This is a genomic window from Myxococcus sp. CA040A (assembly GCF_013336725.1).
GTDB classification, from domain to species: Bacteria; Myxococcota; Myxococcia; order Myxococcales; family Myxococcaceae; genus Myxococcus; species Myxococcus llanfairpwllgwyngyllgogerychwyrndrobwllllantysiliogogogochensis.
In genome coordinates this window covers 601999-659669 of sequence record NZ_JABUMR010000002.1, presented here as the reverse complement: position 1 = coordinate 659669, position 57671 = coordinate 601999, and the positions used below count along the sequence as shown (strand labels likewise).

At 68.0% G+C, this 57671-nt stretch carries 45 protein-coding genes and 1 pseudogene (2 of these 46 only partly in view); 19 read left to right on the top strand and 27 right to left on the bottom strand.

Features of this window, described 5'->3' with window-relative positions; all coding sequences use genetic code 11:
* The 6 genes from coaBC to HUA75_RS09505 form a co-directional block, all read right to left on the bottom strand.
* Positions 1 to 896 carry the 5' portion of a bifunctional phosphopantothenoylcysteine decarboxylase/phosphopantothenate--cysteine ligase CoaBC gene (gene coaBC, locus HUA75_RS09530; protein WP_174486187.1) on the bottom strand. 337 nt of this gene lie to the left of the window's left edge, so only the first 896 of its 1233 coding nucleotides appear in the window; its start codon is at positions 894 to 896; its stop codon lies off the left edge, out of view.
* Positions 897 to 959: 63 nt separating this feature from the next.
* Positions 960 to 3938, bottom strand: a complete 2979-nt coding sequence (locus HUA75_RS09525; protein WP_174486494.1) for a carboxypeptidase regulatory-like domain-containing protein — start codon at positions 3936 to 3938, stop codon at positions 960 to 962.
* Positions 3939 to 4092: 154 nt separating this feature from the next.
* A complete protein-coding gene (locus HUA75_RS09520; RefSeq protein WP_141649048.1) occupies positions 4093 to 4542 on the bottom strand; it encodes a hypothetical protein in 450 nt (149 codons plus the stop codon).
* Positions 4543 to 4646: 104 nt separating this feature from the next.
* A complete protein-coding gene (locus HUA75_RS09515) occupies positions 4647 to 5933 on the bottom strand; it encodes a Stp1/IreP family PP2C-type Ser/Thr phosphatase (protein WP_141649049.1) in 1287 nt (428 codons plus the stop codon).
* 61 nt (positions 5934 to 5994) lie between these two features.
* Positions 5995 to 6507, bottom strand: coding sequence for an FHA domain-containing protein (locus tag HUA75_RS09510; protein WP_141649050.1), 513 nt, complete (start codon positions 6505 to 6507; stop codon positions 5995 to 5997).
* A 52-nt stretch (positions 6508 to 6559) separates the two neighbouring features.
* The gene (locus HUA75_RS09505; RefSeq protein WP_254624210.1) at positions 6560 to 7036 is read right to left on the bottom strand and encodes a hypothetical protein; all 477 of its coding nucleotides are present in this window, start codon (positions 7034 to 7036) and stop codon (positions 6560 to 6562) included.
* A 270-nt stretch (positions 7037 to 7306) separates the two neighbouring features.
* Between HUA75_RS09505 and HUA75_RS09500 the strand changes: the two genes are divergently transcribed.
* The 3 genes from HUA75_RS09500 to HUA75_RS09490 all read left to right on the top strand — a co-directional run bounded on the left by HUA75_RS09500 (position 7307) and on the right by HUA75_RS09490 (position 9884).
* Positions 7307 to 7513, top strand: a complete 207-nt coding sequence (locus HUA75_RS09500; protein ID WP_141649336.1) for a hypothetical protein — start codon at positions 7307 to 7309, stop codon at positions 7511 to 7513.
* A gap of 123 nt (positions 7514 to 7636) precedes the next feature.
* Positions 7637 to 8281, top strand: coding sequence for a DUF4349 domain-containing protein (locus HUA75_RS09495; RefSeq protein ID WP_141649335.1), 645 nt, complete (start codon positions 7637 to 7639; stop codon positions 8279 to 8281).
* 298 nt (positions 8282 to 8579) lie between these two features.
* Entirely contained in the window at positions 8580 to 9884 is a 1305-nt protein-coding gene (locus HUA75_RS09490; RefSeq protein ID WP_174478796.1) for an acetyl-CoA carboxylase biotin carboxylase subunit family protein, read from the top strand.
* A 187-nt stretch (positions 9885 to 10071) separates the two neighbouring features.
* On the opposite strand, the gene HUA75_RS09485 is transcribed toward HUA75_RS09490, so the two are convergent.
* Together HUA75_RS09485 and HUA75_RS09480 are read right to left on the bottom strand one after the other, a co-directional pair.
* Complete coding sequence (locus HUA75_RS09485; protein WP_174456821.1) at positions 10072 to 10416, bottom strand: hypothetical protein; 345 nt, start codon at positions 10414 to 10416, stop codon at positions 10072 to 10074.
* A gap of 38 nt (positions 10417 to 10454) precedes the next feature.
* Positions 10455 to 10739, bottom strand: coding sequence for a hypothetical protein (locus HUA75_RS09480; protein ID WP_174462496.1), 285 nt, complete (start codon positions 10737 to 10739; stop codon positions 10455 to 10457).
* 377 nt (positions 10740 to 11116) lie between these two features.
* Here HUA75_RS09480 and HUA75_RS09475 point away from each other — a divergent pair, with 377 nt between their 5' ends.
* The gene (locus tag HUA75_RS09475) at positions 11117 to 13885 is read left to right on the top strand and encodes an Ig-like domain-containing protein (protein WP_174486186.1); all 2769 of its coding nucleotides are present in this window, start codon (positions 11117 to 11119) and stop codon (positions 13883 to 13885) included.
* A 56-nt stretch (positions 13886 to 13941) separates the two neighbouring features.
* Here HUA75_RS09475 and HUA75_RS09470 read toward each other — a convergent pair whose 3' ends face one another.
* A complete protein-coding gene (locus HUA75_RS09470; RefSeq protein WP_174486185.1) occupies positions 13942 to 14088 on the bottom strand; it encodes a hypothetical protein in 147 nt (48 codons plus the stop codon).
* Between the two features lie 76 nt (positions 14089 to 14164).
* Positions 14165 to 15307 carry a hypothetical protein gene (locus HUA75_RS09465; protein ID WP_141646686.1) on the bottom strand — a complete coding sequence of 381 codons (1143 nt, stop codon included), beginning with the start codon at positions 15305 to 15307 and terminating at the stop codon, positions 14165 to 14167.
* Positions 15308 to 15579: 272 nt separating this feature from the next.
* Here HUA75_RS09465 and HUA75_RS09460 point away from each other — a divergent pair, with 272 nt between their 5' ends.
* The gene (locus HUA75_RS09460; protein ID WP_174486184.1) at positions 15580 to 16338 is read left to right on the top strand and encodes a tetratricopeptide repeat protein; all 759 of its coding nucleotides are present in this window, start codon (positions 15580 to 15582) and stop codon (positions 16336 to 16338) included.
* 323 nt (positions 16339 to 16661) lie between these two features.
* Positions 16662 to 17624 (top strand): hypothetical protein, encoded by a 963-nt coding sequence (locus tag HUA75_RS09455; protein ID WP_174486183.1) that lies wholly within the window; start codon positions 16662 to 16664, stop codon positions 17622 to 17624.
* Positions 17625 to 17763: 139 nt separating this feature from the next.
* Here the strand turns inward: HUA75_RS09455 and HUA75_RS09450 are convergent, their stop codons facing one another.
* Together HUA75_RS09450 and HUA75_RS09445 are read right to left on the bottom strand one after the other, a co-directional pair.
* Positions 17764 to 18693 carry an FkbM family methyltransferase gene (locus HUA75_RS09450; protein WP_174486182.1) on the bottom strand — a complete coding sequence of 310 codons (930 nt, stop codon included), beginning with the start codon at positions 18691 to 18693 and terminating at the stop codon, positions 17764 to 17766.
* 193 nt (positions 18694 to 18886) lie between these two features.
* Positions 18887 to 19309 carry a DUF2804 family protein gene (locus tag HUA75_RS09445; protein WP_174486181.1) on the bottom strand — a complete coding sequence of 141 codons (423 nt, stop codon included), beginning with the start codon at positions 19307 to 19309 and terminating at the stop codon, positions 18887 to 18889.
* Positions 19310 to 19475: 166 nt separating this feature from the next.
* On the opposite strand from HUA75_RS09445, the gene HUA75_RS09440 reads away from it, so the two are divergent.
* From HUA75_RS09440 to HUA75_RS09425, 4 genes are all read left to right on the top strand, one after another.
* Entirely contained in the window at positions 19476 to 19802 is a 327-nt protein-coding gene (locus HUA75_RS09440) for a hypothetical protein (RefSeq protein WP_174486180.1), read from the top strand.
* Positions 19803 to 20160: 358 nt separating this feature from the next.
* Positions 20161 to 21759, top strand: coding sequence for a DNA-3-methyladenine glycosylase 2 family protein (locus HUA75_RS09435; protein ID WP_254627476.1), 1599 nt, complete (start codon positions 20161 to 20163; stop codon positions 21757 to 21759).
* On the top strand, positions 21759 to 22268 hold the full coding sequence (locus HUA75_RS09430; RefSeq protein ID WP_174456831.1) for a methylated-DNA--[protein]-cysteine S-methyltransferase: 510 nt from the start codon (positions 21759 to 21761) through the stop codon (positions 22266 to 22268). The genes HUA75_RS09435 and HUA75_RS09430 overlap by 1 nt, the downstream gene beginning before the upstream one ends.
* Positions 22269 to 22413: 145 nt before the next feature.
* Positions 22414 to 23802, top strand: a complete 1389-nt coding sequence (locus HUA75_RS09425) for a hypothetical protein (RefSeq protein ID WP_174486179.1) — start codon at positions 22414 to 22416, stop codon at positions 23800 to 23802.
* 132 nt (positions 23803 to 23934) lie between these two features.
* On the opposite strand, the gene HUA75_RS09420 is transcribed toward HUA75_RS09425, so the two are convergent.
* Complete coding sequence (locus HUA75_RS09420; protein WP_174486493.1) at positions 23935 to 24933, bottom strand: M28 family peptidase; 999 nt, start codon at positions 24931 to 24933, stop codon at positions 23935 to 23937.
* 114 nt (positions 24934 to 25047) lie between these two features.
* On the opposite strand from HUA75_RS09420, the gene HUA75_RS09415 reads away from it, so the two are divergent.
* Complete coding sequence (locus HUA75_RS09415; RefSeq protein ID WP_174486178.1) at positions 25048 to 25380, top strand: hypothetical protein; 333 nt, start codon at positions 25048 to 25050, stop codon at positions 25378 to 25380.
* Positions 25381 to 25500: 120 nt separating this feature from the next.
* Here the strand turns inward: HUA75_RS09415 and HUA75_RS09410 are convergent.
* Positions 25501 to 26289, bottom strand: a pseudogene (locus HUA75_RS09410) (serine hydrolase domain-containing protein); the annotation flags it as partial.
* Between the two features lie 285 nt (positions 26290 to 26574).
* Between HUA75_RS09410 and HUA75_RS09405 the strand changes: the two are divergent.
* Positions 26575 to 27249 (top strand): hypothetical protein, encoded by a 675-nt coding sequence (locus HUA75_RS09405; protein ID WP_174486177.1) that lies wholly within the window; start codon positions 26575 to 26577, stop codon positions 27247 to 27249.
* On the opposite strand, the gene HUA75_RS09400 is transcribed toward HUA75_RS09405, so the two are convergent.
* From HUA75_RS09400 to HUA75_RS09385, 4 genes are all read right to left on the bottom strand, one after another.
* Positions 27233 to 29050, bottom strand: a complete 1818-nt coding sequence (locus HUA75_RS09400; protein ID WP_174486176.1) for a hypothetical protein — start codon at positions 29048 to 29050, stop codon at positions 27233 to 27235. The genes HUA75_RS09405 and HUA75_RS09400 overlap by 17 nt on opposite strands.
* Before the next feature lie 18 nt (positions 29051 to 29068).
* Complete coding sequence (locus HUA75_RS09395; protein WP_174486175.1) at positions 29069 to 33292, bottom strand: M4 family metallopeptidase; 4224 nt, start codon at positions 33290 to 33292, stop codon at positions 29069 to 29071.
* 565 nt (positions 33293 to 33857) lie between these two features.
* On the bottom strand, positions 33858 to 35057 hold the full coding sequence (locus HUA75_RS09390; RefSeq protein ID WP_174486174.1) for an MFS transporter: 1200 nt from the start codon (positions 35055 to 35057) through the stop codon (positions 33858 to 33860).
* Between the two features lie 318 nt (positions 35058 to 35375).
* On the bottom strand, positions 35376 to 36383 hold the full coding sequence (locus HUA75_RS09385) for a hypothetical protein (protein ID WP_174486173.1): 1008 nt from the start codon (positions 36381 to 36383) through the stop codon (positions 35376 to 35378).
* A 109-nt stretch (positions 36384 to 36492) separates the two neighbouring features.
* On the opposite strand from HUA75_RS09385, the gene HUA75_RS09380 reads away from it, so the two are divergent.
* The 3 genes from HUA75_RS09380 (at position 36493) to HUA75_RS09370 (ending at position 41540) form a co-directional block, all read left to right on the top strand.
* Positions 36493 to 36744 (top strand): hypothetical protein, encoded by a 252-nt coding sequence (locus tag HUA75_RS09380; RefSeq protein ID WP_174486172.1) that lies wholly within the window; start codon positions 36493 to 36495, stop codon positions 36742 to 36744.
* Positions 36745 to 38008: 1264 nt separating this feature from the next.
* Positions 38009 to 40333 carry a hypothetical protein gene (locus HUA75_RS09375; protein WP_217446005.1) on the top strand — a complete coding sequence of 775 codons (2325 nt, stop codon included), beginning with the start codon at positions 38009 to 38011 and terminating at the stop codon, positions 40331 to 40333.
* 25 nt (positions 40334 to 40358) lie between these two features.
* Positions 40359 to 41540 carry a hypothetical protein gene (locus tag HUA75_RS09370; RefSeq protein ID WP_141647821.1) on the top strand — a complete coding sequence of 394 codons (1182 nt, stop codon included), beginning with the start codon at positions 40359 to 40361 and terminating at the stop codon, positions 41538 to 41540.
* 178 nt (positions 41541 to 41718) lie between these two features.
* On the opposite strand, the gene HUA75_RS09365 is transcribed toward HUA75_RS09370, so the two are convergent.
* Positions 41719 to 43140, bottom strand: coding sequence for an Ig-like domain-containing protein (locus HUA75_RS09365; RefSeq protein ID WP_254627475.1), 1422 nt, complete (start codon positions 43138 to 43140; stop codon positions 41719 to 41721).
* Positions 43141 to 43951: 811 nt separating this feature from the next.
* Between HUA75_RS09365 and HUA75_RS09360 the strand changes: the two genes are divergently transcribed.
* From HUA75_RS09360 to HUA75_RS09350, 3 genes are all read left to right on the top strand, one after another.
* Entirely contained in the window at positions 43952 to 45604 is a 1653-nt protein-coding gene (locus HUA75_RS09360) for a mechanosensitive ion channel family protein (RefSeq protein ID WP_254627474.1), read from the top strand.
* Between the two features lie 108 nt (positions 45605 to 45712).
* Positions 45713 to 46684 (top strand): NAD(P)-dependent alcohol dehydrogenase, encoded by a 972-nt coding sequence (locus tag HUA75_RS09355; protein ID WP_174486491.1) that lies wholly within the window; start codon positions 45713 to 45715, stop codon positions 46682 to 46684.
* A 1043-nt stretch (positions 46685 to 47727) separates the two neighbouring features.
* On the top strand, positions 47728 to 48345 hold the full coding sequence (locus HUA75_RS09350; RefSeq protein ID WP_174486168.1) for an ankyrin repeat domain-containing protein: 618 nt from the start codon (positions 47728 to 47730) through the stop codon (positions 48343 to 48345).
* Between the two features lie 65 nt (positions 48346 to 48410).
* On the opposite strand, the gene HUA75_RS09345 is transcribed toward HUA75_RS09350, so the two are convergent.
* The 6 genes from HUA75_RS09345 to HUA75_RS09320 are packed head-to-tail and all read right to left on the bottom strand — an operon-like array spanning position 48411 to position 54158.
* The gene (locus HUA75_RS09345; RefSeq protein ID WP_174486167.1) at positions 48411 to 49028 is read right to left on the bottom strand and encodes an iron-containing redox enzyme family protein; all 618 of its coding nucleotides are present in this window, start codon (positions 49026 to 49028) and stop codon (positions 48411 to 48413) included.
* Positions 49029 to 49030: 2 nt separating this feature from the next.
* The gene (locus tag HUA75_RS09340) at positions 49031 to 50260 is read right to left on the bottom strand and encodes a CapA family protein (protein ID WP_174486166.1); all 1230 of its coding nucleotides are present in this window, start codon (positions 50258 to 50260) and stop codon (positions 49031 to 49033) included.
* Entirely contained in the window at positions 50257 to 51237 is a 981-nt protein-coding gene (locus HUA75_RS09335; protein WP_174486165.1) for a fatty acid desaturase, read from the bottom strand. The genes HUA75_RS09340 and HUA75_RS09335 overlap by 4 nt, the downstream gene beginning before the upstream one ends.
* Before the next feature lie 7 nt (positions 51238 to 51244).
* Positions 51245 to 51856, bottom strand: coding sequence for an isoprenylcysteine carboxylmethyltransferase family protein (locus tag HUA75_RS09330; RefSeq protein WP_174468853.1), 612 nt, complete (start codon positions 51854 to 51856; stop codon positions 51245 to 51247).
* Complete coding sequence (locus HUA75_RS47695; protein WP_174486164.1) at positions 51853 to 53127, bottom strand: hypothetical protein; 1275 nt, start codon at positions 53125 to 53127, stop codon at positions 51853 to 51855. The genes HUA75_RS09330 and HUA75_RS47695 overlap by 4 nt, the downstream gene beginning before the upstream one ends.
* Positions 53109 to 54158, bottom strand: coding sequence for a hypothetical protein (locus HUA75_RS09320; RefSeq protein WP_174486163.1), 1050 nt, complete (start codon positions 54156 to 54158; stop codon positions 53109 to 53111). The genes HUA75_RS47695 and HUA75_RS09320 overlap by 19 nt, the downstream gene beginning before the upstream one ends.
* A 672-nt stretch (positions 54159 to 54830) precedes the next feature.
* Between HUA75_RS09320 and HUA75_RS09315 the strand changes: the two genes are divergently transcribed.
* Positions 54831 to 55250: a hypothetical protein gene (locus HUA75_RS09315; protein ID WP_174486162.1), complete on the top strand. Its 420-nt coding sequence runs from the start codon at positions 54831 to 54833 to the stop codon at positions 55248 to 55250.
* A gap of 233 nt (positions 55251 to 55483) precedes the next feature.
* On the opposite strand, the gene HUA75_RS09310 is transcribed toward HUA75_RS09315, so the two are convergent.
* Positions 55484 to 56899 carry a DUF2971 domain-containing protein gene (locus tag HUA75_RS09310; RefSeq protein WP_254627520.1) on the bottom strand — a complete coding sequence of 472 codons (1416 nt, stop codon included), beginning with the start codon at positions 56897 to 56899 and terminating at the stop codon, positions 55484 to 55486.
* 438 nt (positions 56900 to 57337) lie between these two features.
* Positions 57338 to 57671, bottom strand: partial view of a reverse transcriptase domain-containing protein gene (locus HUA75_RS09305; protein ID WP_254627473.1) — the 3' portion only. 302 nt of this gene lie beyond the right edge of the window; only the last 334 of its 636 coding nucleotides appear in the window; its start codon lies off the right edge, out of view; its stop codon occupies positions 57338 to 57340.

The following is a 57671-nucleotide window of genomic DNA, read 5'->3' as shown; positions in this document are numbered from 1 at the left end:
GAGGCGGCGCCCTTCTTCACCTTCTGCGCGGCCCGTGTCTCCGGGCGCCAGTCACTCACCGCCGCCGTGGCGATGAATACGTCCGCCTCTCCAACCCTCCCCAGGACCTCGCGCGCCATGTCCTCAGCGGACACGACGTCGACGACTTCCAGCCCCGCGCGGTCCACCGCGCCCACGGGCCCCAACACCACCGTCACCGAGGCACCCAGCGCACGCGCCGCATGCGCCAGCGCCAGTCCCATCTTCCCCGTGGAGGGGTTGGAGATGAACCGCACCGGGTCCAGGAACTCGCGCGTGGGGCCCGCCGTCAGCAACACCCGCTTGCCCGCGAGCGGCCCTGGGGCGAAGCGCGCGGCCACTCCCGCGACGATGGCCGGCACGTCCGCCAGCCTCCCCTCACCCACGTCGCCACAGGCCAGCAGGCCCGCGCCAGGACCGACGAAGGAGAAGCGCGCGTGTGCCAGGAGCGCCGCCACGTTCTCCTGCGTCATCGCGTTGTCCCACATGGCCACGTTCATCGCCGGGGCCAGCACCACCGGCCCTCGAAAGGCCAGCAGCGACGTCGTCACCGCGTCGTTGGCCATGCCCGCGCGCACTCGCGCCAGCAGGTCCGCCGTCGCGGGAGCCACCACGAAGGCCTCCGCCCAGCGCGCCAGGTCCAGGTGCCCGAAGTTCCCCTCCTGCGAGGGGTCGAAGTAGTCGGTGAGCACCGGATGCCCGCTGAGCGCCTGGAAGGTGAGCGGGGTGACGAACTGGCGAGCGGACTCCGTCATGGCCACCCGCACCTCGGCGCCCGCCCGACCCAGCTCGCGCACCAGCTCGCAAGCCTTGTACGCGGCGATGCCACCGGCCACGCCCACCACGATGCGACGGCCCTTCAGTGCCGATACGTCCATGCGGCTTCCTAATGCGCCCGCCCGTCGGCTCGCAACCGAAGCAGTGCCCAAGCCACCGACGCGTCAACGCCCCAGCGTCAATTCGCCCCGCGAGGGCACATCCACCACGCGCACTTCCGGGCCACCGGGGGTCTCCACATGGAACGCGCCCCACACCACCGTGTAGCGGCCGGGAGGCAGGCCCGACACGATGACCTGCTCAGTGCGCGGCTGATAGACGAGGTGCGCCCACCGCGAGCGCATCAACTCCTGTGCGGGCGGGTTGCTCGACACCGGGACTTCTCCGGCCACGACCCAGAGCGCCTTGCCCCGCTCGGGCTTGAGCTGCACCGTGAGCGAAGCGCTCCCGGGCGAGGGGCCCAGGTCCAGGTGCATCTCCGCGCCGCCCACCTGGACCACCAGCGCGGGCTCCCCCGAGTACTCGAGTCCCGAGCCCAGCATGAACCGGTAGCTGCCCGGCGCCACGTCCACGGAGTAGCCCCCGTCAGGACCGGTGACGATGGTAAGCGGCTCGCCTCGGTCGCCATTCACCGCCTCGACTTCGATGCCCGCCGCCGGCTGTCCTCCCGGACGGAACACGCGACCACTCAGGCGCGTGGCCTGCTTCAGCGTCAGCTCCAGCGCCGCGCGATTCCCGCGCTCCACCGCCTGCGTTCCGCTCAGCCGGCCCTTGCGCGCGGAGACGGTGTAGCGCGCGACATAAGGGGGGCTCGCCAGCGTGAAGCGGCCGTCCGGTCCCGAGAGCACCGACTCGTCGCACACCTCACAGGAAACCACCGCGTCGGCCACCGGCCCTCCGCTCGCGTCCCTCACCAGGCCACTGATGCTCGGCAGCTTCTCCAGCACCAGGTCGCCCAGTTCGGGTGACACCGGGCGGTCCACCATGAGCGGCTCGTAACCGGAGGCATCCACCGCGACGATGACACGGTCACCCGCGGTGGGCAGCGCCAGTTCGAAGCGGCCATCCGGGCTGTCCACCTGATGCTCGTCCATCCGGAAGCGGCGCACCGGAGCGCCGTCATCGCCAACGACGCGCCCCCGGAAGACATCGCGCTTCTTGAGCACCACCTTCACCGGCGGCCCGCCCGCCTTGCCTTCCGCGCGCTCCGTCTGGTCATAGCCGGAGTGCTTCACCTCCAGGCGGTAGCCCCGGTCCGGGCGCAGCGAGCGGAACTCGAAGTGGCCCCGCGCGTCGCTGATGACAGGCTCCGCGCCCCGCGGCACCACCGACAGCGAGGCACCCGCCACGGGCGTGCCTTGCGTGTCCACCACGTCGCCCGTCAGGGGCGCACCGGGCTTCAGCTCCGCCTCCAGTTTGAGCGTCTGACCCTCCACCACCGTCACCTGCCGCCGCTCGGACGGCTGGTAGTCCGGATGCGAGGCCACCATCGAGTAGGACCCTTCCGGAAGCCCGCGCATGGGCACGACGCCATCGGGGCCGGAGGGACGGTCACTCCGGAAGATGCCCTCCTGATCCACCCACACCACCACGTCCGCGCCCTCCACGCGGCGACCGCCGGATGACACCGTCACCTCCAGCGCGGCATGGGGCTCCAGCGGAAGCTCCACACCGGAAGCCGGCGCCGTCACCTTCACCTGACCACCGCCCCACTCCGAGTGGTGCGCGTGCAGTTCATACAGGCCCGGCGTAGGCACCTGCGCCGCGAAGCGCCCTTCCCCATCCGCCAGCACCGACTCGCCCGTGGGCTGCACCAGCACCGACACGCGGGGCGCGGGACGTCCATACTCGTCCATCACCCGTCCGGTGATGAGCGTGGCGCGCTCCAGCTCCAGCTCCAGGGTCGTCTCGCCCTTGCCCACGCGAGCGGGGAGCTGGACGTCGCGGAAGCCTTCCGCCTTGCCCTCCAGCAGGTACTCGCCCACGGCCAGTGGCCCCAGCTCCACCAATGCGCCCGTGGCCGCGCGCTCACGCCGGACGAGTTCGCCCCGCGAGGTGCGCAGCATCAGCTCCGGAGTGGGGACGGGCTGTCCGGCCTCGTCGACCACCGTGACGAGCAGCTTGCCCGCCTCCTCCAACTCCAGCGTCACCTGCGTCACGCGCGCGTCGAGCGTCAGCGTGCGCGGGGCCGAGCCCAGACCCGGGGCCTCCGCCGTCACCACCAGTTCGTCCGGATACAGGCCGGTGAAACGCACCACCTCGCCTTCGGTGCGCAGCTCACGCGACAGATGGTCGGCACGCAGGCGCACCGTCGCGGCCGCGGGCTGGCCCTGTCGCATGACGCGAACCTCGAGCGTGCGCGCGGGAGTCAGCTGCAACCGCACCGGCTGCGGCCCCGCCTCGACGTGAGCCTCCACGGCGGGCAGGTAGCCCTCCGCCATCGCCAACACGTAGAAAGGCCCTTCGCCCAGGCCATCCAGCGAGAAGGCACCTTCCGCGCCGGACTCCGCCTCGAAGGGCAGCGGCACGCGACGGGACACGGCGTGTACGCGAGCCCCCTTGAGCGGCTGCCCCGCTTCGTCCACCACCTGGCCTCGAATGGAGCGCAAGGGCGGGAGGTACAGCTCCACCGGGTCTCCCGGGGCCGCCCTGTCCCTCAGCGCCACCCCCAACCCCGAGGCGCGCGCCCACACGGAGAAGGACACACCGACGAGGTGCTCGAAACGGAAGCGCCCTTGCTCGTCCGTGCGCACCGTCGCGCGTGGACTGAGAAAGCCTCGCTGCTGCTCGAAGAAGGCGAGCGTGTGCAACGCGGACTCGCGGGCCGGGCAGGACAGGAGCGCCTGGTCGCACTCGTCGCAGCGCACGTCCGCCAGCGTCCGCTCGGCGCTGGCCGCGAGGAACACCTCCGCCCCCGACACGGGCTTGCCCGACGCATCCAGCACGCGGCCGGTGAGCGCCAGGCCCTCCTGGCCTCCCGAGGAGACCTCCACCGCGGAGAACTCGGGCAGCGACTTCGGCGTGGAATCCAGGGACGCGGCGGACGCAGGGCTCCGAGGCCCATTCTCGGAATGGGACCAGAGCCAGGCTGCCCCGGCCACCACCAGGGCGGAAATCACCCCTATGAGAATCCAGTTGCGCATGCGCACGTCACTCGGACCTTAGCCCGCGGCCGGGCCCGGAACGGGTGATTCCCTCCGGAAATTCCGGACCCCGTCCTCTCCCGGACGCTCCCCCCATGACGCGTTCCCACCCGGTGGCCTGCGTTGCCACCGGGGAAACACCGTCATGCGTTGGTCACTGCTTCGTGTCGTCCTCGAGTGCGTCCAGTCGCTTCTCCACCCGCTCGAAGCGCGCGTTCGTCGTATCCGCCAACGAGCCGAGCAGCCGAGCCATGCGGCCCGCGTGCGTCTCCATCCGCTGGAGTCCACCGGACAGGCCTCGAAGCTCACCCGCCACCGTCTCCATGTGCGTCATCATGACGTCCATGTTCGCGCGCAGGGAGTCCGTGCTCGCGCTCAGGGAGTCCACGTTCGCGCGAAGCGATTCGATGTTCGCCTGCATCGCGCCCATGTTGGCCTGCATCACGCCCATGTCCTCGCGCATCACCCCCATGCTCTTCAGCACGAAGCCCATGCTCGAGGCCATGACTCGCGTATGCGTCCGCGTGGTCTGCATCTCCTCTCGGAGCTCCGCGACCTCGCCCATCAACCGCACCATGACATCCCGCCCCACCGCCCTCGCCATCCGACCTCCCACCATGGTTTGGCGGGAAGCTACATGGCGGGTCTGACGCGGACCGGACGAGACAACGGAACCACGACGGGTGCGCTGGCTCATGGTCGGTCTCCTCACTCTTCAGCGAAGGGCTGGATGGCCTGCGCCACGGCGAGCTCCTGTCGGGCCTCGCTCAACTCCGAGTTGGTCGCGCGCAGCCGGTCACTCAGCACCTGCACGAAGCTCCAGAGCATCTTCACCGCGAGGATGGACTCGCGCTTCATCAGCCCCATCAGGTCCGGACGGGAGATGACCATGGTGCGCGTGGGCTCCGTCGCGCGCACCGTCGCCGAACGCGGCGCGTTGTCGATGAGGCCCATCTCTCCGAAGTGGCCGCCAGAGCGCAGCTCGGCGATCTCCACGCCGTTCTTCTCGATGGCCACCCGGCCCCGGATGACGACGAAGAGCTCCTCGCCCGGCTGCCCCTCCACCACGATCTCCCGGCCCGCGGGATACGTGCGCGTGGTGGCGATGGACAACACCGCCGTCTGCTCCTTGTACGTGAGGTGACGGAAGAGCGGAATCTTGCGCAGCGCCTCCATGCGCGACTGCGCTTCGCTCGTCTCCTCGTTGGCCATGGCGGCGCTGTCGCCGGCCACCTTCACCACCACCGCGGTGATGTTGTCCTTGCCACCGCGCTCGTTCGCGATGTCGATGAGCCGCTTGGGCAGGTCCGCCGGCTGAAGCCCCGACACCAGCGGCAGCATCTCCTCATCCTCGACGTAGCCGTGCAGGCCGTCCGAGCAGAGGACGAACATGTCGCCGGGCACCAGGTCCACGATGAGCGTGTCGACCTGGACGGACTCCTGGATGCCCACCGCACGCGTAATCACGTTGCGGTACTGCGACGTCGCCGCCTGCTCCTTGGTGATGGTGCCCGCCTTGAGCTGGGCGGCGACGAGCGTGTGGTCCTCGGTGAGCCGGTGACACTGCCCGTGCCGCACCAGATAGACGCGGCTGTCGCCCACGTGGCCGATGACGGCCTTGTTGCCACCCACCGCCAGGCACACGAAGGTCGTCCCCATGCCCCGCTTGGTCGAGTCCGTCATCGCCGTGCGGTAGATGTCCGCGCACGCCCGCTGGACGGCCACTTCCACCAACGCCGCCGCCGCCGAACGACTGTCCGCCGTGGGGTTGTTGCCCAGGTCCTTCAGCAGATGCCGGTTCGCGGTGATGTGCTGCTTGACCACCTCGGTGGCCCGATTGCTCGCCACCTCTCCCGCCGCGTGCCCGCCCATGCCGTCGGCGACCACGTACAGGCCGAGCGGCACGTCCACCAACATCGCGTCTTCGTTGTGCTGCCGCTTGCGGCCGACGTCGGTCAGTCCGAAGGCTTCTGTGGTCAAGGCCACCGCGAACACTCCCGTGTGTGACTGTAGGCGACTCCGCACGTTATGCAGGCCGCTTGAGACGTGGCAAGGCTCAGGGAGCCATCCGAACCGCGAGCATCCTGACAAAGCCGCTTGCCGTGTAGAACGCCAGCTCCACCTGTCCGAAGCGCAACCGGACGCCATCCTCCAAAAGGACGGGCTTGCGAGGGGTGAGCCGAACCCCGCTCAGCCACGAGCCATTCTTGGAGCCCGCATCGGTCAGCAGGAAACCCGCCTGGGCTTCATCACGGGCCAACCAGGCGTGGAATCGCGACACACTGCCGTCATCCAGCACCACGTCGTTGTTCCCTGTGCGGCCCACGGTGACGCCCCGGCCGAACGCGTTCGTCCGGCACTTCACCACCGGAAACACCACCGGCTCGTGGGCCCCCAGCGTCGGCGGCCCCGCGTTGGTCACCGTCTTCAACCGGTACTCCTCCTGGTCCGCCAGGCTCTCCACCACCGCCGGAGGCGAAAAGACGAGCAGCCCGGGCGGCAGGTGCCGCTCGAGGTCGCCCCGGTTGCGCAGGTACCGCGAAACATGGGCGCTCAGCAGCTCGGGCATACAGGGGGCGCGGGAGGGGGGAGATTCCCGCGAAACCCAGTCTACGCGGACTTCACCGCCAATCCACGAACAACCCGAGCAGCGGGCCACCCACGAAGCTCCGGCCCAGGTAGCGCCTCTTCAGGCCGAAGGGTTCCCCGTAGCCCACGGCGAGTCCCAGCGCGAACGTGTCGAACTGGTAGCCCGCCTGGAGGCGGCCTTCGATGATGCCCACGGTGTTCTTGTCCGCGGGGGCGCCGCCGTCGAAGTGGGCGCCGTAGAAGACGGGTCCGCCCGTCACCTGGAAGCCCCAGTGAAGGCCGTGGGGCAGGTGGTTGCGGTAGCCGACCCCCACCTGCGCGGTGTGCTCGTAGTACGAGCCCAGCAGCGTCTCCGGCTTGCCTGCTTCCGGGGTCGGCATCGACGCGCCCCACCCCACCCCACCCTCAAGCAGGAAGACGAAGGCGTCCTTGCGGTCCTGGAAGAAGGCCCACTCCCACTGCACCTTCAGGCGCGTGGTGAGGAGCTCCTCGCGCAGAGAGGCGCCCACGAGGACACCTCGGGGCAACCAGGCGGGTGTGGGCGAGGTGTGCACGCGGCGCGGACGTGACTGGGCTTGGGCGGTGGAAACCAGACCCAGCGTAAAAACCAGCAAAACGAAGAGCTTGCGGTCCATAGGAACCATCTTCCCGCCACGGAGCGGAGCGCTTGTCAACGAAGTGTTGGGTTGGCTATGACGCGTTCGTTACCTGCGGATGGATACGGAGCCGGGCCTTGCCTGGAGCCGCCCACCGTGGGGCACCAAGGAGCGGGACACCGCATGCCAGTCGTGACAGTCCGGGCCAGCAGCAGCAAGCAGGGCTCGGTGAAGTTCGACACCCTGGTCCGCAAGGCCACGGAGAAAGCCTCCGACCTGCTGGGCCAGAGTGATCGAGTGCTCGTCGTCTACGAGAAGGGGTGCGCGAGCATCTACTACGAGGGTGACGGCGTGCAGCCGCTCCCCGCCCCCGCCTCCCGCGTTTCCTGAAGTCGTGGTTCCCTCCGTCGGTGCCCTCCAGGAGGGGGCGCTGACGCGTGAGGATGGAACGCGAATAATCGCAGGTGTGTCCTGGAGGAAGTCCGCGACTGTCCTCTCTCTCCAAGGAACCCCGTGCGCCCGCTCCTCCTCGTCCCACTCTTCGCACTCGTCGCGTGCTCCTCTTCTCGTGTCCACGAGCGCGCGGACGTCATGGACGGCCTGGCGACGGGCGGCGCCCCGGGAGCGGCCGAGCAGAACCGGTCCATCATCCACCGCGCCACGGTGCAGTTGGAGCGCGACGAGCCGGAGCAAGGGCCCGCGCAAGCCATCGCGTTGGCGAAGTCCCATGGGGGCTATGCCCAGCAGGCGATGACCCAGGCCGTCGTGGTGCGCATCCCCGCCGAGCGATTCGAAGGTTTCCTGGCCGCTGTGCCCGCCCTGGGCACGGTGGCGAACAAGAGCGTCTCGGCCGACGACGTGACGGACACGCACCGTGACCTCAAGGTGCGCCTGGACAACGTGACGCGGATTCGCGAGCGCTACCTGGAGCTGCTCCAGCGCGCTGTCACCGTCGAGGACACGCTCAAGGTGGAGAAGGAGCTGGAGCGAATCACGCTCGAATACGAGACCCTCAAGTCGCGCCTGGAGGGGCTGGAGGGCAGCATCGCGCTATCCACCGTGTACCTGGACTTCCAGCGACCGGTGCGGCCCGGGCCCGTGGGCTGGGTGTTCTATGGCCTGGGCAAGGGCCTCAAGTGGCTGTTCGTCTGGGACTGACGCGCTGACGAGCGGGGTGCGCTCCACGAGGAGGTGCTGTGGGCGACACATGCACCTGCCCTCTTCGACGAGAGCAAGGCCCTCCAGGTCACGCTCTCGCAACGGCGCGGCATGGGCATCGTCCAGGGGCGGACGCTCGGTCCACGGACGCTCGGCGCTGGGATGACCCGGGAGGGAAAGAAGGATCTGCTGAAGGCCGACCTCGCGAGTGAACCGCGCCCGGATGCCATCAGGGCGAGCCCGGCTTCGATTGGGCCGGCGGTGCTGGCAACCCTCTCGGGGCGATGAGGCACTTCGCATGGCCTTGATGACGACGACTTCCTCGGGCGCCTTCGTCCAGCTCGGCGCCACCCGCGATGGACTGGAGCCCTATCTCGACGCGGCTCGCAGGCGCGGACTGCAGACCATCCTCGTGGAGACGCCCGCCTATCTGAGCTGGCGGCAACAACTGGGTCGCCGCCCCTTCGACCTGGAACTTCCGGTGGAGCACCCCTCGCAGCCCGCGGAGGTCCAGCACTTCCTCGAGTCGCTCGGTGTCCCCGTGACGCTGCTGCTCGCGGGCTTCGAGCGGTACGTGGAATGCGCCTTCGCGCTCGCGCCCGTCATGGAGCACGGGCCTCGCCAGCGGTGGCCTCATGGGGCCTTCAATCCCCTCGACAAGTGGGGACAGCGCGAGGCCCTGGCCCACGCATGTCCCCGCGTGCTCCAGCCGCGCCACGTCAGCTTCGAGCTGGGCTCACCGGGCGCGTCGGCCATGCTCACCCGGGTGGGCTTTCCCCTGGTGGTGAAGCCCTCGAACGGGAGTGGCGGCCTGGGCGTCTTCCTCGTCGAGGATGCGCGGCAACGCGACCAGGCCCTGGCGGCGCTGGGAGAGCTGTCCAACTACGACGGCGGGCGCTTCGAGCGGGTGTTGCTCGAGGAGTTCATCGAGGGACGCGAGCACTCCATCCAGGGGCTCGCGCATGAGGGGCGGGCGCTGCTCCTCACCACCTGCGAGAAGCTCGTCACGCGCGAGCCAGCGCCAGGCACACCCGAGCTGCGTGGCTTTCGCGAGGCGGGCCACATCGCCACGCATGGAGACCGCGCGGAGCCCGCCCTGCGCGCACTGGCCCAGGCGTGTCTGGATGCCACGGGCTACCGCGAGGGCCCCTTCCATGTGGACCTCCTCCGCAATCAGGGAGGCGCCTTCTTCGTCGAGATGGGCTTCCGCCTCTCCGGAGGGGGACTCTCGGGGCTGGTCGATAGAGCCACCGGAATGAAGTGGGCGGAGCTCGTCTTCGAGACGCACCTGGGAGAGAGAGTCCCCACGCTCCCACCCTTCCGCGAAGGACCTGGCGCCTACGTGGGGCAGGTGACGTGCGCCTCCGAGGACGAGCTTCGTGCCGGGGAGACCTTGCGCGCGAAGGGTGTGACGGTGGAGGTGCAGCGCTTCGCCGCGACTCCGCCGGGGGTCGAGACCGTCGCGAGTCCCCGCAGGGAGGCGCTCGCCGCCGACAAGCTGCGCGACTCGGGTTTCGCGGGGCGCCTCGTGGTCAGCGGCACCACGCTCGAGGAGGTTCGCCACTCCCTGCAGTCCTGCATCTCCGCCCGGCTGGGAGTCTGAACAGGCGCCAGCGCTTCGCTCCACGCGAGTGGGCCCAGCTGTCCAGCAAAGCCAACCACCACCCCAAAGACACGCACCACGAGATGACACACAAGGTCGGCGACTCCGCACACCCCCCGAAATGAAGAAGGCCCCAGACTCGAAAGGGAGCCCGGGGCCTCCGAGACATCGCGGACGTCAATCGCGACTACGGATGCGGGTTGCTGCTCCAGCAGGTGGCGTAGGCATCACGCCCGCAGAAGTTGTTCGCGTAGGCATTGCACTGCCCATACGCCACGCTCTGCGTGGCCCACATCCACTCGCTGGAGCTGCGGCAGCGCCACGAACACGTGCGCCCGCCGTCCGCCCAGCCAGCACAGTTCGCGGTCCAGGACGCGCTGACTTCACCCGGAACACGGTCTCTCGACAACACGGCCGTCGAGGGGTCCGGCAGAGCGGCTTCCTCGGCCATCTCCTCGGGAGCTCCGCCGCACGCGGAGAGGCACGCCATGGACACCAACGCCATCATCAGGGGATTCATCAGGTTCTTCATGGGAGGGGTTCCTGGGGTGAAGAGGGGTGGGGCCCGACTCAGGGAATGCTCCAGCAGACGCTGTAGGGCTCCCTGCCGCAGTCACGCCGCGCCACGTTCTCGCACTGGCCCCACGCGACGTCGTTGTAGCCATACCAGTGACGCCAGTCGTTGGCCGTGCACTTGAACGTGCAGTGCCGCGCGCCGCGATCATAACCCTCGCAAACACCCTGCTCCGCCTCGCCCACAGGAACCTCGGTGTCGGCCACTTCCTCCGGCGCGCCACCGCACGCCGCCAACAGGCCTCCGAACGCCAGACTGATAATCAGGGTCTTCATCTTCACGGGTGATTGTCCTTGGGGTGTGTGCCGGCGAGATGACCGACCCCGAGAACATAACCTGATTAAGCCGCCTTGTTCAAACAACGAGACTTAACGGGCTTACTGGCCTGGGCGGGATTCGGCCAGACAAGCCAACGCACGCTCGACTCGAAGGATGAAACAGTGAGCTGCTCCCCTCCTGGGGTCCAGGAGCCCCCACATCGTTCTTGACCGCCGGTGCCACATACAGCCAGGCCTCTTCAAGCAGCCAGCAACCCGGCAGGTGGGGGCAGAGGATACCCCACGCAGTCCCATCCGAGGTGCCTCCCCGCCGCGAACGACAGGTTTGCAGGAGAGCCACCTCCTGATCTATAGCCCCGCTCAACCAAGAGGGGGATTCAATGTCTGTGTTTCTTTGTGTCGGGCGTGCCGCGTCCCTGGTGACGACAGTGCTTGCCCTGGGAGTGTTCGCGGCCTGCGGTGGAGACGAGAGGGCCTTGCCTCCGGCGGCGAGTGCCGACGTCAAGGTCATGCTCGGCCAGGCACTGTCGGCCGACGACGTGGCGCGCATCCGAGTGGAGGTCCATGGCCCGGGCATCCCCACCGCCTTGGGGATGGACCTCGTCCGCGATGGGAACACGTGGAACGGTACGCTCCACGACATCCCCGCGGGGGCTGACCGCTTCTTCACGGCGAACGCGTACGACGCGGCGTCCACCCTCCTCTACGCGGGCCATGTGAGTCCCATGGCCATCCATGCCGGCCGAGTGGCCGCGGTCTTCATGGTGTTGCAGCAAGCCAATCCCCACCCGCCCTTCGAGAACGAGGCCCCCATCATCGACTCGCTCGCGGTGTCCTCCAATGAAGTGGAGCCGGGGGCATCCCTCACCCTCTCGGCGGTCGCGCACGACAACAACCCGGGTGACACGCTGACCTATACGTGGAGCGCGCCCGGGGGCACGTTCAGCCCCCCGTCCGCCGCGTCCACCACGTGGACCGCACCCGCCACCGAGGGCGTGCAGCGCATCCAGCTCGAGGTGCGGGACTCCAAGAACGCCACGGCCACCGTCACCGTCGACCTCACCGTGCGGAACGTAGGCCCGACAGGCCGCGCCGCGGTGACAGTGCGCCTCAACACCTGGCCAGAGGTGAGCGCGATGATGGGGGCGCCCTCCGTGCTCGCCGTGGGTCGACCGACGCAGTTGGCGGCCTCGGCCTCCGACCCGGATGGAGACACCCTGTACTTCTACTGGACCTCCACGTGTGAGGGCACCTTCGACTTCGTCAACGCCCCTACCCCGACGTTCACCCTGAGCGCCGCCCCTGTCGAGGGCCGGTGCGGCTTCAGCGTCTTCGCCTCGGACCTCTCTGGCGGCATTCACGACGGCACCCTCACCCTCCAGGTGGGCCCCGGCCCCCAGGTGGACATACAGCGGGTCCCCGTCGTGGACGGCGTCTCCCAGTCCTTCCAGCGTGCGGGCCTCGGCCAGCTCGTGACGTTCGAACTCACCGCGCATGACCCGGAAGGAACGGCGCTGAGCGTCTCCTGGGTGGCCTCGCAAGGCACCCTCGTGGCGACTCGCGGAAGCGGGGGTTCGGCCTCCGCGGACTGGACCGCCCCGGCCTGCTTCGACGCCCCCGCCGAGGTGACCGCCATCATCACCGACGCGAGCGGCGCCGCCACGGAGGTGACGTTCACCGTCCGGCCAGGGTCCAACACCCCTCCTTGCGACGAGACGACGGTCCTCGGTCACAGCTCCACGTTCTATTTCCAGGAGGACGGCTCCACCGTCACGCGTCCCACCGACCTGAGCACGAACTTCATCGTCGCCTGGGTGCCCACGGCGGAGGGGACCTATACGTCGCACTACGGCCTCGGACTGCGGGATGGAACCTTCGTCATCCAGGGTGTGGAGAACACGCCCTACCTGCTGCAAATCGGCACGGCCTACTACTGGACGCACAGCCGTACGCCGGACTTCAGCCAGGCGCTCGCGGGCCGCGCCGACCTGGAGCCGGAGCCCGAGGGCACGCGCTTCAACTTGAACCTGAGCGGGCTCAACCCATGGGCCTCCGGGGACGAGCTCCAGATCAGCACGTTCGGAGCGGGCCTCACCTACCTCAGCCTGCGGGATTGTGCCTCACCGGCCCTGGGACCCGTGGTGGGCTCGACGGTCCTCTCCGGCGGCACCGGGTACAACACGTCCCTCGAATACTGCGGCAACCGGGTCGGTCGTATCGACCTGGAGCGCGGGGACACGGTGCACGTCGGCCAGTTGGTGTCGCGCGCTCCAGTCGCCGGGGGACTGAACGTGCTCCGGGAGGTGCGCCGGGGCTTCGAGGTCTCCAGCGGGAGCCCGGGAGGCGTCGTCTCCGGGGGCGGCGCGGTCAGCCTGACGGGGATGCTCTTGCCCCAGGCCACCTCGTCGCGGACGGTGCGGATCAACGCCTCCGAGTTCGAGGCCCTGGCGCTCGCCGCCCATCCCCGCGTCACGCTGCGCAACACCCAGGACCTGACTGTCGGAGCGCTGCCGGGCTTCATGCGCTTCGGCAGCTACGCCAGTTGGTTCGACCTGGCTTTCGGCACCAACCTCGTTCCAGGCCAGCCGCTTGTCACCCAGGAGCTGGAGTTCGCGGACCCCTTCCCGGCATCGTGGACCCGGTTCGCCGCAAACATCGCGGCGGGCTCCATGACCTACTCGGTGCCCCGGGAGGGGGGTGGCAACACCGTGCCGGCGTCGGTCCGGTTCACCGTCTATACGCATGCGCCGTTCCAGGAAGGCGAGCCCCTGCGGCTCAGCCCCACGGTGGGCCCGCCGCGCGACCTTCGCATCAATGGCCTGGCCGCCACGGAGGATGGGCTCCAGGGCGTGGGCGAGACGCCCCTGGTGACCTGGAGTGCACCGGTCCTGGGCACGCCCACCTCGTACACCGTGCGCTTGTATGGGCTCTACGCGACGAGCACGAATCAGACGGGCCGCATCCAGCGAGCATTCTTCCGCACGACCGAGACGCAGCTCCGTCTTCCGCCGGAGCTCCTCTACCCCGGGGGCCACTACTTCCTCCAGGTGACCTCCGACGTGCGGACCGGAGGGGCTGTGAGCAGTCCCCGCTTCGACGCGCCGTGGAGCGCCACCGCCCCCGCGTTCACGGGCCGCTTCCAGCGCTGAGTCACTTTTGAACGCACCGTGTCCCACGCATCAGGGTGGGGCACGGTGCGTCCTCTTCAAGTGCTCGTCGAAGTGCCTTCTTCGTCGTCGGGCCTGTCGAGGGCGGCGATGAGCTTCTTCGCGATGCGGTCGAAGTCGAGGAGGTCGCGCGTGGCGAGCGGTGCGGACACCCGCTGCACGAGCTTCGCGTTGGCCGCGTTCACCCGCTTTCACGGCGGGCTGACGTAGGGACGTTTTCGTGGAGGCGGCGGCCATCGAAGCCGCCGCCCCCGAGGGGCATCAGGCCGTGTGGAAGGCCCTGGCGAAGAGGTTCTCGAGGCGCGACTTCTCGGGCTGAATCGTGCTCGCGGGCGAGGCCACGCTCGTGGCGGTGCCCAGGGCGGGGCGCAGGCCCGACGCGATGCCCGGCTTGATGTGGTGACGCAGGTCCACCGCCACGTCGGACTTCAGGTGGGTTCCCACACCCGCGGCGGCATTGACGTCCGCGGCCGTCTTGAAGAAGCCGTTCTCCAGCCCCACCTTGCCGCCCGCCTGGGCCGCCGCTCCCGCCACCACGCCGCCCGTGACGGAGCCATGCAGCCGGCCCAGGTGCCCGCCCGCCGTGCCGTACGCACCCGCCGTGGCGGACGCACCCACCTGGCCCGAGAGCATCGCCGTGGCCGTCCTCGGGTCCAGGCTGGCCACGCCCTCGGCATAGGCGTTGGCGGAGGCCCTGGCGTCGCCCTTCACGTACCCACCCACGTGCCGGTTGAAGTCGTGGCTCGCGCTCGCGCCCACGCCCACGCCCGTCTCCGCCTTCGCCGTCAGCGCCCCCGTGTACGCGTGCGAGTTCCTGTCCAGCGAATACCCGGCCTGGGCCTGGCCCTTGAAGCTGGTGGCATCGGCGGTGAGCTGGCCGCTCGTCACGCCATACCGGCCCGCGTGCGTCTTCTGCAGCTCGTAGGCGGCGCCAGGCCCATTCACCTCGGCCTGGGCCGACTGGTAGCGCACGCCGTTGCCGCTGTAGTTCGACGTGGAGGCCTGCATCGAGCCCACGTTGCCGCTCAGCTTGCCGCCGCCGTAGGTGTCCTTCTCGAAGGGCCGGCCCGGCCTGTCGACGAGCATGTTCTGCATTGCGCCCGGGGGCGGCGTGAGCTTGTTGTCACCGCCGCTCACCATGATGTCCGAGGCCTGGCCCGTGGTCTTCTCCCAGGGGCTGTAGGACGGCCCCCCCTCGGGCATGCCCGGGTGCTTCACCGGCTTGGACTCCGGAGCGGTCGGCGTGCTCGCGGCGGGCTTCGTCTGCGAGGGCTTCAGGGTCTGCGAAGAGGGCGCCGAGGCGGGGAGCGTGTTGGCGCGCGCGGGCGGCTTGGGCTTGGACGTCGAGGAGGAAGGGAAGGTCGAGGAACGGGAGGGGGACGAACCAAGGCGGCGAGTACGCATGGGATGCTCCTCAAACAGCGCGGTGAGTGGTTCAGTGCGGCGATGTCCTGTCTGATTGCACCCGACATGCCACGCTCAAGTCGCACGACGTGGGCAACGCGCCTCCCTGATTTCAACAGGTTGGAGGGAGGGACTCGGCAGGCCAGGGGCGAGCCCTGATGTCCACGGTCATCAGGGCCCTGACAGCAGTCATCCCCCCGCGAGCAGAGCGGCTGCGGTGAGTCATGGCCATCGGCAGGCTCGACACCCGCGCGGACTAGGATTCACCCTCCATGCGCTTTCGAAGGCCCGCTCTCGCCCTCTCCTCCACCGCGACGCTGCTCTTCGCTGCCTGCGCGCATGACCCGCCGGTCATCGAGTGCGGGCTCCTGGGCAACCACCTCGACCTGTGTGCGGAGGAACTGGCCAGGGGGAACCTGGACAAGGCGGAGGCTCACTGCGACATGGGCCTGGAGTTCAGTCCCCAGCACCCCGAGCTGCGCGCCAACAGGGGCGTCATCGCGTTGATGCGGAATGACACCGCGACGGCGAAGCGGCACCTCCGCCTGGCGATCAAGCTCAACCCAGACCACCCACAGGCGCATTTGAACCTGGGGTTCACCTACTTCAAGGAAGGGGACCCCGAGTCAGCGCGGAAGCGCTTCAGCCAGGCACTGAGCTTGAAGCCAGACCTGCTCGACGCGCGGCATGGACTGGGGCTCGCGCTCATGAAACTCGGCCGGCGGGAGGAGGCCCGGAAGGAGCTCACCACGGTGCGGGACGCCGCCCCTGACAACGCCAACTTCCACCGCACCCTCGGGATGTTGGACTACCAGGAGCAGAACCTGGAAGGCGCGCGCCAGAACCTCGACAAGGCGGCTCAGCTCGCGCCCGAGGATCCTCTCGCCTGGCAGGCGCTGGGCTCGGTGTTGATGGAGCAGCGGCGATTCAGTGAGGCGGAAGCGGCGTTCCACCGCTGCTTGAGATTGCAGGAGGCACCCGCCGAATGCCAGACCGGGCTGGAGCAGGCCCGGCGTGCGGCGGAGCCATGAGGAGGATACGGGCGGGTTGAGGCCGTCACACCGCGGACCGGCATCAACGCGCTCCTATCCCGGGTTTCGTATTCCACGGCTTGACACACGATGTATCCGAGGCGCCGGCCTTCGATGACTGGCCATACCGAGTCTTCAGATCCAGCTCTGCCATAGAGGTCATCCGCGGGCGCGAGAACACCGCGTGGCCCTGTCACACAAGGTGCGCGATAGTAGTCCCCAAACCGCCTTACGTTTTGCATCTTGAGCGACTGAAAGGCGACCGCTCTCTCCAGATTGAAGCACCGCGCTACATGCAATCGACTTGTTCGATGGTACACTTTGTGTTGCTGGCCCTCACGGCCAGTCAACCACAGACCGAGCCCAACCTCACACTCAGCGACCTCACCATGCTCACCATCCGAGTGCATCTCATTCTTCTCGCAGTCCTCTCCCTCATCGTCCCCTCGGTTGCGATGGCCGCAAATGCCGTCGCGGGCACGACGTATCATGGACAAATCATCACTGCCCCACCGGGAACGAGCGTCAGCGATTGGAACATCCTGGTCGTTCCCAGGAACATGGGTTTCACGGAGATCGGCTCCGAGGGCGACAATGCCCTCCTGCGCTTCGAGGTATCGGCTTCTCCTCTCAACAACGTTGAGTGGTCGGTCTGGGCCCGTTTCAAGTATCGTAACAGCAGTGGGAGTGGCACCTGGTATTCCGGCGCCGTCGACTATCTGCTGGTCCGCAAGGCGTTGAGCGCCGCCGGTACGCTCACGCATGGTGAGAACCTTGCCGTGCCATCGGGCACGTCGGTGGCGGACTGGAACATCATCGTCAGTCCCGCGTCGGCCGGCTTCGAAGAGCCCGGCTCCGAGTTCGACAATTCCCTGCTGCGGTTCTCGACGTCCTACACCATCGTCGACAACTTCACCTGGCAGCTCCAAGCCCCCTACAAGTTCCGCCATTCCAACCAGGGCCTGTCGTTCGTAGGCGCAGGCCAGGTGAGCTACCTGCTGGTCTCGCGCGACGCGAGCTTCACTGGCTCCGCCACGCATGGCCAGACCTTCGCCACGCAGGGAAACACCGCCGTGAGCGACTGGTCGGTGCTCGTGCTCCCCACAAGCGTGGGCTTCGAGGAAGTGGGCAGCGAGGGCGATAATGCCCTTCTGCTGTTCGATAGCACCGTTCAGGCCTCGGGCACCTACCAGTGGCAGGCGTTCGGCGCATTCAAGTACCGGTTTCAGAACGGCGAAGGCAGTTGGAATGGAGCAACTCTCAGCTACATCGCCGTCCGCAACTGATTCAATGGGTGGGTTGGCCCTCTCTCCAGGGCCAACCCAGCATCCCCCGGGACTCATTGGTTGACTCGACCGCTCCCTGTACCAGCACCTCCGACACCGGCCTTGGGGCGACGCGAAGCCGCGTCCCAACGGCGACGGTTCACCCCACGCGTCGCGGAGCCCGCGAAGCACCGGCGACCGAGTCCCTCAGGAAGATGAGGTCGACGATACCTCCGGCCAGGACCTGCCCGGGTTCGGCCGGTGCCATGTCGCGAGGGCCCTCCCAGTAAGGCTCCACCGAGTGGTTGTCGAGCGTGTACAGCGCGAACCCGGCGTTCATGAACCGCGCCAGGAAGCGCGCGGGATCCCGTCCCTGCAGGTGGAAGAGCTTGGGGTCGAACTCCACCACAAACGCCACTTCGGGATGACAGCGCTCCAGCAGTTCGTCCAGCCCACTCTCCAGACACCCCTCGGCCCCCTCGACATCCACCTTGATGACACGGGCCCTGGCAGCCTCTTCGCGCGTGAGCAGGTCCACCAGCCGGCGCCCGGGCACTTCGCTCTCGGGTGCGCGTCCTCTGCGCTCATCCCTCCACGTCATCGCCGTGCCGGAATTGCCCGCATCGGGAGGGTAGATCTTCACCGTGCAGTCCTCATCCGCCAGGGCCATGTTCACAGCGCGGACGTTGGCGGCGGGGTTCAGGGACAAGTTCCTTTGCAGCAACTCGAAGTTTCGCGGCGAGGCCTCGATGGCCACCACCCCGCCCGTGGCACCGACGCACGCGGCCCCCAACAGCGTGAAGTAGCCCGCGTTCGCACCGACATCCACGAAGACATCTCCCGCGACCAACCGTGACTGCAACCACGCCGTCAGGCTCGGCTCCCATACGCCCACGGCATAGACAGCGCCATGCACCAGGTCCGCGGTGTTCCCCGCAAACCGAAAGCCCCAGGAGGTGCGCACCACGAAGTCCCGCGGACCATGGATGCGGCGCAGCCCCTTGAGCGCCGTGAGCACGGCGAGCTTCGCCGGCCAGCCTCGTGTGTTCTGGCGCACGTAGCGAACCACCGGCACCACGGCGGATGCCATGCGAGACAGCAAACTCCGCCCAGTTGGAATCCAGCTCATGACATCCCCCTCGTGAGCGGGGGCAGTCGTTTGCCCACGCCATTCATTGCACAATGCCCGACTCTCAGAATGTGCTGCGCGGTAGCGACACCCAGCCCTCTGTGGGCGTCCCATCCTTCCTCGCCATGGCCTGGGGCGCCAGCGCGCTCATCGCCTACAGGGTGGACCGGTGGGGGCCGCGCGTGGACTGACTCTTGGTGACACCAGGCACATTGGAGAGCTGGAGCGCCTTTCCACCCACGGTCACCGTGCCCTCGAAGAGCCCCATGGGCTGCTCGAACTTGCTGCGGACGAGCGCCTCCTCGCGATCCTCGGCATGGACGTAGACAGGCTGGAAACGCAGGTCCACCGAGCCATCCACTGTCGTCACCTTCCATGGCCGCATCAACTCCATGTGGCGATATTCGAAGCGCACATCAGCCAGCGGGTACATCCTGGAGACGGCCCACCTCCCCTGCAGACTGGGCAGGTCCACCTCGGCCAGATCCCCCTGGTACGTGCCGAATCGGGGCTCCCCCTCCGGTGTGGCCACCGACGAGGGAACCAGCGGCAGAAGCGCGTCACTCTCAGGCGTCATCCCTCATCATTGGACGCCACCCGCTGGTGGATGTCACGTGCCCGTAAAGGACGGGCCAGGAGTTCTAACGGCCCGCCGCACCGCCCTCGCCAGCCATTGCCCCGGCATGAGAGGGGCGCTCGACGGCAAGCGGGGCTATGGTCGCCTCCCTCGTGCGGAGGTGCCCTTGAAGAAGTTCATGATTGCCCTCGCAGCCCTGCTCGGCGTCGCCGGACTCGTGATGGCGGTGCCTGCCATCCTCCAGTGGAGGGAGGACTGGCAGAACGACGACCGCGGACTTGAGCCGGGCGGACTCCTCGGATTCGGAATCCCAGCGAAGCCACTCCCCGGCCAGGACACGCCCCCGTGCACCGGAGGGTCCATGGGCATTAACGGCGGGTGCTGGGAGAAGGTGGAGTTGTGGCTCAGGGACTGCGGCTCTGTCGGCTACGTCCACGAGGGCGGGTGCTACGTGCCCGCGAAGACGGCCCAGACGCGCGTTCCGCCAGGGTAGAGCTTCGCCGCAGCCGCCCGCACGTCCGACGGACGCCCCGGTGTTCGGGAGCGACCAGAAGGGCTGCGCAGTCGAGCGCTGCTGGGGCCCCTCATTCCCTCCTCTACAAGCCGAACGTGAATCCAGCACCGACGCCCGCCGTCCCCTCGCGGGCGTTGGCCTCGGTGAAGGCGAACAGGCCCAGGCTGGCGAGGGGCATGCGCCCTCCCCCTCAACAGGGCCCCCTTCCCTCTGATGCGCGCGCTGAAGTGATCGGTTGAGCGGCGTCGGCTGAACAAAGTTGCTGAACGAAACGGACATTCATGACGATGTCCGAATCCGGCGAGTCCGCCTCCCGGCGCGGTGCTAGCCTGCACTCATGTCGACGCTTGCCAACGCCACCGCGCTCCCTGACGCGCACACCTGTGAGCAGGCGCGCATCACCCGCGACCCGCGCTTCGACGGGCTCTTTTTTACCGCGGTCACCAGCACCAAGATCTATTGCCGCCCCGTCTGTCCGGCGCCGATGGCCAAGCGCTTCACGTATTACGCCAGCGCAGCCGCCGCGGAAGCCGGCGGCTACCGGCCTTGCCTGCGATGTCGCCCGGAACTGTCACCCGGCGACGGCGCATGGCGTCGTGGCGATGCGCTGCTGGCGCGCGCTTTGAAACTGATCGAACAAGGCGTTCTCGACGAACAGCCACTGTCGGCGCTCGCCGAACGCGTCGACATCGGCGAACGCCAGCTGCGTCGGCTGTTCGTCGAACGCCTCGGCGTGTCGCCAACGGGGGTGCATGGCACGCGACGCCTGTTGTTCGCCAAACAGCTGCTGACGGAAACGGCGATGCCGATCACCGAAGTCGCGCTTGCGGCCGGTTTCGGCAGCCTGCGCCGCTTCAACGCCGCCTTCCTCGAAGCCTATCGGATGGCTCCGCGCGACCTGCGCAAGCAACGAGTCGAAGTTCCCGGTGAGACCGTGACGCTGCGCCTGGGTTACCGCCCACCCTACGACTTCGTCGCGATGCTCGATTTCCTGCGCGGGCGCGCGCTGCCCGGTGTCGAGGTGGTGGATGCCACGAGTTACTCGCGAGTTTTCGGCTCGCTCGATGCGCCGGGCTGGCTGCGTGTTTCGCAATGGCCCGCATCGCATCGCCTGGCGGACGACAATGCGCTGAAGCTCGAACTGCACGGCGCGCGCCCTTCGCAGATGCTGGAGATCGTCCATCGGCTGCGACGCATGTTCGATCTCGACGCGGATCCGCGGGCCATCATCGAAGCGCTCGGCGCCGATGCGCGGCTGCGTCCGTTGCTGAAAGAGCGCGCGGGACTGCGCGTTCCCAGCGGCTGGGACGGCTTCGAGATCGCGGTGCGCGCGATCATCGGCCAACAGATCAGCGTTGCCGGCGCACGCACGCTGGCGACGCGACTTTCGCATCACTTCGGTCAGCCACTGCCCGCACCCCTCGCGCCTGGACTCGACCACCTCTTCCCCACGCCCGATGCGCTGGCCGACGCCGACCTGGGTGCGATCGGCCTGACACGCGCGCGTGCGCAGACCGTACGGACCATGGCGCGCGCACTTCTGGAGGGCCACGTCGACTTCAAGCCGGAGCGCACGCTGGACGATTTCACGGAGCGCTGGGTCGCGTTGCCCGGCATCGGCCCGTGGACCGCGCATTACATCGCGCTGCGCGCATTGGGCCATCCCGATGCATTCCCCGCCGACGACCTGGTGCTGCAGCGCGCGGTACCCAACGATGGTTCGCGCATGACCGCGAAGGCGCTGACCGCGCGGGCGGAAGCCTGGCGTCCCTGGCGCGCCTATGGTGTGATTCATCTGTGGAAGGATTCGATGGGGCCCGCGAAGGCCACCTCCATCGCGAACGCGTCCTCCACGAACACCACGGTCAAGCCCCCGCGGTTCAAGCGCACGCCGCCCAAGAGCGCACCCGTCAAGAAGGCGAAGGTGACCGCGTAATGCAAAGCAACGTGTTCTATCGCCACATCGAAAGCCCGGTCGGGGCGTTGCTGATTGCCGGCAATGACGAGGGCCTGCGGCTGATCGAGTTCCATGCACCGCGCCACCCGATGCGTCGTAGCGAGGATTGGCACGAAGGCGACCACGCGGTACTGCGGGACACTCAGAAGCAACTGGGCGAATACTTCGCGGGCAAACGCCGCAGCTTCGAACTGCCTCTGGCGCCGCAGGGGACGCAGTTCCAGCGCCAGGTGTGGTGGGAACTCGCCAACATTCCATTTGGCGGCACGATCAGTTACGCCGAACTCGCGCTGCGCGTGGACAGACCCACGGCGACACGCGCAGTGGGCGCGGCGAATGGGCGCAATCCGATTCCCATCGTGTTGCCTTGTCATCGAGTGATCGGCGCAAACGGCAGCCTCACCGGTTTCGGCGGCGGCTTGCCGACCAAGCAGTTCCTGCTGCAGTTGGAAGGAGCGATGCCGCGCCAGGTGGATCTGTTCGCGTGATGGGGCAGAACAAGCTCCTCGCGACAAGCCCACCGTCCGCCGCCGACGTGCCACACCGGTGTCGTCACACAGCTGAGACATGCCGCGTCACGCTTGCGTCAGGCACATGTGCTATCCCCCGGAATTCTTCACTTGGAGGAAACACATGAAGCTCCGCAATTTCGTACTCGCCTGTGCTCTGTCTCTCGGAGTCACTGCCTGTGGCAGCACGTCTCCCGACGAGTCGCCCGTCGTCCCTGTCGAGGAGACGGGCGTCTCCACCGCCGCGGCGACGGCCACCCGCATCTACGCGTACGAGCCCACCGGCACGCACGAACTCAGCTTCGAGACGCTGGGCACCTTCGAGACGCGCAACAACCGCCGCGTGCTCGTGATTCGTGGCACCACCAATCGCTACATCAGCGATGTCTTCAGCTTCGTGCCGGATGATGCCTTTGGCACGGCGAGCGTCATCAGCGAGCGGCGCTTCGAGGTCGTACTGGAGGAGGGCCACGAGCTGAACACGATGCTCTCCGGCCTGCCGCTGCTGGTCTCCATCGACACCTTCACGGGCTCGCCGACGCGGTACTACGCGCAGATCATCCTCGCGCCCCGCTTCTTCGACTTCCGTGGGCCGAACTCCATCTCCGTCTTCGAGAACGTCGACCCGGTCTACGTGCGCAACACGGCCGGCACCGAGGCCCTGATGTACCGCGGCCGGGTGGACTCGGCGGCCACGTCGCTCACCGTCACCGCGCCGGACGGCGTGCCGACGGTCTCCCGCGTGGACGCGGACACCTTCAACCTGGACTGGCGCTACCCGGCCGTGCACCAGGCCGTGGACCCGCACACCATTCCCCTCACCTTCACCGCCGCGCTGAACACCGGCGCCGTGGTGGACGAGACGGCGCGCCTCGTGGTGCGCGTCACCGGGCTGGCCATCAGCACCAACGACGACCCGTACAACACGTGGCCGTCCCCCGCCTGCCAGCCGGCCGTCTACAACTGCTACCACTCGAAGCCCGCGGGCACGCTGGACTTCAGCTCGTGCGGTACCTACCGCCAGGTGCAGCGCTGCACGTACGCGAGCGCCTGCGAGGTGCTCCCCGGCCAGCCGCTGTCGCTCACCTCAATTGGCTTCCCGCCCCCGGCGCCCGCGCTCCCGGCGTCCGACTCCAACGCCTTGGCCACGACGTGGTACGGGCTGGTCGGCATCGACGCGTACAGCACCCCGGAGTGCCCGGCCACCCCGGTGACCATCCAGACGGTGGTGGACCACCTCCACGAGACGACGCAGACAGTGCTGCCGTTCGACTGGGGCGTGGCCACCGACCGCGCCGGCATGGTGGTGGACAACTACTTCTTCGGCTCGAGCAGCGACCCGCTGCTGGCCGCCATCGACACGTTCGCGGGCGGTGGCCCCATCCAGGCGTGGTTCGCCTGGGAGGAGATCCCCTGCCACAACTGCCACAGTTACGCCGAGTACGGCGTCCTGTACTACCCGAACAGCGGCAAGGTCATCTCGCTGAAGAGCTACCACGGCTACGACTGGTGATGAGCTTCCGCCCGGGCCACCCTCAGAGCCCGGGCGGTCCTCCTCCAGGGAGCCGCCGCGGTCTACGGAACCGGGCAACGCCCAGACACCGCGAGTGGACTGACGCCGAGTTGCTCAGGACGACGTTCGACTTCACTGCGAGGGGGAGGGGCTTCCGGCCAGCGTCCTCACAGCGGCATACACCCCTTGGACAGCCTGGGCCATGCGCGCGTAGTCGAGCGTGTCCCACGTGTCCCCCGCCTCGTGGTAGCGCGGGTTCCGGAAGAACGCCGTGTCCGTCACCATGACGGCCCGGTAGCCCTGCGCCCAGAAGCTGCCGTGGTCCGAGAAGTCCACCCCCTCCAGCGCCCGGGGCGCGCTCAGCGACTCCACCGGCAAGGGGCTCGCCCCCCGCATCGCCTCCGCCACGGTGTCCGTAAGCCCGCCGTCCCCCGGCGTGCCCACCACGCCGATGAAGTGGCCCGTGTCCGGGTACTTCAGCTTCAGCGCCGCCAGTGGATACTCCTGACTGCCCGGCACGTCCGTGAAGTGGCCCAGCATCTCCAGCGCCACCATGGCGCGCACCCGCACCCCTGCCTCCTTCAACGCGCGCGCATGCACCGCGCTGCCCATGTTCCCCGTGCGGAAGTGCGGCGGCTCCTCCAGCGTGTAGGCCACCAGGTCCACCCGCAGGAGCGGCGGCTGGCGGCCCAGCCGCGCCGCCAGGTCCAGCAGCCCCGCCACCCCGCTGGCGTTGTCGTCCGCCCCGGGCGTGCCTCGCACCGAGTCGTAGTGCGCGCCGACCACGATGCGCTCACCGTCCTCCGGCCCGAAGCGCGCGATGACGTTGCGGTAGTCCCGGCCGTCCACCCGGAAGTGCTGCGACTCCACGTGCCCTCCCGCCCGCGCCAGGTGGCCGGCGATGTAGTCCGCCGCGCGCTCCAGGTTCTCCGGGTGCCGTGAGTCCCTCGGGTGGAACGTCTCCGACAGCATGCGCACGTGCGCCCTCAGGCGCTCCACCTCCGTTTCCGTGGCAGGGCGTTGGACCGCGGGCGCTGGGGCGGTGGCGGGCGCCTGGCCCCACCTCCACGCCAGGCCGAGGCCCGCCGCCAGCACGGCGGCCCCCACTCCCATCCACGCGCGTCTTCGCATCACGTGCTCCCTCCCGCCGGACAGGCGTCCGCAAGTGCTCGGCTATATCCAGCTTCGACCCTCCTAGCAGGGGCGAAGTTCCGAGGAGAAACGGAGCGGCTGGGACAGGGCGGCATGGGGCAGGTCTTCCGCGCCTGGGACTCGGTGCTGCATCGCCACGTCGCTCTCAAGTTCATGCAGCCGCTCGAGGGGCTCTCGGGGCCGGCGCTCACCTCGCTGCTCAAGGAGGAGGGCCGGTTCGCGGGCCTGGGGCTCAGCTACCGAGGCGTGGACCTGACCTCAACCACGTCGGTGACGCAGGGCTCGGGGAACGCCATCGAAGTGAGCCGCACGGGGGACATGGCCAAGGGAATCTTCAACGAGCACTCGCTGGCCTCGGCGCTCTTCAGCCTCATGCAGCAAACCGGGGGCGCGCGGCTCCAGGGCGAGGCGAAGCTGGTGGACTGAGCGTCCGCGTCGGCGGCGAGCTCGAGCCGCCTGACGATGGCGGGCATCGCGGACCGACGGAGGCCCTTGCGAGCCCCGCCGGTCCTGTGTCCCGCGCCGGAAGGTCGGTCGAGGCCTCTGTCAGAAGAGGTCGTGCGCGGGCCATGCGCTGACGCCGTTCACGACATCCCTCATGAGTTCGTCGAGGTTGATGTCGGGGGTGTTCGAGGCGGGGCTGTTGTTGGAATTGGCCAGGGCGGACCAGGTGAACTCTTCGGAGCCGCTGGGCCCATGGCGGTCAGCGGTTCGCACCAACATGGCCAAGGTGCCCTGGAGGTAGCCGTTGTGCCACCAATCGGAGTCGTTGCTCACCACCCATCCCCTGGCGTAGGCGGTGGGATTTCCCGAGGGGTCGCGCGCCGTGGTGCGTGTGGTCATCGTGGTGAGTGAGGTCGTGCTCAGCAGGTCCGGGACGGTGGAGAACCCATCCGCTCTCACGGTGACGCGCAGCAAGTCGATGGGCGTGACGACCCAGCCGCCATGCGCATCCATGCGACGCAGCTGCATGCCGTAGGGATTGTAGGCCCTCTTTCCGAACTGGTGGTAGACGACCTCGTCGGGCAGACGCTCGCTCAGCGTATTGCCTCCCACGGCGAAGCTGGTGGCTCCGCTGGGTGTAAACACCTGGTCACGCATATAGGCTTCGTAGGTCATCCCCGTGACGCGTTCGATGATGCGCCCGAGGATGCTGTAGCCGAAGTTCGAATATTGGTACGTCGTCCCAGGCGCGAACTCGAGGGGCTCGCTCCGCACCACCCAGTTGATGAGCTCTTCGTGCGTCAGGCCCGCATAGCTGGACATGGGGTCGCCCGTGCCATCGGCGCTGTTGTTGTCCCATCCGCCCGCGGCGTGCTCGAGCAGGTGCTGGAAAGAGGGACCCGGCCGCGCCCCTGTGGGCCTTCAAGGCCGCGTCCTTCTGATTCACCAGCCGCGGCTTGAGTCCCCGGCGACATGCGCTTCCAGTGGAGGGACGTCTCCTCGCCACGAGCGGCCGAGCCGCTGGAGACTCCCGAGGTGCCGGTCGGCAGGTTGGCTCCCTTCTGAACCCCAAGAGCCCGCACACGACTCGCGAGTTCAACGCTACGCATGCGGTACCCGCGAAGGTCCCCACCCTCGTCTAGACCCACCAGGCAAGCAACGCGATAAGGTGCTGCGGTGCTCCTCGACGCCAAGCCCTCCAGGCCCCGGACCTCGCAGGCTCGCCTCGCGCGCCTCGCCGTACTCGTCGTGCCGGCGATGTTCCTCTCGACGTGCGCGACGGGTCTGCTCCTGTCCCTGCCCCCCGGCCCGCTGTGTGACGAGGGCATGGCGCTCTTCATGGAGGGCGGCTGCGACTGGGGGGAGAGCAACTTCTTCTTCTACACGAAGGCGAACCTGCTGCTGTGGATGAACGTGGTCCTCGCACTGAGCTTCCGGTGGCGCGCTGTCCCCACATGGCAGTTCCTGCCCCACCTCGCGGTCCTCGTGGCGGTCGGCGTCGGCATGCGGAGCGACCCGAACTGCGCCACCTACTACGACCACCCGAACGGCAGCCTTGGGCAGATGGCCACGGAGGCCATCGCCTTCGCTCTTCTCGGCATGGCGCTCGCGTGGCGCTTCCGCGGCGCGCGGCATTCGACACAATTGGGGCTGCTCGTGGCGTGGAACGGGGTCCACGTCGCCATCTTCTATGCGTGGCTGTCCGTGGCGAACCACTGGGAGTGGAGACACACGTGGTACGTCGCCGCGTCCCTGCTGACGGTCGGCGTCGTCGTAATGAAAACGGCGGCCTCCCCTTGGGGAGGCCACCGCTCTCACTGCTTCGGGCTCCGGATTACTGAGCGGTGGTGATGGTGCCCACCTCCACGTTGATTGCCTGCAGCGAGCCGGAGGCTGGCAGCGCGTGTGCCTTGAGGACGTTCAGCGGAACCACGATACCGGCCGGCGTCTCGGCGATGACATCCACGGTCAGCGCCACGGACAGCAGCGCGCCGTCGTACGCGTGCGCCGGAGCGCCCTTCTGGTACACGCCCACGCTCAGCGTGCTGCCCTTCAACGCGGACTTGAGCAGTTGGGGCGCGGCGCCGAGCTCATAGCCACGGTTGGCCACGTACTCGGAGCCGTCCACGGTGGACCACGACGCCGTGGCCGCATCCAGCCCCAGCGTCAGGTCCGCGCCGCGGCCGGACTGGCCCGCGGGGCCCACCAGGTCCAGCACCAGCGTGTTGCCCGAAGACAGACTGGCGTTGCGAACCAGGCGCCAGCCCGTCCCCGTGGGGTCCACGTAGTTCACCGTGCCAGCGACAGGCACGGTGATGACGGAGGAGTCCTTCTTCGACGCATCCGCCACGCTGGTGGCCGTCACGGTGTACGTCCCCGGCCTGTTCGGCGCGGTGTACACACCCGTGCTGCTCACGGTGCCGTTGGCCGAACCGCCCTCGACGGCCCAGGTCACCGCGACGACGGAGGTGCCCGTCACTTCAGCCGTGAGGTTGACGACAGCCGCCTGCCCCACCGTCGCCGTCTTCGGAGTGACACTCACCTCCACCGTCGGAACGACGATGGCTTCCACGGAGAGGCTGGCCGAGTCGGACTTCGTCGGGTCCGCCACGCTGGTGGCCCTCACGACGAACGTGCCCGCGCGGCGCGGCGCCCGGTACACGCCCGTGCTGCTCACGGTGCCGTTGTCGTCTCCACCCGCCACGGACCACTGCACCGCGACGTTGTTCGTCCCAGTGACCTGCGCGGACAGGGAGAAGGAGCCATCCTGCTCCACCGTGCCCGTCTTCGGAGAGACAGCCACCGCGACCGCCTCGACGACGACAGGCTCCACCGTGATGGAGGCGGAGCCCTTCTTCGTCGGGTCCGCCACGCTGGTGGCCGTCACGGTGAACGTGCCCGTCTTGTTCGGCGCGCGGTACACGCCCGTACTGCTGACGAAGCCGTTCGCGTCGCCACCCTCCACGGACCACTGCACCGCGAGGTTGTTGGTGCCGGTGACCTCGGCCGCGAGCTGGACGATGCCATCCCAAGTGGTGGTGCCCGACGAGGGGCTCACCGTCACCGCCACCTCCCCGACGACGACAGGCTCCACCGTGACGGAGGCGGAGCCCTTCTTCGTCGGGTCCGCCACGCTGGTGGCCGTCACGGTGTACGTGCCCGCCGTGTTCGGCGCCGTGTACCGGCCCGTGCTGCTCACGGTGCCGTTCTCGTCGCCACCCTCCACGGACCACTGCACCGCGGTGATGGAGGAACCGGAGACCTCCGCCGTGAGGTCCGTGGCGGTCCCCTGGCCAATGGTCACCACCTCCGGCGTCACCTTCACGATGACCGTCGGAGTCTGGACTGCCTCCACCTTGACGGTTGCCGAGTCCTTCTTCGAGGTGTCCACCGCGTTGGTGGCCACCACGGTGTACGTGCCGGCCTCGGCCGGCGCGGTGTAGACGCCCGAGCTGCTGATGGTGCCGTGGGAGTCGCCTCCCTCCACCGACCAGAGGACGCGCGGGTCCTTCGCGTCCTTCACCGAGGCGTTGAAGGTCGCCTTCTCACCGGCCTTCACCGTGACGTTCTTCGGAGTCACCGTCACCGGCCCCGAGTCGGAGTCGGTGCAGGCCACCAGCGCCCCCATCAGGAGCGGAACAATGAGCTTCATCCACGTTTTCATTGGGGATTACCGTCCGAACTGGCTGACGAAGAGAGTGATGTCGCTGTCGTTCACGGAGTCGACGCCGTCGAGGTTCGTCTCCTCGGAGCCCTGGGTGCCGTAGTCCTGCGCGAGCAGGCCCATGTCCTCTCCGTCCACGACGTTGTCGCCATTGATGTCGCCCGTGTAGACCCGGAAGGTCGCCACGGCCTTCGCCGTCGGTACCACGACGCTCACCGCGGACACGTGGCACAGGCCCCGGCCTCCCGGCGCGGCGTAGACGCCGTCCGCGCTGATGGTGCCGCAGATGCGGCCCTCCACCACGGACCAGCTCACCGCCGTGTTCACCGCGTTCGCCACGTTCGCCCGCAGAGCGACGGTTTCACCCACCGGCACCACGTGCGGTGCCGCCGCGAACTCCACCGTGACGGGATGCAGCGTGAAGGGGGTGGTCGCCCTGGACCAGTTGCCGTAGGCGTCGTACGCCACCGCCTCGAGGACGTGCTCCCCCGGCGCCAGCGGAATCGGGAACAGCGGCAGCGTGTACGGCTCGGACGTGCTCCTCCCCTTCAGTGCGCCGTCCACGTAGAACTCCACGTAGGCCACGCCCGTGTCGTCGGTGACCTCGGCCCGCATCGTGTAGGTCTCGAACAGGCCCTCCACGCTGGCGGTGATGTGCGGCGCGCCCTGGTCCTGGATGGTAGAGTTGCGCACCTCGAAGCTCACCGTGCGCTCCGTCGTGTTGCCCGCCTTGTCCGTGGCCGTCGCCTTGAACTCATGCGGGCCATTGGACAGGCTCCTCGTGTCGAACGCCGTCGCGTAGACGCCATCGACGTCCGTGAACGAGCTCACCGGAGCGCCGTCCACCAGGAACGCGAGGGTGGACGTCCAAACGTTGTCGCGCACGGAGGCCCGGAGCTGCACCGTCCCGTAGCTGCCCTCGACCGCCGCGGAGAGCGTGGGGCGCTGGATGTCCGCCTGGGTCGAGGTGATCAGGTTGATGTCATCCAGGAAGAACTGGGTGACTTCGTCCGCGATCTGCGGGGCCGCCGTCTGGTCCACGTCGAAGAACAACTGCACCGTCTGGCCCCGGTACGCGGTCAGGTCGAAGCGGTGCTGGATGTACTCCGCGTTGGTGTCATCCACGTTGGAGAGCGTCCTCAGCGTCGCCAACTCGGTGCTGGCGGAATCCCGCACCTTCGCGCTGAAGGTGTGGTGGGCCACGGCGTCGGTGAACGCACCGTTGTAGATGCGCAGCCAGAAGCTGAAGATGGCCGAGGTCGCGGTCGCCGGAATGGCCACGGACTGACGGACGGAGTGCCGCGCCGGACCCGCGTTGGTCCAGAAGACGTACATGCGGCTGCCCGTGTGCGCGAAGGACGCGTTGCTGAAGATGCCCGCCGAGCCCGACAGGGTCGTCGCCCCTGTCCAGCTCGTGGAGGTCTCGAAGCTGGGATTGAGCACGCGCTGGGTGGCGGTGGTGTCCACGTAGAACGTCACCACGGGAGAGTCCCCCGCGTTGGCGCCCGCGTCCGTGGCCCGGGCGACGAGCGTGTGCTCGCCGGCCGTCAACGTGGAGAGATTGACGACCCGGGTGAACGACTTGACCGAGTTGCCCAGGGACACGCCGTCGACGAGGAACTCCACCGCGTTGACGAAGCCGTTGTCGGACACGTCCGCGAAATAGCCCACGCGCGTGCCGGAGAAGACCACGTTGGCCCTCACCCGGGGCGCCTCGGCATCCGCCGCGCGGATGACGCGCAGCGAGAAGTCATCCAACTGGAAGCTGCTGGCGAGCGAGGCGTTCTCGCTGCCCTCCACGAAGATGCGCACCGTCTGGCCCGCGAAGGCCGTCAGGTCCACGCTCTGCTGCACCCAGCCCAGCGTCGCGTCCAGGTTGGACCACGTCGCCACCGTCCCCAGCACCGTGCCGGAGGTGTCGCGCACCTGCAGCGTCAGCGTGTCGCGGACGGCGGTGGTTGTCGTCTCGGCGGTGGTGAGGTTGAGGAAGAACGTCAGCGAGGCCTGGGTGACGCCAGAGGGAATCGTGACGTCCTGCCACAGCCGGTCGACGTGCGTCGTGCCCCAGCCGTTGAGCCACACGTAGCCCTGGCCCGAGTGCGTGCCGGAGGAGACCGGGAAGTTGATGTTCTCCGGCGGGTCCGCCACCCATCCCTGGCCGGCCAGCTCGAAGCCCGGGTCGGTCAGGAGCTGCTCGAAGCTGCTGGAGACGGTGAAGCTCGCCGGAGCGGACGCGGTGGAGTTTCCGGCCGCGTCGTACGCCACGGCCACCAATTGGTGCGAGCCGTTGGACAGCGAGGTGGCGTCCAGCGGCAGCTGGTACGGCTGGGCGGCGACGTTCCCCGTCAGGGCGCCGTCGACGAAGAACTCCACGCGGGCCACGCCGACGTTGTCGTCGGCCTGCGCGTGCAGATGGAGATCAGGCGCGCTGCCAGAGACGCTCGCGGAGACGGTGGGGGACGTGCGGTCGTCGTACGTTCCGGCGGTGTAGCCCACGTTGATGGCCGCGAAGGCGTTCTGCACCGCACGGTACTCGTTGGACTGGGAGCCGAAGAGGTCCGCCGCGGCCTGGAGGCTGCTGGTGCGGGCCGACATGTAGTTGGACGACGGGAACAGGTAGACGGTGAGCGCGCGGTACCAGATGGCCGCCGCCTTGTCGTTGCCGATGCCCCTCATGCCCGAGGCCAGGTAGGTGCTGGAGTAGTCGGTGCCGACGGACAGCGGCTGCGCGCCCTGGGACAGGAAGTAGAAGGCACGGTTCATCGGGCCGCTGCTGAAGTGTACGTCGATGTTGCCGAGGCCGGGGTACCAGGCGTCCACGCTCGCGCCGTCCAGCGACGGGCGGAACATGACGCGCAGCGGGATGTCGCTGAGCTGCTCGGCCATGAGCCAGTTGCCGCCGGTGTCTCCAATGACGCTGCCGCGGCCGTTGGCCACCCAGAACTCCGTCAGGGTGCCGAAGATGTCCGAGTTGGCCTCGTTGAGGCCGCCGGACTCGCCTTCGTAGATGAGGCCCGCCGTGTGCGAGGTGACGCCGTGGGTCATCTCGTGGCCCGTCACGTCGAGCACGCCCATGGACCGCATGCCATTGGCGGCCGGGTACGAGCCGTCGCCGTAGCTCATGCAGAAGCAGCCATCACTCCAGAAGGCGTTGTCGTAAAGGTTGCTGGCATGCACCCGGTTGTAGGTGGGCGAGCCGAAGCCGTCCACGCCGTCGCGGCCGAAGATCTTCTTGTAGAAGTCCCACGTCGTCAGCAGGCCGTAGTGCGCGTCGACGGCGGCGGTCTGACCGTTGGTGCTCAGGGTGTTGTTGGCGCCGACGATGTAGTTCTGGCCGTCGCCCCAGGTGTTGTCGGCGTCCGTGTAGAGGGTCAACGTGGGGATGACGCCGTTCTGCACGGCGGCGTGGTTGACGTCATAGGTCCGGATGCCCTCGCCGCCGGCGCGCGTGACGTCGCGCAGCTCGAAGAGGCCCTGGGCGTTCTGGAAGACGTCCAACGGCACGTCACCGCTGTATTGCGAGCGGCCGAGGCCCTTGGCCGCGGCCGTCTGGAGCGAGTTCCACTTCTTCAACACGTCGCCCGAGTGCGCGTCGATGATGAAGTCCGTGTGCTTGACGCCGTCCTTCGCGTTCTCCAGCTCGGTGTGCACGTGGTACGCGAGCCGGTAACCCATGACCTGCGTGTCGAAGTCCGCTGCGTTCTGCTTCGCGACGGGCTTGCCGGGATAGCGGTTCACGAGCCGCGTCTGGGGGTAGACGATGAGTTCGCTCTTCGGCGCGGCACCGAACTCACCCTTGGGCGCCAGTTCCTGGGTGGCCTTCGTCACCGCGGACTTCGCGTCCAGCGTGGGCGTCACGTCCAGGCGGATGCCCTTGCGCAGACCCTCACTGGTGATGCGGAGGTCCCCCACGGACAGTCCCTGGTGGGTGATGGCCAGGGCGCCCCATACGGGTACGCCCTGGTATGTCTGCGCGAAGCGCGCGTGCGTCTGACCAAAGCGGTCCGTGCTGGAGCTGGACAGTTGGAAGCCATCCCGCGAGCCGAGCCCGAGTTGGAGGCTTCGCGCCTTGAGGGTTGACAGGGATTCCGCGACACGGGCGGGTTCCCGGACCTGGAGTTGCGTCAGCGTGAGTGGTGAAACAGGGGTGAGTTTCTCAGCCGCGAGGGATGAGCTCGCCGAGAAAAGACCGGCGAGGAGCAGAGGCCACCGGGGCCACGGCTTGGACATTGAGTTGACTCCACACAGCGTTCAGGGGGGCTCCCGCCGTCAGCACCCGTGGGGGCGTGCCGCCGCCGGAAGGATCACACTCAGAGTGGAGGGGCCGGACAGCCTTAGACCTTGGCCCCGTATGATCCACGGTCAGCGCAATTATCCGCCACCATACAGTATCAAAACCCAATGAAACAGAGGGGAGCCCTGATGGACACAAACGGACACAATAACCACACAGCGTCGTGTCCATTTCACTTCGTGTGGCTTTCCTGGAGCAAGACAGAAAGACGCGGAAAGCCGTCAATCGAACGCATCTGTCAGGGATATCTGAACTTGGCGCCGGTCGCCAACCGCGGCCCAGACGCTCTTCGCTGTCTAGGATGACCCGCACGCCGTGTTGAAGGCGCGAAGCGTCCCAACGCCTTCTCCTGAAATCATGGTTTGATTTGAAAGCGGCGCGAGTGTTGCGCTGACTTGAAGGACTGCCCCACCGGCACTGCCGTATCAATCAAGTCGTCCGTTGCCTTCTCAAGCCCCTCGTTTTTGTATGCTGTCGAGAACTGACCGTCCACCGAGGTCGCTAGTCGGCCCCGCGGGGCTCCCGCATCAGGTAGAGGGCGCCGGCGGCCGCGAGGGCAAAGGCCGAGGTGACCGCAGCGGCGGGCCAGCCGAAGAGCGAGACGATGGGGCCGGCAATGGCCGTGCCGAGACTCCCGCCAATGAAATAGACGACCATGTAGACGCTGTTGAATCGGGCCGGCTGCAGCGGATCGATGTTCAGGACCCGGCGCTGGTTGGCGACCTGGGCGGCAAACAGGCCTGTGTCGAACAGGGCCAAGGCCAATAGCATCCAGGGAGCGAAGCTCAAGGCGGGCGCCATCGCCAATGTGCATGCGAGGGCCAGCGCCAGGCCGGCGAACACGACCGGGCGGCTTCCGAACCTGTCCGCCAGTTGTCCCGCCGCGCGGGTCGCGACGATTCCCGCCACGCCTGCGAGCGAGTAGAGGCCGATGACGGTCGGCGACAGGTTGAGCGGCGGCAAGGCGAGCGCCAGAGACAGACCCATCCAGATCAGGCTGAAGGCGAAAAACCATAGAGCTCCGGACACGGCCGCCGCGCTCAGTTCAGGGGAGGTCCACAGCAATCGCGGCATGGCGACCAACGTGGCGAGGTAGGGTTGATCTCGGTGTTGAGTCGCGCCCGGAAGAATGACCCTGCTCCCCGCCGCGCAAACCAGGCAGGCGCCGGCCACGATCACCAGCATGGCGCGCCATCCAATTCCATCGGCTAAACCGCCCCCGACCGCCCGGCCGAGAAGCACGCCTGCCGATATCCCGGCCGTGACGCCTCCCAGCGCACGTCCCCGCGTTTCGGTTGGCGAGTGCTTGCCGGCCAGGGTGCTCATCTGGGCGCCGGTGCTCGCGCAGATCCCCGAGATCAGGAGAGCTGTGCCAAAGGCGTAGACGTTCGTGGCGATGGCGGCGAGCGCGAGGGACAGGCTCAGGACAGCGAGTTGGACGGACACCAGCTGTCGGGCGGGATGGCGATCCACCAGGGGCACCAGAAGCGCCAAGCCGAACATGTACCCCAGGATGGGCAGGCCCGCCGCGGTGCTCGTCGTCGCGAGCGACGCGCCGAGATCGGCGGCTATGCGGGTTAGCTCCGGCTGGACGACGTAGCTCGTCGACGTGGCCACGCCGGCCGCTGCCGCGAGGAACAGGACGCCTCTTCCACCGAGGCATTCGAAGCGCGAGTCGCCATAAGGGTTCGCTGAGGTCATGCTCGCGACGCTAGGCGCGGCGCCATGATGCGTCTGGCGAGATTCGGGCCTGACCAGAAGCGCGCGCCGTGCGCAGCAGGACGTCCGACTTCGACGTGTCCGCCTGCGTGAGGTGTGGAGGCAGGCTCAAGGGTCTTGGCGTACGTGAAGGGGGCCCCCGGGGCAGGCGGGTGCCCCAAGGAGGCTCACGCGGCCTGTCCTCCGGCAGGGAGCTTCTTTCGGGCGGCCCCGTCTACGGCCCTCCTCCGCCCCTCTGCTCCCTCCCTCCACCTCAACCGCGCCCCCTTCCCTCTGATGCGCGTTCGTACCCGGCGGGAGCTATCCGCAGTCCGCGCTGCAGTCGGAGGGGGTCTCGGTGGGACCACAAATCCCATTGCCGCAGATGTCGCAGTCCGCCGGGCAGGAGAAGATCTCCTCGTTGTAGCCGCAGACTCCGTCGCCACACGAACCGCAGTCATAGGGGCACGAGGTCGGGTTCTCGAGTGGGCCGCAGGAGGCATCTCCGCACCGGGTGCAGTCCGCGGGGCACGTCAGCTCGCTCTCGAATCCGTTGCAGACGTTGTCGCCGCAGGAGATGGCGCCCGCACGGGCCACGTGCATGTACGTGTTCTCTCCCTCCGAGACCATGGTCAGGGCCAGGTGTCGATACTCAGACCACACGCTGTAGCTGTTCGTGTTCCGGGTGTCCTCGTCGTCGGTGAAGATCTGTCCCTTCGCCGTGCCGAAGGTGAAGCTCTGCGCCGCGAAGACGCCATACTCGAACCCCAGGTCCGGAAGGCTCGGTGCGGGCGTGCTGGGGTTGCCACCCCCATGGAACAAACAGAAGAACATGATCGTATCCCCGGCCGCATTGCCGTTGGGCTGGATGCCGCCTGAGTTCGCGTTCCTGTTGTCTCGGTCTTCGTTGTCGAAGAATCGAGAGAAGTACCAGGAACCCGGGGGGCAGATCTCCCCCAGCATCAGCACGGCATAGGCGCTGCGCGTGGTGGGGTGAGTCTCGAGTGGCTTGAACTTCGCCCCATCGACGCGGCAGAACCGGAAGGTGGTGTTGCGCGCTTCATCCAACTGGGTGCTCCCCACCCAGTCCCTCAGATAGCTGGCCGCGCGGCTGTCTTCGTTGTCCATGTGCATCCAGAGGGCGGGCGCGGAGCTGGGACAACCCGCGGAGCCCGCGATGACCCCCACATCTTGATTGAACAGCGTGGCGACGGCGGGCTCGAGCTTGGAGGACAGTGGCTCCTCTGGCGTGGAAATGTCTGTCTGCCCACAACCCCATTGCAAGGTGCACAAGGACCAGACCGCGAGACTCCGAAAGAGACGGTGCATGAATTCCCCCACTGAATGACTCTTGTCATTCTGTTGAGATTATCGGCTGGGTCAAGGGCTTCCGCGGATTGCGCAGCATGGACGTCTCGGCCAGGGTAGAGTCCAGGGGATGAGCTCATTCAGCGTCACGTCCGTTTCCATCGGGTCCGAATGGGTCGAGGCCGGAGTGAAAGATGGAGGAGACGCTCCGCTCCCCGTCTGGAGGGTGGTCGACTTCGCCAGGGATGCCGGCGAGAGGTACGCCAGCAGCGACGTTCCGTTCTTCTACCTGGTGGGCCCTGGGGGCGCGTCGCGGACGGTCGCCGCGATGGAGTTCGTCCGCGACTACCAGCCAGCACCATCACCTGCCGCGAAGCCGTAGCTCTCGCCGTCAGCGCCCACCTGCGAACCACCGCCACCAGCCGCTCCACTTCCTCGCGTGGGCGGCGGCAACGGGACGAAGTGCACCTCGTCGTCACCTGGATGCGCGACTGCATGGCAACGGTGGGCTGGAGGCGCGCTCGCTCCGGGCCGTGGACCTGGACCTCGTGGCCGAGGGCTCGGGCCACGTGACGGCCTTCGTGGCGGGCGGCATCGTGAATGTGTCGCTGGACTCGTCTGGCAGCGTGGACCCATGGGACAGCTCCTCCCAAGCGCGACATCGATGGGGACGGTGGTGGACAGGTCATCTGGCACTGACGGCGGTCATACCGTGAGCCACAGCGCCAGGGAGGCGTGCCCCAGGCGCGATGGCCTCGACTCTTGAAATGAGCCCCCGCACCCTGTCAATGCCAGTGCAGGCAGGCCCCCACTTCCAGAAACCATGCTCCGACGTCGTCGACACCTGGCCTTCCTCTCGGTCATGGGAGCAAGCCCATGTCGCGTGACACGCACCGACAGGCAGACATGTGTGCCCTGCTTCGGGAGCGCTCGGGACATCCATTCGATGCGAGCAAGGAGACGCGCGAACAGCGAGGCGTGGGACATTTCCCTGGGGGCACAGTCCCCAGAGACAACCGCGCAACAGGTGTGGCACGAACTGCGTGCGGAGCTTTTCAGCCTGGCGCAGCCACGCGACAGGGCCGCCACGCCCACGGCACCTATCAGGACGGCGTCGTGCTGGTCCGGCGCGCCTGGGATTGTCGAGTCCGGCGCCCGCCTTCGCCTCGCCGAGTCCCCCCGCCGACAGCGTCAGGCACACCTCGACGTGGAAGCGCTCCGGGAACGACGCAGTCCACACCCGCTCAAGACACTGAGCAGCCGTTCAGGCACCAGGTCGGTTCGTCGTCCAGCGTGCGAGGGACTCGGTGGGGTCGGTTTCCGCCGCCTCCGCCAGGTGAGGCCCGACACGCTCATCGGGTTGCCTGACACGGGCCAGTCCAAGCCATTCCACCACGCGCTCCCATACCTCGAGCGTGAGCAAGAGTTTGCGCTCGCCACGATGGCCTGGATGCCAGGGAGCCCGTTCACGTGAGTTGAGCCACCCTCAGTCTTTCCATCGCGTCAAACCACACTTGTCCGAAATCGGACTTACGACTAAGAGGGCCGAGGGCCCTGTTGGGGGAACTGGTTCGAGCGCGCGTCAGGGTGAAATCAGCGACCCGTCTCCTCGCGGCCCGCCCTGTCGCGCGCAAAGGAAATCCTTCATGTATCGTTGTATGCAAGCGGTGTTCGCCACGGTCCTGTGTATCCCCCTGGCGTGTGGTTCCCCTGAAGCCAACCACCAGGATGCGCCGCAACAGACAGGGTCGGAGGAAAAGGCTCTCACCGATCCGTACAATCCATTGCCCGAGGGCATTCGCTGGTTTCAAGGGGCCCGCTTCGCCAGCGGAGAAAACGAGACCGCGAGCTATCTCCATCCAGAGGCCCACAGCGGCTACACCAGCACGTTGAATGGCTGCCCCCCGGAATTCGACGACATCGGATACTCCCTCTTTGGCTACAATTTCACCTGGACCATTGCCGGCACGACCGTCGACATGGGCGGCGTCTGCAAGATCAACCATACCTTTCCCACGCAAGGCGCCTACGACGTCCGCCTGACGATAACCCACTCGGAGCTCCTGGGGGGCGGGCCGATTGAGACCGCGCAGTACCAGCGGTTCGTGACGATCCGTGACTACCTCGTCGTCAGCCTGGGTGACTCCTATGGCTCGGGAGAAGGGGCTCCGGACGCCGCGGCGCACTGGGGGGACACCGACACGCATCCGGTCTGGCAGAATGCGCGATGCCATCGCTCCTTCAAGTCTCCGGCGGCGCGGGCCGCGCTGGCCCTGGAGTCGAGCGACCCACACTCGTCCGTGACCTTCCTGTCGCTGGCGTGCTCCGGTGCGACCATCCAGCGAACGACCTACGAATATGAGAACTGGGGCGGTAATTTCCCCCTGGGAATCTTCGACGGCTTCGCCACCGCCAGCGACGGGCCGCCCCGCGGTTCGGGAATCCTCGGCCCCTACGTGGGCATCGAGGCCCCGGCCTACCAGCACGGCGCCTGGAATCCCGAGCACTACATGCCCTCGCAGCTCAACCGGCTCGTGACGCTGGTGGGCAACCGCCCCATCGACGCACTCGTCCTCAGCGCCGGCGGCAATGACGTGGGTTTCGGTGACATCCTCCGGTTCTGTGTCGTGCACACGGATTGCCACCAGGGCAACGACGGGCAGGAGCTGCGCTCCAAGGTCGACGTGCTCAAGGCCGCCCTGCCCACGAGCTACGACCTGCTCCAGACGCAACTCAAGCAGGTGGGCCTCGACGTGCGGAGCACGTACCTCATGGAGTATCCGGACTTCGCCCGTGGCAACTCCGGGCAGATCTGCTCCTCCATCCTGGAGGAGACGAACCTCTACGCCGGTGTCGGAGCGGACGTGTCCTACGGGGAGCTGGCGTACCTGGATGGCTATGTCCGGCTGCCCCTGATGAACATGATGCAGGACGCCGCCGAGCGCCATGGCTGGAACTATGTGTCGGGCATCTCCGATGCATTCGCGGGTGTCGGCAGTGGCGTGGGCCACGGGCTGTGCGCATCTCCCAGCAACCGCTGGGTGAACAACGGCTACGACGCGTCCTCGACGCAGGGGCCGGAGGACAGCGAGGCCGAGACCACGGGCACCGCGCACCCCAACGAGACGGGCTACGCCGTCATGACGGTCTTCCTTCAGGAGAAGATGGACGACACCCTCCCTCCCCTCCCACGCGTGGGCATCCTGAAGACCCAAGGCGAAGCGCACGTACAAGAGGGTGGCGCCGCCTCCGGTTGGGTCCCTCAGTCCGGTGACATCCAGGCGGTGGCCTTGTCTGGCAGCCGCATCGGCGTGCTGAAGCTGAACGGCGACTTCTACCTGAAGGATGGCGCCCTCACCGCGATGTGGAACCTGGTGACGGGAGACGTGGCCGCCATCGCTTTGTCGGGCGACCGCATCGGCATCATCAAGACGAACGGCGAGGCCTACGTGAAGGAAGGCGCCTGGAACGCCTCCTGGGTCCTGATGAGCGGCGACGTCAAGGCCCTCAGCCTCTCCGGCAAGCGCATCGGCATGCTGAAGCTGAACGGCGATTTCTACCTGAAGGACGGCGCCCTCACCGCGCTGTGGGACCTGGTGACGGGAGACGTGGCCGCCATCGCTTTGTCGGGCAAGCGCATCGGCGTCGTCAAGACGAACACCGAATCCTATGTGAAGGAAGGCGCCTGGAACGCCATCTGGGTCGCGCTGGGCTCCAACAGCAAGGCCATCGCGCTGACCGAGAACCGCGTGGGCGTGCTGCGGCTCAACGGTGAGTTCTTCCTCAGGGACGGAGCCCTCACCACGGCCTGGAACCTGGTGACGGGTGACGTCCAGTCCATCTCCCTCGCGGGCAGGCGCATCGGCATCGTCAAGACGGATGGCAATGGGTACGTGAAGGAAGGGGCGTGGACCGGGCTCTGGAACTGGGAGACCACGGCCACCACGCAGCTCGTCCTGGCCACGCCGTAGCTCGAATACCCCCATGAACGGACACATGACACCGAAACGCTTCAGGCCCTCCAACGGGCCCCTTCTCTCCATCCTCCTGTCGCTCTTCGTCGCGTTGGTCTCGACCGAGGCCCTCGCGCAATGCCCCACGGGTTGGTCGACCTGTGGTTTTCCGCTGGGCGGCGCCTGTTACTTCCCAGGCAGCTCCAATTGCAGCAATGGCACCGTCTGCGGCCTGGGCTCCGAGGAGTGTGGTGGGGCCTGCTATCGCCCCACCCTCGAGACCTGCCTGAACGGCATGTATATCTGCAGCAACGCGTACCTCTGTGGCACCTATTGCATGCGCCGGGGGCAGACGTGCCTGGAGGGCAATCAGGTCTGCCCCACGGCCCAGGCCTGCCGGGGGCAGTGTCTGGAGGCGGGAGGCTACTGTCCCACGGACGGCGCCCGCATCGGGATGTTGAAGCAGGGGGGCCAGCTCTACCTGAAGGAGGGCCCCCTCACCGAGCTGTGGAATACGGTGACCGGGGACGTGGCCTCCGTCGCGCTGGCGGGCAACCGCATTGGCATTGTCAAGACGAACGGCGAGGCCTACGTGAAGGAAGGCACCTGGGACGCGGCCTGGGTCGTCCAGAGCAGCGACATCAAGGCCATTGCCCTCGCGGGCAACCGCATTGGCGTGCTGAAGCAGAATGGCCAGTTCTTCCTGAAGGAAGGCGCGCTCACCGGGTTGTGGAATCTGGTGACCGGGGATGTGGCCTCCATCTCGCTGTCGGGCGACCGCATCGGCATCATCAAGACGAACGGCGAGGCCTTTGTGAAGGAAGGCGCATGGAACGCGGCCTGGGTCCTGATGAGTGGAGACGTCACGGCCCTCGCGCTCGAGGGCGACCGCGTGGGCATGCTGAAGAACAATGGCCAGTTCTTCCTGAAGGAAGGCGCGCTCACCGAGCTGTGGAACATGGTGACGGGTGACGTCCAGGCCATCTCCCTCTCGGGCAACCGCATCGGCGTCCTGAAGACGGACAGCCACGTGTTCGTGAAGGAAGGGGCGTGGGACGGTCCCTGGGAATGGGTCAGCTCGTCCGTGACGGCCTTCCAGCTCTCGGGCACGGGCATCGCGGTGCTCGCGAGCAACGGCGAGCTCTACGTGAAGGAAGGTCCCGCCACCTCGCTCTGGACGATGGAGAGCGGGGACTGCACCGGGTTCGCGATCACGCCTCGCTAGCGCGAGACCCCGGAGCGATTGAACCTGTCACGGAGCGGGCCGGCCTCCAGCGTGAATCGCCGGAGACCGTGCCCGCTTCGTGGCGCGCCGCGCCTGCTGGAGAAAAGAGGCGCCCTGCCCGCGCAAGGGCCTGAGGACACGCGCCGCAGGCGTACCAGGCACACTCGCGGCAGTAACGCTAGGGTGTGACGGTGAGGACCGCGGAGCCCATGGCCCCGCCCGACTTTGCGCTGATCGTGGCCCTGCCCGGGCTGACGGCCAGGGCGACGCCGGGTGTGCTCCCTGAGGTGCTGATGGGCGCGACGGTGGCATTGTTCGACGCCCACGCCACCACGCTCGTGAGATCGTGGAACGTCCCGTCAGTGAACTCGCCCGTGGCGGTGTATTGACGAGTGGCTCCCACCACAGCCGATGAGGCGATCGGCGTGACGCGGATCAACATGACCTCTGCCGGCGATACGGTGAGCGTGGTGCTGCCCATGATCGCGCCGTACGTCGCGGTGATCACCGCTGAGCCCTGAGCGATCGCCGTTGCCTCTCCTTTGGTGGAGTCGGCGGCATCGCTGATCGTTGCGTGGGTCGGATCGCCCGAACTCCACGCAACCGTCTCCGTGAGGTCCTCCGTCGACCCGTCGCTGAACGTGCCCGTGGCGAAGTAATTCTGCTTCATGCCCACCGGGATCGTTGCGTTCGCCGGCAGCAGGGAGATCGACACGAGGGTTGCCTCCGTGACCGTGAGAAGCGTCGACCCATTGATGCCGTTGAACGTCGCGGTGATCGTCGACGTTCCTACCGCGAGTCCCTTGGCGATGCCCGTGTTCGCGATGGAAGCGGAGGTCGGCGTGCCCGACGTCCATGTTGCGAGCGTCGTCAGGTCCTTGGTCGTGTTGTCGGTCATCGTCGCGGTGGCGGTGAACGCTTGCGTGGCGCCAGCGCCAATGCTCGGGCTTCCCGGCGTGACAGCGATTGAGACGACCTCTACTTCGATGACCGTGACCTCGGTGCTCCCAGTGACGGTGCCGAGCGTCGCCGTGATCTTCGAGGTTCCGGCGGCGAGCGACGTGAGCAGCCCGGTCGGGTCGACGGTCGCCACGGTGGACGTCGCCGAGTTCCAAACGACTGCGCTCGAGATGTCTTTTGTGCTGCTATCGGCGTAGGTGCCGGTCGCCACGAGTTGCTTCTTCGCGCCGGGCGGAAGCGTTGGCGCCGCCGGCGTAACGCTCAGCGAGACGAGGGGATTGTTGTCGGCCGTCACCGTTACGGCGACGGTCTTCGTCTGTCCTTCCGAGGTCACGCTGATCGTCGCGGCGCCGGCCGCGACCGCGTTCACCTTGCCGGCCGCGACGGTGGCGACGCCGGGAGCGCTGCTCGCCCACGTCGCTGACTCCGTCACGTCTTGGGTCGCCGCGCCATCGGCCGTGAACGTTGCCTTCACGGTCGCGGACGTGCCTGCGACGAGAGAGAGGACGGATGGAGTGACGTCGAGAACGGCCGACGGCAACGCCGTCTCTGAATCCCCGCAACTCGCGCCCCCCACGATGACGAGACTTGAGAGCAAGACCACCGAGCACAGTCGGACAAGAGCGCGAGCAAAGTACATCCGAGAAACCCTATCGCCTGGCGGGCCCTCATGCCACGCGCTTTCTGCCGTCCGGCGGAAGCGGCCCCGCAGTCCGCTCTTCGAGGCCGCCAGGCATGGTGTCCAAACCACGCTCGACGTTGCCCGCGCACCGTCGGGATCCGCGTCAGCGTCCCTCACCTCCCGCTCTGCTCCCGCCCGCCACGCCCACTGTGCGCATTCCAGACGGATCCGCTCGCCCCGCCCCTGCTGGATGCGCTGGGGCGCCGCATGACGTACCTGCGGCTGAGCATCACGGACCGCCGCAGCTTCCGCTGCACGTACTGTTCTCCCGCGTCCTGGGGCGGCAAGAAGGAACTGCTGAACGCGGAGGAGCTGGGGCGCATCGCCGGCATCTTCGCCGCGCTGGGCATCGCGATGTGCGTTCGTACCCGGCGGGAGCCATCCGCGGTCCGCGCTGCGGTCGTATGGAGTCTCGGTGGGACCACAAATCCCATTGCCGCAGATGTCGCAGTCCGCCGGGCAGGAGAAGAGCTCCTCGTTGTAGCCGCAGACTCCGTCGCCACACGAACCGCGGTCATAGGGGACTGCGCCCCCTTTCTCTTATGCGCTCACGGCGTCTACCCCTTCATCGACTTCCTCCCAGCCGCTGTCTCGGGCTCCACGGTTGCCTTGCCCGCACTGGATGGGAACCACGGCGAAAGGCTCGCGGCCTTTCCTGCCTGGCCAGATGCTGGAGCCTCTGTTCCGCCTCGGGCGCGGGGCGCGACGTGTTCGCTGGTGTGCTATGCCCCAGCGTATGGAAATCTTCCGACTTGCGGATACGGTCGAGTTGAACAACGCATGGCTCGTCGGACTGAGCGTGGCATTGTTGCTGCTCGTCCTCTGGGCCGTGCTCGTGGCCTCCAGTGCGCTGCTGTACCAGGGCATCCGGCTGATGGGTGTGAAGGCGCTGGAGCAGATGGCGGACGCTCTTCGCAAGCGCGCCCGGCTGAGCGCCGCCCTCCTGTCCTTCGTGGTGGTCATCATCGGCATCGCCGTGCTGGGCTTCTCCCTGTGGGCGAAGAAGGATCTGGAGCCCTCCTTCAATGCCTTGCTGGCGGGGGTGACGGTGGAGGGGCTGGCGGCCCTGGGGCGCGGAGCGGGCCTGCTGGTGCTCTTGCTGACGGCCTACCTGGTGTTGGATCGGGCGGCACGCCAGCTCCTGATGCGGCTCGAGCGCAGGATGAACGAGTGGCAACTGAGCCCGGAGCCGAAGGCACATGCCCAGAAGGCGATGGAGCAGGGGCCCGGCTTCATCAAGCTGGTGCTGGCCTACTTCGCGGTGGGCATGGCGGTCACCTCGCTGCAACCCCCGGCCGCGCTCGAGTGGCTCGTTGGCACCACCGTCTTCGTGTTGCTGTGCATCAGCGGTGGGCGCCTGGCGGTGTCCTTGCTGCACCTGATGTCGGTTCGGCTGGTCGAGTCCTGGCGGACGAAGAGCACGGCCACGAAGTACGAGGAGTACTTCATGGCCCTCAGCCGGCTGCTACCGGTGGGGCAGCGGAGCCTGGAGGCCATCGTCTATATCTCGGTGGCGACTCTCATCATCCGTCGGTTCCAGGGCCTGGAGTCCTTTGCTCCGTACGGGCCGGTGCTCATCCGCGTCATCGCCCTGTTCTTCGCCGCCAGCGTCGTCGTGGAGTTCGTCCGGCTGCTCATCGCCCGGGCCTTCAAGGTGGACGGTCTCGACCTGGATGACAAGGCCCGGCGGCGCAACACCTTCGTCGCGCTCATCCAGAGAGCCTCCACGTACCTGGTCTATTTCCTGGTGGGGATGATGGTGCTCAGCGACCTGGGTGTGGACCCCACCCCCATCCTCGCTGGCGCCGGCATCGTCGGTCTCACCGTGGGTCTGGGCTCACAGGCCATCGTCACGGACATGGTCAACGGCATCTTCCTGCTCTTCGAGGACCAGATCTTGAACGGCGACTACATCCGAATCAACGATACCGAGGGCGTGGTAGAGGAGATAACGCCTCGTATCACCCGCATTCGCGATCGCTTCGGGCGCCTTCACATCCTCCGCAATGGCGAAGTCAAGAATGTCATCAATTATAGTCGCGGCTGGACGCTGGCGGTCGTGGACATGGCCGTGGCCTATGAGTGCGACTTGAAGAAGGTGCTGGATGTGATTGGAAAGGTCTGCGAGCAGGTGCCCATGCTGTCGGCAGGCAAGGTGTCCGAGATGCCCAAGCTGTTGGGTATCGAGAGCATGGACGAGAGCTGGATGACCATTCGCATTGAAGCCAAGGTGCAGCCAGGGACGCACTTCGACGTGAAGCGACTGCTCAACCGGCTGTTGTTCGACGCCTTCAACGCCAACGGCCTGGAACTTCCCTATCCCAAGTCGGTGCAATACGAGGGGACCACGGTGCTTCCCGCCGCCGCCGCCGCTGCGTCGCCGGAGGAGGAGCCCCAGGCTCTGGCCGCCTCGCTTCGGTAGCGGCAGGCCGGCCGTACCCATCATGGTGCAGGTGTCCTGAGTCCTGCTTCCCTGCTCCGCCAGCACCCGCGGCCCTCCTCCACCCCCTACCGCTGGAGCCATCCCTTGATGCGCGCCATCACCTTCTACGAGTACGGCTCACCCCAGGTCCTGAAGTGCGAGGAGCGCCCCGTCCCCACGCCGGGCGCAGGCCAGGTCCTCGTGCGCGTGCGGGCCTGCGCGCTCAACGCGGCCGACTGGCACATCCTGCGCGCCGACCCCTTCCTCGCGAGGCTCGCGGTCGGACTCTTCAAGCCCCGGTACAACGTGCTCGGCTGCGACCTGGCCGGCGTGGTCGAGGCCGCGGGTCCCGGCGTCACGCGCTTCAAGGCCGGAGATGAAGTGATGGGCGAGCTGGGCAGCAGCAACTGGGGCGCCTTCGCGGAGTACGTCTGCGCGCCCGAGGGCGTCCTCGCCTCGAAGCCCGCGAGCCTCGGCTTCGAAGAGGCCGCCGCGGCGCCGCTGGCCGGCGTGACGGCGCTGCAGGGGCTGCGTCGCGAGGGTCGCCTCCAGGCGGGCGAGTCCGTGCTGGTGAATGGCGCCTCCGGAGGCGTGGGGACCTTCGCCGTGCAGCTCGCCAAGGCGATGGGCGCGAAGGTGACGGCGGTGTGCAGCGCCCGCAACCAGGAGCTGGCCCGCTCGCTCGGAGCCGACGAGGTCATCGACTACGCGAAGGAGGACTTCACGCGCGGCGGCCAGCGCTACGACGTCATCCTCGCGGCCAACGGCTACCACCCGCTGAGCGCCTACGAGCGCGCGCTCGCGCCCGGCGGCCGCTACGTGATGACGGGCGGGGCGGGAAAGCAGATGGCGGCGGCGCTCCTGCTCGGGCCGCTGCGCTCGCTCGGTAGTCGCAAGCGCCTGGGCTACCTGACGATGAAGAGCAACCTGGACGACCTGGAGTACCTGCGCGACCGCCTGGCCGACGGCTCCGTGCGCTCCGTCATCGACCGCACCTACCCGTTCGAGGAGCTGCCCCAGGCCCTCGCGTACCTCGAGGAGGGACACGCCCGCGGCAAGGTCGCCATCCACCTGTCCTGAGGAGGTCCCTGCCTCCCATGACGGCGCCTCCTTCCGTATCCGCGGAGCGCGGCCCGCCGCGTCGACGCCCTGACCTCCTCCCCCGGCTGGGATTCGAGAGCAGGGCGAGCAACCGCACGCGAGTCATCCCGGCTTCGCACCGCGGTACCCTGCACATCCGCGCGAGGCGCTGCCCGGAGGCTCAGGAGAAGGGGAAGCAAACGCAGACATCGCCAGAGCATCGACCATAGGCGAAGCCCGCCTCGATGCACTCATTGACGCAATTGCCAGAACAATAGGACAGCGGCTCCGCGGGCGCTGCGACCGCCAGCGTGGCTCCGAACGACACAGCCGCCCCCGTGACAACGGCAAGCAATACCTGAACAGCCTTCTTCGCGGAACAGAGCATCGTCCCCTCCCAGGTTGGTATGACAGCGGCTTCCAACTCGCTCACGGCTGAAGCGCCTCAAAGGATAGCAGGTCGTCCAGGTCCTCTGTTCCGCATCACAGGTGACGCCTCCGTCCCACCTGCCAACGGCGACATCCGCACACACCAGGTCGACGCACCGCACCACGGCCCGAGCCTGGAGGACAGCTCGGTGCCGCGTTGAATCACGAGCGGCGGCTCGTCACGTCAGGAGCTCAGACGCGGCCACCCCGCCCCAACGCCATTCCACCCTGAGACACCGCCACCGACGGAAGCACGCGGACCTCCGACGGCGCTGGTGTCGCGCTATTGGCGGCATGAGACAGCTCATACCCAATGAAGGACCCCATGATGGGGCCCGCCAGGGCGGCGGTAGCGGCGATTGGGAGACGATCGCCCTCGTTGAGGCTCAAGAGGCGCCAACAGGTCCAGGCTCCCGCCACACACCTGATGGGGGCGCGGCCTGGGCAGGCGGGTGCCCCGTCGAGACCCTCGGCCGCATCGAGGCAGGGGGCACAGGGGCCGGAGGTGGTGCCCCAACAAGGAGGGTGTCGACAGCGCGGAGGAGAGTCGTTACAAAACCGCCCGTCGATGCACGAGTCCCTTTCCGCCACCCAGGCGAGCATTGCCGAGCCCAATGCTGTCATCCGAATTGTTCGAGGCCATCGTCCAGCATGATCTGGAGCGTGTTCGTGCGCTGCTGGTTCGCGGTGCAGACCCCAACCTGCCCAGGGAAGATGGCTGGCGCCCCCTGCATGTCGCCATCGGCCAGATTGGCGTTGGGGGAACGATTGCCTTCATCAAGCTGTTGATCGAGCACGGTGCGGACGTCAACGAATGGGATGCCCATCATCACGAGACGCCGCTCCTCAGCGCCATGGAACCTCCGGAGCCGGAGGTCGCACGGGTGCTTCTCGAAGCAGGCGCGGATCCGAACGTCCGCAGATCAACGCATGAGTCACCTTTGCAGCTGGCCGTAGAACATGAACATCCGGAGCTCACGGCGCTGCTCCTGCGCCATGGTGCTGGACGAACGATGGACGAGTGGGGAGGACTTCGCGGATTGACGCCGCTCGGCATGGCCGCTCGTAAGTTCAACGTTCCCATCATCGAGCTTTTGATGGCGGAGGGGGCGGATCCGCGGGCGGTTGATGAGTACAACGAAACCGCGCTCGCCAAACTGCCACCTCGTGAAAAGCACGATCCGCGAACGTGGGACAGGATCCTTGAACTTCTTGGACGCCGACGGTCGTGACGCAGGTACGCGAGGTTCAGACGGAGAGGGACGCTGTCGTCCTCTCCGTGCGCTGAGGCGCCCGCTCAGGGCCGCGCCTCGCCGGCCAGCGCCGCGCGGTGGATGGCCACCCAGAAGTCGGCGGCCCGCCGGGCCCCTTCGAGCAGCGACTCCGGGTGCCCGGCCCCCAGCGCCGCGCAGAGCGCCTGGGCCCGCGCGCCGTGCTCCAGGTCCACGTCGAGGTGGACGAGGATGAAGCGCGCCTTCGTCCGCTCCAGCCCGAGCCGCCCCAACCCCTGGCGGGCCTCGCCTCCCAGGTGCCCCGCCACGCCCTCCAGCACGCGCAACGCGCCCAGGAAGGCGAGCTGCCGCTCCGGCCCGATTCCCTCCCAGAAGGCGTGGAAGTCGGCCACCTCGCGAGGCGTGTCGGACGAGGGCTCGCGCCCGAAGGCCGCGAGGTCCGCCTTGGCCAGCAGGTAGTGCGACTGCTCGTCCCCCGCCAGCTCCGCGAAGAAGGCCTTCAGCTCGGGGAGCGTGGCGCGCTCGGCCGCGAGCCGCAGCCGGTCTCCGCTGCGCCGCGTGTAGTGGTACATCATGTCGAGGAACGCCACGTAGCGCTCTGGCGTCACCGCCGGCAGCCAGCTCGCGACCTGCCGCGCCATCCCGACGGTGAGCGCCTCCAACTGCTCCTCAATCGACGACATCCTCAGTCCCTCCGGTCCGAAAGCAGCGCGCCCAACGTCCGCCGGGCATGCGCGAGGTGCGGCGCCGCCCGCTCGCTGGGCAGCTCGTCCAGGCGCACCACGCCCGCGTCGAGGAACCCCTCCCCTCCGAGTCCCCGTCCACAGGCGGTGGGCACCGCGCGCAAATCCACCGGCTGGAGCACGCCCCGCGCGTCCCGGGCGAGCGCGAGCTTCAGCACGGCCCCTGTCTGGCACGCCAGCGTGGGCATGATGCTCAGGAAGTTACCCAGCGAGTACGCGATGAGCCCCATCCGCGCGGGCCCGCCCCGGCGCACCTGCGTGGGGCAGGTGGCGTCCGCGCCGTCGATGGACACCCACTCCACCGGCTGGAGGACATGCGGCGAGGAGCCCAGGAGGACGTCCGCCCCGCGCTCGATGAGCCGCCAGGCGTGCTCGCGCTGGAGGGCCTCGGGCCAGTACTCGTACTCGAAGCCCCAGTGCGGCATCAGCACCACCAGGTCCGGCCCCACCGCGCGAGCGGCGTCGATGAGCGCGCCCAGCCGCGCCCAGTCCGGCGCGTGGAGGGGGCTGCCCAGCCGCGTCACCGGCACCCCGGCGGGCGGCGCCCCCACCAGGTGGTTGATGTCATACGTCACGGCGGCGATGCCCATCCGCACCCCGTCCACCTCCAGGGCGGCCACCGCGTCCTCCGGCCGGGGGCCTCCCACGCAGCGGTGCTGGGAGGAGGCCAGCACCGTCCCCCGGGTCCGCTTGAGCCCTTCGGCGCCCTGGTCGAGCGCGTGGTTGTTGCAGAGGGAGAAGACGCGGCGGCGCGCCGTGCCCTCCCAGGCCGCGAGGTAGTCCGGCGGGGCGTTGTAGTGGAGCGTCTCGTAGACGAGCCGGGGCACGGGCCGCGCCGGGTCCACCGGCGTCTCTAGATTCGCGAAGGCCACCGCGTCCCCCGCCATCACCTCCCGGACGCCGGGAGACAGGGCGCGGTGGAAGCCGCTGCGAATCCACATCATGTCGCCCACGGCGCTCAGCCGGAGCTCCGGCGCGCCCGCGTGCCGCCAGCTCCCCGAGGCGAGGTGCCGGGAGACTCGCGCGAAGTGCTCCCCGGTTTCGGCCGAGCGCGGCTCCGGCAGGTGCAGGAGGCTCTTGGTGAGGTAGCGCAGGTTGAGGTCCCACCGGGACAGCGGCCAGCGGCCGTCCTCGTAGCGGATGTCCGCGTACAGCCGGCGCAGGGCGTTCATGGGCGCTTTCGCTCCAGGGTGACGAGTCGCACGTCCTCCTCCACCACCATGGGGCCGGCCAGGAGGGCCCGCCACATGACGTGGAGGTAGCTGTCGAAGACGGGGGCCCCGCGCGCGAGCAGCTCGGGGCGCAGGCGCGCGTGCAGCCGCGCGAGGTTGTAGCCGGGCACCCGCGGGTAGAGGTGGTGGTCCAGGTGGTGGTTGAGGCCGTTCCACAGGAAGGTGACGAGCCGGGTGCCGCGCACCGTCGTCGCGGTGTGGAAGCGGTCGCCGCGCCAGACGTTGGCGTGGTGGTCGGAGATGGACTTGAGTCCGTTGAGGGGGCTGGCGAAGAGCACCGGCAGCAGCCAGCACTCCACCGCGCCCCCGAGGAGCCCGTGGCCCGCCAGGAGCCAGAAGAGCAGCGCGTAGAAGGCCCCGTAGCCGAGCAGCACCAGCGCATGGCGGCGCAGGCGGGCGGCGTCGAAGTGCTGCACCGGGTAGAGGACGTTGAAGTAGACGAGGCTGAGCGGCAGGCCCAGCAGCACGGTGGCGTAGAAGAGCGCCCACAGCCCGGGCGAGCGGCGGCCCGCGTTGTAGGCGTCAGGGTCCTTCTCGGTGCGGTTCCAGCGGTGGTGCGCGAGGTGGTCGTGCCGCATCGGCTCGTAAGCGATGCCCACGAGCAGGCTGAGCCCGTTGCCGAAGAGGCGGTTCTGCCAGGGCCTCGTGAAGAGGGTGTCGTGCCACGCGTCGTGGTCGAGCTGGATGAGCCCCATGACGGCCTGGGCCGCCAGCAGCCACAGGGGCAGCTTCAGCCAGAAGCCGCTGACATGCGCGAGCCCCACGCCGGCCAGCCCCCACACGCCCAGGTGAAGGGCCGCCATGCCCAGGGCCCGCGCGGGGCGGATGCGCAAGAACTCCACCAGCTCGTCGCGGGAGGGGCCCGGCCCGGCGGGGGCTGCGGGTGAAGTTGAGACGGGGGCGAGGGCGGGCTGCATGGGGCCTTTAGAGGTAGCGGGGGACGCGCTGGCGGTAGCGCGCGTAGGCCTCGCCGAGGCGGGCGGAGAGGTAGCGCTCCTCCTGGAGCACCAGCCCGTGGAACAGCCCCCCCAGCACCGCGCACGCCCCGAGCGTCACCAGCGACGGAGCCCAGAGCGAGGCGCCCACGAGGTACAGGTAGGAGAAGACGTAGATGGGGTTGCGCGAGGAGCGGTGGAGTCCTCTCTCGTGCAGCACGGGCGGGGCCTCCCCCGCGTCCACGCCGATGCGGAACGTCGCGCCCATGCCGTACTGCGCCGCCAGCATGCCCACCAGCCCGAGCACGCCCAGCGCCCAGCCCACCTCCGGCGGAAGGGCCAGCAGGGGCCGGCCCCAGGGCAGCTCGGACCAGCGCGGCCAGAGCGCCGCCGCCACCACCGAGCCCGCCCACACCAGCGAGGCGCCGCTGATGCGCCGCGTGAGGCGCGTGTGGGCGGAGTCGGCCCCGGTGCTCCGGTAGGCCAGCGGGCTGCGGCCGAAGCGGAGGCGGTAGACGAGGCTTGCGCCCAGGTGCCCCAGCAGCAGGTGCAGCGAGATGAAGCCCAGGTAGAGCGCGGGCGCGTCGCGAAGCCCCTTCATGGTCCCACCACCTCCGCCGGAAGTCCGAAGCCCGAGGACGCCCAGCCCGCGAGCTGCTCGGTGAAGTCGCGCAGCTCGCCCCGAGTCCACAGTCCCTCGAACGTCGCCGTGTTGATGTTGAGCGTGTCGCCAAAGCCCAGGCCCGTCGCGCCCCAGGTGGCCGTGTGGCTGCGCAGGGAGTGGATGCGGAAGGGCGCGTCCACGAAGTGCTTGTCGAGCCGCCCCAGGTAGGTCGCCACCAGCGTGTTGGTGCGGGGCTCGGCCACCAGCCCGGGGCGCGCGTTGCGCCGCAGCACGGGCCCCGGGGCGAGCCGCGCCACCGCCATGCACTCCAGCGCCGTCGTCCAGTGCACGCCCTCGTCGAGCGCGCGCCGCAGCGCCTCGCGCACCAGCGCCGCCAGGGCGGGCGCGTCCTCCAGCCGGGCGCGGACCTCCCGCAGGGGAAACTCCAGCGGCACCGTCGAGCAGCCGTTGCCCAGCATCCGCCCCAGCCCCAGCATGCGCCGCAGGTCCACCGGCACCCGCAGGCGGATGAGCCCGTCCTTCGTGGGCTCGCGCAGCGCGACGCCCGCCAGCAGCGCGGCGAAGAAGACCTCCGAGGCCTGGACGTCCGTGCGGCCAGCCGGGAGTGTCAGGCGCGCCGTCGCCATCAACGAGCGGCCCGCGGTGTCTCCACTGCGGCGCAGGCCCAGGCCCCGCGGCGCGAGGAGCCGGCGGCGGGGGCTCGCGAGGCCCAGCACCCGGCCCGGCCCGCGCAGCGCCGCGAGCAGCACCTTGCCATCCGTCAGCGTCGAGGGACCCAACGGGGGCGACTCCGCCGCGCGCCCCGCGCAGTGCAGCCAGAGCCGCTCCAGCAGGTGGGCGAGCGCCTTGGCGTCCCCAATCGCGTGGTGGAGCTGGATGGCGAGCAGCCACGGGCCTGGCGCGCCATCGGCCAGGGGGTGGAGGTGCAGCCGCAGCGGCACGTCCCTCGCGAGGTCCACCCGGGTGTTGATGACCCGCGTCACCGCCTCGGGCTCGTCCAGCGGCTCGGCGCCTTCCAGCAGGGCCGCGTCCACCGCCTCGTCCGTGCGCGGCGCGGGCACCCACGCACCGCGCGCGTCGTCCCAGGCCACGTTGAGGCGCTCGCTCTCGCGCACCAGGGCGCGCAAGGCTTTGCGCAGCCGCGCCACGTCGGGCCGCGCGTCGATGCGCAGCAGCACCGTGGCCCAGATGGTGGCCACCTCGCCGTCCAGCCGCGCGAGGAGCGTGTCTACGAAGTTCGCGCGCATCGCTCCACCCATCCGCTCCACAGGGCCCGGGCCGCCTCGCCGTCCACCCGCGCCCGCCCCACCGCCTCGCGCGCCCGCTCCGGCGCCGGCAGGTGCTGGAAGACGATGTCGTCGGGCGCATCCAGGCGCGGGCGGAGGCCCGTCGGCAGGTAGCCCGCCGCGAGGAGCACGGGCGTGGCCTCGGCCACCCGCTGGGGCTCGCCCATGGACAGGTGGACCAGGTCCACGCGCGCCCGCGAGGACGGGAGCGCCGTGGCCCCCTGCCCTTCCCCGGCGGGCCCCACCAGCTCCCGCCGTTCGAGCAGCAGGGACTCGTTCCAGTCGAGCGGGCGCGGCACGAGACCCCCAGCGCGAGGGCGGCGCGTAAGCGGCGTCAGCTCCACCGTCCCCGGCAGGCCCGTGGCGGCGAGGATGGACGCGAGCCACTCCCCCCACGGCCCCGCGGGCAGGAAGCGCCGACGCGGAGGCAGCGGCGCGAGCACCGTCGTCATCGCCAGCGCCTGCATCGGCAGGCCCGAGCCCTCCACCCCCACCAGCCTCTCCCCCTCGGTGTAGTCGACGATGAGGCCCACCGGCACGGCCCGCATGAAGCGCGACGCGTAGCGCTGCGCCATGAGGTGCAGCGTGGATGTCTGCTGGTGCAGGAAGCCCACGCGCGCCTTGAGCAGCTCCAGGAGGTGGCTCCACAGCCGCTCGTGCTCGGAGCGGTCCATGGCGGTGCGCCGGATGGGCAGGGCCATGGAGAGCCCCGAGTCCAGGGAGTCCCGCCCCGGCTTGCACCACAGCCCCGTGTGCCAGAGGAGCGTGCCCTGGGCGTCGAACTCCCCCAGGCTGAGCAGCGCGCCGGCCCTCCAGAGCCGCGAGGCCCCTCCAGGCTCATGGAGGAAGCGGTAGGAGTAGCTCCCGGCGTAGCGCGCGTGGAGCAGCTCGCGCAGCGCGGGCTCATCGGGCTCCGCCAGCCAGCGGGTGTGCTCGCTGGGCTGGGCGGCGCGAAGGCCGTCAAAAGGGGGGGCGGCGCGTTCCCGGCACATGGAGGTTCAGCAATGCACCAACAGGGCCAGCCGGGAAGCCCCCTCCTTCCGAGGAGATGGGCCCGGCCGCCGCCCCGCGCCCCCCGCCGGGTGTGCAGCCCGCTGCACGGAGTGGAGTGCTCGAATGCACAGGCGGCCCGGCCGTGCATCCCTGGCGCCCTTGGTGGGGCCGGGCGTCACGCCCACTGCGTGAGGTGTGGAGGCAGGCTTAAGGGTCTTGGCGTACTTGAAGGGGCCCCCCGGGGTGCGGGCGATTCTGGAGCACCTGGGCTTGCCCACGACATGTGCGAGGTTGGCCCCGGCACGAGGGCCACCCCAGGCCGTGGGAGTGTTGAGGCTCTAGAGGCGCCCACAGGCCCAGGCTCCTTCCTGCCACGCACCTGATGAGAGCGCCGCCTGGGCAGGCGTGTGCCCCAAGGGGCTCACGCGGCATGTCCACCGGCCGGGAGCATCTCTCGGGCGGCCCCGTCTGCGGCACTCCGCGGCTCCTCTGCTCCCTCCCCCTCAACAGCGCCCCTTCCCTCTTATGCGCGGTGCCCCTGACGAATCGTGTGGGAGCCTGCTCGGCCGGCGTTCCCGAGGCTCCCTCCGCGCCCGTTCGCAGCCAGGCAGCCCACCCGCGCCGTGCCATATCGTCGTCGGATGATGGCGCGGCGAACACTCACTGACCTGATGGCCGAGGTGTCCGGCCGCGCCCGTGACTGGGCTTCTGCGCAGGAGCTTGGCTTCGAGCGTGGGACGGTCGCGGCCGCCTGGCCGGAAAGCGATGACCCACTGGCGATGCTGCTCCTGCTCGCCGCGCTGCATCCCCGTCGCGAAGAGGAGAGGTGCCTCGAAGTGGCGACCGCGCTGTCGTTCTTCGAACCCATGCGGGTCCAGGCACACACGATGCGGCGCTGGCGCAGCAGCATCCCCACGAATGGTCAGTCTCCATTCTACGTCATGCGGCTATACCAGTTGCTGCGCGCCGCCTTTCCGTGGGTCAAGGACACGAAGCGGTCACGCCTCGATCCCGAGCTCGCCCCGGGGATCCGCGCCGTCATCGAGGACCCCTACACGCTCGTCGCGCCCGCCGCATGGGGCCCGGGGTGAACACGTCGACTGCTGAAGTCCTCGCGGCTCGGCGGCGGCACGGGCCCGGCGCTTCGAATGCCGCCCATTCGGTCCAAGCCGCGTTGGGGGCGTCTCGTCAATGTGTGCCGGGCGGACCTTTACCACCGGGCCAATAGGCGCTCGGCGAGCCGCGTTGTAAGTCCGGCCCACTTCATGGGATTTAATCCGGTCTGGCCAAATGAGTGGTTTGTTGATTTTGGCGGCATCCTCGACTACCGGCCTCGGGCTCTGTCGAAGTCTGAGCGCGAGGTCTCAAGTGCCTCGCGCAGATTTCTGTCGACCGATTCAAGTGTTGTTGGAAGATCAGTTAGTGCTGCCTCGCGGGTTTCACGCCAGTGCTCCACACGCTCATTACCAGTCGGTTTCCAATGCTCAGTTCGAATCATCGCGTGAATACGCGCCTGGGCGTTACTCAGGACTTGCACGGCGACGGCGGCCACAAGTGTATGCGACTGCTTGGGGAGGTTCTCGACGACGCACATATATCCACTCTCGAAGTGGATTTGTTCTCCCGGAACGCCAGGGGCACGGGAGCGCTGGTGGTCGGGTACGGCAGTACTGCCCTTGTGTACAGCGACCTCGACGTTTGATTTTGGGCGAATTGCCATGGCGATCTTTTCTATTGCTTTCTCCAGTGACTCCATGTGCGCCGAGCAGAGAGTTGCGGCCTCCTCTCTCCGCCGCTTGGCTGTGCGGACACTGTTCTTGAGCGCGACCAGACGTTCATCTAGAGTTCCGGGACGGTTGTGGGTATCCAGTAGCGGATTTGTTCCCGCTGCACGTACGGGCCCGGAAACATCAAAAGGGGTGCGTAACAAGTAACGGTTGTGGTACCTGAGTCGGAAGACTTTGACACTTGGGTATGCCTGTAGTGTGGCCAGCAATGCTGGAAGGCGACTGCTAGGGAATGCGTCTCCGAGAAACACTCCCGTCAGTGCCTCACGGATGGAGAAATCTATAGGGAGTACGGATTGGTCGAGGAGGACTAGCCTGTATTCACTCTCGTTGGCCCAGTCTGCGTGTTTTCGAAAGAAAATCTGACCATGGTGTGTCTCTGCGTAGTTGATTGACACTGCGTCGAGACCGAACTCGCGAATCTGCCCTATGTCGACTCCGCCTGGGCCGGGGCCAGCCGACACGCTCCGGTATACGACTGGGCCGTGAAAGCGGAGAAGAGTTCCCGGGACTAATGCATTGGTGAAAGCTTCGATCAGTTTATCACGGTCGAATTGAAGGCAGACTCCCATATGTCTTGCGCCGTAGTGCGCCCAGAGGGAGAGGTGATTCCATCCTCGCAACGCGTCAGGGTTCAAGACTGACTCGGGCAGGTCCCAGTCTTGCGTTAGACAGGCGACTTTGGCGTGGATTCGAATCGACCTGTCCATTTCATTCCATAAATCCATCCCTGCATCGAAGGAGAGATCGTCGGCGTGCGCCTGCAAACTGGGATAGAGGGGGCGAGACTCCCAGAGGTCGTTGGTCGACTCGAAGGGGGACAATCTGAGCGTTCCGCTGCGGAGGACGCCGAAAATAGCCGCCTCGGCGTTCGTGTAGTGGAAGAGCTGGTTAGACAACCACCTCGGGGCGTTGCGCAGTTCCGCCTCAAGGTACTCCTCGTGCTCGATCATGCTCACACCCAAACACACCTGCGTTAAGAGGAAAGCGTACGACCGTCAGCGTTGCGTCCAGCGACTGGATAGTGTTGTTTTCACACCAAGTCAAGCAATTCTCTACGCTTGAGGGTCGCGGCATGGTGGGGAAAGCGAACTGGTGTCGGAGGGTCGAAGGCGCTTTGCGGACGGGGCCAACGCCGAGATCAGTTGAGCTGAGGGAAGGACACGCAGTGGCGGAACCAAGCGGCGAACTTCGCGAGAGGGGTGGCCGCGCGTAGCCGCCGCACTGCCCGGGCCCAGCGCGGCGAGGGCGCGAGGCGAGCTTTCGCAGTTGCCTCTTCAGGTCGGCCCACCACAGCTCCGGTGACCGGTCGGGTAGACCAGGGAAGTCACCCTCCCTGGCCCCCCCCCACAGATCCGGACGTGCGGGACTACCGCATCCGACTCTTCGGCTCATGGTTTTACTGCGAGAGTGCGGTAGCGGTGGATGATGCGCACGGGCGGCAGCGGATAGCGTTGAAGGAAGGCGAGGAGCAGTCCATGGTCCAGGGTGTCGAAGAAATTCTGGATGCCGACCTCCAGCACCCACCCACCGTTCATCCCCATCGACTGCTGCCACAAGGCCTCCAGCGTCAGGTGTGCACTGCGTCCGGGCCGGAAGCCGTAGCTGCACGACAGGACGTCCTGCTCGCACACGGACTCCAGCACCATGGCGACCGACCGCTGGAGGAGTTTGTCCTCGAAGGTCGGAATCCCGATGGGACGTGTCTTGCCTTGCCCCTTCGGG

Excerpts from the sequence above, each read along its gene's own strand:
- HUA75_RS09525 (WP_174486494.1), bottom strand. The coding sequence starts at position 3,938 with ATGCGCAACTGGATTCTCATAGGGGTGATTTCCGCCCTGGTGGTGGCC.
- HUA75_RS09520 (WP_141649048.1), bottom strand. The coding sequence starts at position 4,542 with ATGGCGAGGGCGGTGGGGCGGGATGTCATGGTGCGGTTGATGGGCGAG.
- HUA75_RS09510 (WP_141649050.1), bottom strand. The coding sequence starts at position 6,507 with ATGCCCGAGCTGCTGAGCGCCCATGTTTCGCGGTACCTGCGCAACCGG.
- HUA75_RS09500 (WP_141649336.1), top strand. The coding sequence starts at position 7,307 with ATGCCAGTCGTGACAGTCCGGGCCAGCAGCAGCAAGCAGGGCTCGGTG.
- HUA75_RS09490 (WP_174478796.1), top strand. The coding sequence starts at position 8,580 with ATGGCCTTGATGACGACGACTTCCTCGGGCGCCTTCGTCCAGCTCGGC.
- HUA75_RS09485 (WP_174456821.1), bottom strand. The coding sequence starts at position 10,416 with ATGAAGAACCTGATGAATCCCCTGATGATGGCGTTGGTGTCCATGGCG.
- HUA75_RS09475 (WP_174486186.1), top strand. The coding sequence starts at position 11,117 with ATGTCTGTGTTTCTTTGTGTCGGGCGTGCCGCGTCCCTGGTGACGACA.
- HUA75_RS09465 (WP_141646686.1), bottom strand. The coding sequence starts at position 15,307 with ATGCGTACTCGCCGCCTTGGTTCGTCCCCCTCCCGTTCCTCGACCTTC.
- HUA75_RS09460 (WP_174486184.1), top strand. The coding sequence starts at position 15,580 with ATGCGCTTTCGAAGGCCCGCTCTCGCCCTCTCCTCCACCGCGACGCTG.
- HUA75_RS09450 (WP_174486182.1), bottom strand. The coding sequence starts at position 18,693 with ATGGCATCCGCCGTGGTGCCGGTGGTTCGCTACGTGCGCCAGAACACA.
- HUA75_RS09445 (WP_174486181.1), bottom strand. The coding sequence starts at position 19,309 with ATGACGCCTGAGAGTGACGCGCTTCTGCCGCTGGTTCCCTCGTCGGTG.
- HUA75_RS09435 (WP_254627476.1), top strand. The coding sequence starts at position 20,161 with ATGTCGACGCTTGCCAACGCCACCGCGCTCCCTGACGCGCACACCTGT.
- HUA75_RS09430 (WP_174456831.1), top strand. The coding sequence starts at position 21,759 with ATGCAAAGCAACGTGTTCTATCGCCACATCGAAAGCCCGGTCGGGGCG.
- HUA75_RS09425 (WP_174486179.1), top strand. The coding sequence starts at position 22,414 with ATGAAGCTCCGCAATTTCGTACTCGCCTGTGCTCTGTCTCTCGGAGTC.
- HUA75_RS09420 (WP_174486493.1), bottom strand. The coding sequence starts at position 24,933 with ATGCGAAGACGCGCGTGGATGGGAGTGGGGGCCGCCGTGCTGGCGGCG.
- HUA75_RS09415 (WP_174486178.1), top strand. The coding sequence starts at position 25,048 with ATGGGGCAGGTCTTCCGCGCCTGGGACTCGGTGCTGCATCGCCACGTC.
- HUA75_RS09400 (WP_174486176.1), bottom strand. The coding sequence starts at position 29,050 with ATGAAGCTCATTGTTCCGCTCCTGATGGGGGCGCTGGTGGCCTGCACC.
- HUA75_RS09395 (WP_174486175.1), bottom strand. The coding sequence starts at position 33,292 with ATGTCCAAGCCGTGGCCCCGGTGGCCTCTGCTCCTCGCCGGTCTTTTC.
- HUA75_RS09390 (WP_174486174.1), bottom strand. The coding sequence starts at position 35,057 with ATGACCTCAGCGAACCCTTATGGCGACTCGCGCTTCGAATGCCTCGGT.
- HUA75_RS09385 (WP_174486173.1), bottom strand. The coding sequence starts at position 36,383 with ATGCACCGTCTCTTTCGGAGTCTCGCGGTCTGGTCCTTGTGCACCTTG.
- HUA75_RS09380 (WP_174486172.1), top strand. The coding sequence starts at position 36,493 with ATGAGCTCATTCAGCGTCACGTCCGTTTCCATCGGGTCCGAATGGGTC.
- HUA75_RS09375 (WP_217446005.1), top strand. The coding sequence starts at position 38,009 with ATGTATCGTTGTATGCAAGCGGTGTTCGCCACGGTCCTGTGTATCCCC.
- HUA75_RS09370 (WP_141647821.1), top strand. The coding sequence starts at position 40,359 with ATGACACCGAAACGCTTCAGGCCCTCCAACGGGCCCCTTCTCTCCATC.
- HUA75_RS09365 (WP_254627475.1), bottom strand. The coding sequence starts at position 43,140 with ATGTACTTTGCTCGCGCTCTTGTCCGACTGTGCTCGGTGGTCTTGCTC.
- HUA75_RS09355 (WP_174486491.1), top strand. The coding sequence starts at position 45,713 with ATGCGCGCCATCACCTTCTACGAGTACGGCTCACCCCAGGTCCTGAAG.
- HUA75_RS09350 (WP_174486168.1), top strand. The coding sequence starts at position 47,728 with ATGCTGTCATCCGAATTGTTCGAGGCCATCGTCCAGCATGATCTGGAG.
- HUA75_RS09345 (WP_174486167.1), bottom strand. The coding sequence starts at position 49,028 with ATGTCGTCGATTGAGGAGCAGTTGGAGGCGCTCACCGTCGGGATGGCG.
- HUA75_RS09340 (WP_174486166.1), bottom strand. The coding sequence starts at position 50,260 with ATGAACGCCCTGCGCCGGCTGTACGCGGACATCCGCTACGAGGACGGC.
- HUA75_RS09335 (WP_174486165.1), bottom strand. The coding sequence starts at position 51,237 with ATGCAGCCCGCCCTCGCCCCCGTCTCAACTTCACCCGCAGCCCCCGCC.
- HUA75_RS09330 (WP_174468853.1), bottom strand. The coding sequence starts at position 51,856 with ATGAAGGGGCTTCGCGACGCGCCCGCGCTCTACCTGGGCTTCATCTCG.
- HUA75_RS47695 (WP_174486164.1), bottom strand. The coding sequence starts at position 53,127 with ATGCGCGCGAACTTCGTAGACACGCTCCTCGCGCGGCTGGACGGCGAG.
- HUA75_RS09320 (WP_174486163.1), bottom strand. The coding sequence starts at position 54,158 with ATGTGCCGGGAACGCGCCGCCCCCCCTTTTGACGGCCTTCGCGCCGCC.
- HUA75_RS09315 (WP_174486162.1), top strand. The coding sequence starts at position 54,831 with ATGGCCGAGGTGTCCGGCCGCGCCCGTGACTGGGCTTCTGCGCAGGAG.
- HUA75_RS09310 (WP_254627520.1), bottom strand. The coding sequence starts at position 56,899 with ATGATCGAGCACGAGGAGTACCTTGAGGCGGAACTGCGCAACGCCCCG.